Source organism: Aeromonas sp. 602200 (assembly GCF_049173895.1).
GTDB lineage: Bacteria > Pseudomonadota > Gammaproteobacteria > Enterobacterales > Aeromonadaceae > Aeromonas > Aeromonas veronii_A.
This window is the reverse complement of the sequence record NZ_JAAKSL010000005.1, coordinates 1-57671: the sequence shown is the minus strand read 5'-3', so window position 1 is coordinate 57671 and position 57671 is coordinate 1. Positions and strand designations below refer to the sequence as shown.

The window sequence follows — 57671 nt, the reverse complement described above, 5'->3', positions numbered from 1 at the left end:
AGATCACCCCGGCCCACGACTTCAACGATAACGAAGTGGGCAAGCGCCACAGCCTGCCGATGATCAACATCTTCACTCTGGATGCCCACGTGCGTGCTGAGGCCGAAGTGGTCGATACCAACGGCAACCCGAGCTCCGCCTACGACGCCGCCCTGCCAGCCGAGTTCGCCGGTCTGGAGCGTTTCGCTGCCCGCAAGGCGATTCTGGCCAAGCTGGAAGAGCTGGGTCTGCTGGACGAGATCAAGGATCACGTGCTGCAACAGCCTTACGGCGATCGCGGTGGCGTGCCCATCGAGCCGATGCTGACCGACCAGTGGTACGTGCGCGTGGCACCGATGGCCAAGACCGCCATCGAGGCGGTGGAAGATGGCCGCATCCAGTTCGTGCCGAAGCAGTACGAAAACATGTACTTCTCCTGGATGCGCGACATTCAGGACTGGTGCGTCTCCCGTCAACTGTGGTGGGGTCACCGCATCCCGGCATGGTATGACGATGCCGGCAACGTCTACGTTGGCCGCAGCGAAGATGAAGTGCGCACCAAGCACAGCATCCCGGCCGTGACCGTACTGCGTCAGGACGAAGACGTGCTCGACACCTGGTTCAGCTCCGCCCTGTGGACCTTCTCCACTCTGGGCTGGCCGAACAACACCGAGGCACTCAAGACTTTCCACCCGACCGACGTGCTGATGAGCGGCTTCGACATCATCTTCTTCTGGATTGCCCGGATGATCATGATGACCATGCACTTCATCAAGGACGAAAACGGCCAGCCGCAAGTCCCGTTCAAGACCGTCTACATCACAGGTCTTATCCGTGACGAAGAGGGCCAGAAGATGTCCAAGTCCAAGGGCAACGTGCTGGACCCCCTCGACATGATCGACGGTATCTCGCTGGAAGATCTGCTGGAGAAGCGCACTGGCAACATGATGCAGCCGCAGATGGCCGAGAAGATCGCCAAGCGTACCGCCAAGCAGTTCCCGGAAGGGATCGATGCCCACGGTACCGACGCCCTGCGCTTCACGTTGGCGGCGCTGGCCTCTACCGGTCGTGACATCAACTGGGACATGAAGCGCCTGGACGGCTACAACAACTTCTGCAACAAGTTGTGGAACGCCTCCCGCTATGTGCTGATGAACACCGAAGATCAGGATTGCGGTTTTGCCGGTGGCGAAATGCAGTTCAGTCTGGCGGATCGCTGGATCCAGTCCCAGCTGCAAGTGGCCATCCGTGACTTCCGTACCGCCCTCGATACCTACCGCTTCGACATCGCGGCTGGCGTGCTGTACGAATTTATCTGGAACCAGTTCTGTGACTGGTATCTGGAGCTGACCAAGCCGGTGCTGACCAAGGGTTCCGAGGCCGAGCAGCGCGCTGCCCGCCACACCCTGGTGACCGTGCTGGAAACCCTGCTGCGTCTGGCACACCCGATCATCCCGTTCATCACCGAGACCATCTGGAAATCGGTCGCTCCGCTGGCCGGTGTACACGCCGACACCATCATGATTCAGGCCTTCCCGGAGTTCGACGCCGCCAAGGTGGAGGAAGCCGCGATGGCGGATCAGGAGTGGGTGAAGGAGTTCATCGTCAGCATCCGCAACATCCGCGCCGAGATGAACGTGGCGCCGAGCGTGCCCCTCAACGTGCTGCTCCAGTGCGATGCCAAGGATGCCCAGCGCGCCGCTGACAACGAGGCCTTCCTCAAGTCGCTGGCCCGTCTGGAGTCCATCCGCGTACTGGCAGACGGTGAAACCGCCCCGCTGTCAGTGAAGAAGCTGATCGGTGCCACCGAGCTGATGATCCCGATGGCCGGTCTCATCGACAAGGATGCCGAACTGGCCCGTCTGGCCAAAGAGGTTGCCCGTCTGGTGGGCGAGTGCGGCCGCATCGAAGGCAAGCTTGGCAACGAAGCCTTCGTCGCCAAGGCGCCGGAAGCGGTCATCGCCAAAGAGCGCGAGAAGCTGGAAGATTACCGTCTCCAGCTGACCAAGCTGGAAGCCCAGCAGGCCGAAATCGCCGCGCTGTAAGCGCAGCGTCCAACCGATACAACAAAGCCCCCTGCCAAGGGGGCTTTTTCATATCCGCGCTTCCCGCTTCAGCTCACCAGCAACCAGCCGCAGAAGCCGAGATAAAGCAAGCCCACCAGTGCCAACCGCCCGGCGGTCATCACCCCCTTTCTGAAGCCCCACCAGAGCAACCCGACCGCCAGCAGCGTCACCAGCGAGGAGGCCATCATGGCGCTATCCAGCAGCCAGGGGGTGAATAGCAGACAGAACGCCTTGGGGATAGTGCCCTGGATCATCATGGCCCCGGAGATATTGGCCAGCGCCAGCCGGTTCTTGCCCTGCCGCACCCAGATCAGCACGTTCATCAGCTCCGGCATCTCGGTCGCCACCGGGCTCAGCAGCAGGGCCGCTAGCACCGGCGAGAGGCCAAACAGCTCGCCCATGCTCTCCAGCTGATGGACAAACAGTTGCGCTGCCAGCGCCACCACTACCAGCGCCGCCAGCGTCTGCAGCAGCACCTTGCCAAGAGGCGGGATCCCGGCATTTGGAGCCAGCTTGAGAGGCTCAGGCAACTCGACCTCATGGCTGTCGCTCTGCTTCAGCTCGCGCCTTACATAGACGAGGTAGACCAGCAGGAAGAGCGGGGCCAGCCAGCTCTTGCCGGTAAAGGCGACCAGACCCAGTACAGTGGCCACCAGAAAGATTCCCATAAACCAGCGCTGATCCCGGCCAATCTCGCGCTGTACCTCGCCATCGATGGCCCGTTCGGTACGCCCCATGCAAAGCAGCAGGGTGAGGCCGACCGCCGCGTAGCCGATGGTAGCCAGCACCAGCGGCCCGCCGAGGGCGGCACCGATGCCAATCTCTTGCTGGGCGGTCGTGTTACCCATCAGCAGGGCGGTCAGGGTGACGATGCATTCGGGCAGCGCCGTACCCAGTGCAGCCAGCAGCGAACCGGTGGCACTTTGCGAGAATTTGAAGTGGTGTCCGGTCCATTCGATGCCGTTGACGAAGTATTCGCAGGCAAGGTAGATGGTGACCGCAGAGACGAGAAATAACAGCAGGGTAATCAACATAATAGATACCGCCAGGCGAGCAGAATAACCGATGGACCCGACATGGCTCGCCCGGCTGGCGTGCATATCGAGGCCAAAGGTCTTGCAGAGCGATAGTGCCTATCGCCGCCCATGCCATGGATGCGAGGATCCAAGAGTGTTGACATGGGCCCGGCCCGGAATACGGGCGGGTTGCTACTCCCCAATGACTGAGGGGACGTTTTACCAACTCGACCGCCGCCTCACAAGGCAAATTACTGACAACTCATTCAATAAGTTGTAAGGAAATGTATCGCTAGCCTCCCCTCCCCGCCACCATTACGCTGTTGGCACACCGATTGCTGTAGGTAGTTCACTATCCACAACAGTTTGGGAAGGATGAACAATGAAACGGTGGATCCAACATTTCTATCAACTCAGCCGCCTCAATTGGCTAATGGTCTGGTTGTTGCTCTGTTGCAGCATCATTTTGCTGTTTCCGGCCGGGCTGATGAAAGGGGCCGTCAGCCAGTGGGCTGCGGATCATGCGGCCTGGCTGGGGGTCGGCATGCTGATCGCCATCTCCTACTTCTGCAGTCAGGGCTTCCTGATCGCCTGGGAGTGGGCTTGCGAAGAGTGGCAGGCGCGCCGTCAGCAGGACCAGCTGGCCCAGATGATCGGCTTCCTCGACTTCAACGAAAAGGCGGTGCTGCGCGAGTTCGTGCTGCAGCGTAAAAGCGTCATAAACTTGCCGATCACCGAGCCCGCCGTCAAAAACCTGATGGATGCCGGCGTCCTCACCTATGCCTACGGCAAGCCGACCCGAGATAAGGATGACGAGAACCAGATCCGCGCCCTGATGATCGCCCTGCCCGCCCGACCGCTGCTCACCTACAAGGTGCTGGGGCTGTCGCGTGGCAAGATGAGCGACGAACAGGTGGAGCAGATCATGAACGCCCGCCCCAAGTTCGCCCAGAAGGGGTTCCAGCGCTAACCGCCGCCCAACCGCCAGATGCAAAAGAGCCGGACACTGTCCGGCTCTCTCGTTTCTGCGCGACATGATGTACCGCTCAGCTTCCCCTTCTGCGCCCTACCCCTTGAGGCTGGAGCAAAAGCTGACATCGTCCTGCACCGGATCATCGCTCATGCTGTGATAGAGCTCGAAGCAGGGGCCATTGCCAAACTCCAGCCCGGCAGTAACGATGTCGCCGATATGTTCCTGCCAACGCGGGCCATACTGACTGCGGTCGGTAATAAGATAACGGGACTGGGCATAACGACCGGCGGGAATAAGCTGGATCTCGACCGCTCCCATCCCCACCGTCCCCGCAGGTACCGTCACCCCGATGTCAGTGCGACACTGGGCTGGCGGGGTCACCTCGGGGTTATCGTGATAGATGAAGATCCACTCCCCACCTTCCAGACCGCGGGCGCTGGCCCACTGATGCAGCTGACTACAAACGGGACCATACCCCTCGCCATAGGGGCCGGTGACACGCATATAGGCCAGAGTGCGGGCGTCCATCTCGATGGTTTTCATGGTATTGCTCCTTGCTGATGAGTGACCCTCAGCATAAGGATTAGGCTGCACAAGTGCGTGTCCATCCTTGCTCATCAAGTGTCCATTCTTGCTCTTGTCGCGGCGAAACTCTCCCGGCGTGCAACCATAGTAACGGCGAAATACCTTGGCAAACGCCTGGGAGCTGGCGAGCCCCGCCCCCAACGCAATGGCCGTGACACTGGCATCGGTATAGCAGAGCTGCCAAGCAGCCCGCTGGATGCGCAGACGACGACACATCTCCCCGGGCGTCTCCCCCGCCACAGCCGTAAACACCCGGTGAAAATGGTAGAAAGACAAGCAGGCACTGCTTGCCAGCGTTTCAATGGAGAGATCGGGATTCTGCTCCAGCGCCCGGATCGCCGGGCGCAATCTGGCCTGATAGTCGACCATGCCGTTAGCGACTGACGCTCCCCGCAACTCTGGCCATATAGAGCGCATCTACATAACGCCCCTGGCGGAAGGCATAGTCACGGGCTCGCCCCTCCTCGGTAAAACCGAACTTGCGATAAAGCGCCTGTGCGGGCTCATTGTCGGTATAGACGGTCAGCTCAATCCGGTGCAGGTTGAGCCAGTTATCGGCCAGATCCAGCGCCGCGGCCATCAGGGCAGAGCCCACCCCTTTGCCGGCCCAGTCATCCCGTACCCCCATACCGATACAGGCCACATGCTTGCGTCTCGGATTGGACTCAACCAGCAGCGAGAGCTGGCCTACCAGCAGGCCGTCGACCTCGGCGACCAGCGCCACCACACCACTCTGTTCCAACCGCTGTTGCCACAGCCCCAAGGTCGGAAAAGGCAGTTGCAAGGTGCCCGCCTGGGCATTGGGCATGGCGTAGAGATCCCGCAAGGCGGGGACATCGGCGGGTTCGGCATGACGGATAGTAATCTGCATATGAGGCTCCTTCTCGAAACCCCCATCATGCAATATCCGGCGCGGTTACACATCCCCTACCCACACCCATTTGTCTTGCCTATCAAAGGGCGATGAAAAAGCCATTGACCCATCGCTGGGCAACGCTCTGGACCGGTTCTGTGTCTGCGAGGAGAGAAACCATAACAGCAAGAACACTGCACAGCGACAGCGATGCCCCGTGGTCGACAACAACAGCCTTGCTACGCACCTGATGCGTGCCCTCATCAATGTGGAGAATAACGCCATTGATACGGCCCAGCTCGATCTCCTCTAGCAGGCCGACACTGATTACGCCAAGCGGGTCGAGCCGGCACTGGCCACCTTGCTGCGCCGACTCACTAGCTGGCAGAAGCCATCAGCAACAAAACGGGGCCATCAGGCCCCGCCTTCCGTTGCGTACACGCTCGCTCAGAGAGCAGGCCCCAGCCCAGCCAACCACCGCAGCGCGCGCGTCTCATGCTCTTTCACAAAGGCATTCTTGCCCGCACAGTAACGCTCGATATCATGCTGACAGCTCGCAGCTACCGCCTGCTTCAACTCGGCGTATTCCCTGCATGCAGCCGGGTGGGCTCTTAGATAGTCACGAAAGGCCAGATGGCGGCGCACATGGTCATCCCCTTGCAAGAAGGCGTGGATCTGGTGAGTTCTCTCATCACCCCCCTTGCGGAAATAGCGGCGACGCGCAATCCCGCACTCCCCCATCGCCTCATAACCCAGCGCCTCCAGTTGCCCGTTCTGCTCATCAAGCCGATCCAGCGATGACACCTCCAGCATGATGTCAATGATGGGCTTGGCCGCCAGGCCTGGGACCGAGGTACTGCCAATGTGGTGGGCAGTCAGCAGGCAATGATCCAGCACACTGCGCAGTTGGGTCTCTTCCGCCACAAAGTGGACTGGCCATTGAGGGTTGTAGGATACGACGTCGACTCTCACGATTTTAGCTCTCTGGATAATTGCCGATGGCGTCGGGCAACAGGGTATGCGATGGCTGGACAAGATAACCAGACGGCCAGCTACACGACAAATGCCCAGCAACAAAAAACGGAGCCCGAGGCTCCGTTTTTCAATGCGTTATCAATCCCGGACAGAACGCGCTTCGCGCTCTTGCCGCTCCCTTGCCAACAGGCGTTTGTACCACCAGCTACTGCGACGACGTTGTGCATTGGAAGAGCGACGAGCCATTTCTTAGGTTCCAGCCAAGAGTAGAAAGGAGCTGCATTATGCGACAGGGATCACGCCTATGTCTTTAGCTGGATCAAGAAAAGCCTCGCAGATCCCCTCAAATCATCTTCGTATCCTGCGACCATCTGGCTACTGACAACACCATCCCTGAGCACACCAGGCCAGCGGGCTCACTCAGACCAGCAACCCGGCCCGAGTTTACTTGACGGATAATCATACAGCCTGCTGGTATTGTGGAGCCAATATGGTAGCCTGCCAGCGCCTGCGGGCAGTCTCTCGCTGCCACGCGCAAACTCCCGGTGAATTTGTCGCTTCCTGACAAAATATAACCTTATTTATCAAATCGTTATTTGGATCTTATCCCAATGCGTATCATGCCGTTGCTCAAGGCGGCCTGCCTGAGCCTGATGTTGTCCGCCTGCGTTGCCCCATTGCTGATGATGGGTCCCACCAGCCAGCTGATGTGGGCCCTGCTCAAGCCGCTGGTCGGCTTTGACCCGAACGAGGTCAATCTATTCGAACAACCCCTGATCAAGGATCGGATGACCGCCATCCTTGGCCCCAACTACGACAGCACCATGCAATTGCTCAAGACCGCCAATGAATTGCAGCAGGAGGGTCCGCTGTTTTACGTCGTATCCCGTTATGCACCTGTACCCGATATAGCCAAGCAGGCGGGGATGGTGTGGAACTCGCAAACCAACCAGATGTCTGTGTTGCTGCAAAAAGGGGATGGCACCACCCAGACCTTTGGCGAAAATCTGGCGGGCACGGTACCGACCTGGCCAACCGCCATGCAAGGCTGGCAGACCCCTACCAGCCAGCTCACCCCGGCGACCAATGCCCTGACCGGCGCGGCGACCAGTCAGAGTGGCGCCTCCCCCTTCTCCCTTGGCAGCGCGCTGGGCACAGTGACCCGCGGCGTCACCGGCTCGCTGACCAACAGCGCCAGCCAGGCCATCAGCGGCGCAGCCGCCAACGCTACAGGACAGGCCACCCAAGCGGTGAGCCAAAGCACGACCGCTCTTACCCGCACTGCAACCACCGCAGTCACTTCACCTGCCAAACAGGCGGTGAGCAGCACAGCTGCGACCGCGACCCAAGGAGCCACCAAGGCCGTTGCCGCTCCTGCCAAGCAAGCAGTCAGCAGCGCCACTGCGACCATGACCCAAGAAGCCACCAAGGCCGTTGCCGATCCAGCCAAGCAAACCGTCAGCAGCGCCGCTGCGACCGCGACCCAAGAAGCCACCAAGGCCGTTACCGCTCCGGCCAAACAGGCTGTCAGCAGCGCCGCCACGACCGTGACACAGGAAGCCACCAAAGCCGTTGTCGCTCCGGCCAAACAGACAGTCAGCAGTGCCGCCGCTACCGTGACGCAAGAAGCGACCAAAGCCGTTGCCGCTCCGGCCAAACAGGCCGCCAGCGCTGCCTCTCATACGGCCGGAGAGAGCATTGCCGATGCCGCCAGAGCGGCGGAGGCCAAGGCTCGCGCCAAGGCAGAGGCGGAGATGGAAGCCCTGCTCAAATAAACCGACAGGCCACCGCAAGGTGGCCTGTTTTTTATCCCGCTACCGGATCATGACGTTATGGAAAAGGCCACATAGACTGTTAGGTAACTACCCGCACAAGGAGTGCATCATGCGTCGTCTGCTCCCTGTTCTCGCTTCTCTCGCCCTGTTTATCGCGCTCCCTGCTCCGGCACTTATCTACTATTCGGAGCAGAACATGCCACTCAATGGCCAGGATAAAAATGGTCAGCCTGTGGGGTTGGCGGTCGAGTTGCTGCGCCTGATGTGGCGCGAAATGGGGGAGCCGGAGCAACCCATCCACTTTCTGCCCTGGGCCCGCGGCTGGTATCTGCTGACCCAGCAGCAAGAGGCTGTGCTCTTTACCACAGCGCATACCAAGGAGCGGGATCCCCACTTCCTCTGGGTCTGCCCCATCAGCCACTCCAGGGTCGCGCTGGTCGGCCGCAAGCAGGATGCCCCCAAAGTGACCAGCAAAGCGGATCTCGCCAAGCTGCAGATTGGTGTGATGCAGGCGGATGTCGGGGAGCAGTTGCTGCTCAACCGCGGGATCAGCCCAGGCAATATGATGTCGGTAGAGCGCATGGATCAGGTGGTGCGCCAGCTCATCATGGCACGCACCGATCTGGTGGCGGGCAACGAGGTGATGTTGCGCCATCAGGCCAAAGAGCTGGGTTTCCCCAGCGAGGATTTTGTCACCGTCGCGATCATTGAAGAGCAGGACAACTGCTTCGCCTTCAACCTGAGGGCAGACAAGCAACAGGTTGCCCGCCTGCAACAGGCGCTGGACAAGGTCAAACAGGGGGGTGAATACAAGCAGCTGATGAAGCGCTACCAGTTGCTCAGTATCCTGCCCGAAACAACTCCCACCATCCCGCGCCTCGAGTAACCCCGGCCCGCCCTATGGCGGGCCCTCTCTATCTCCCGCCGATGATGCCTGTGATGCCTCCACCGGAGCCGTAATGAGGTGGTTCAGAAAGAGATTGAACAGCTCGGCCCGCGAGCCGAGCCGCAACTTGCCGTAGAGGTGCTTGCGGTGATTCTTCACCGTGCCACTGCCAATCCCGAGCTCCGCGGCAATCGCCTCGGTATCCAGCCCCTGCAGCAGCAACTCCGCCACCTGCCGCTCGCGCCGGGTAAGCCTATCGCCCCCGACACTCGCCATCGCCTGCTCCACCGCACTCCGGAGGCTGGCGCTGTCTGGCAGCACAGTGCTCTGGGCCAACAGCGGCTGGCTCTGCCGCCACTGCTGACGACAGAGCGAATGTACCAGCGGGAACAGCTGCTCCAGCCTCGCCAGCTCGTCACGGCTGAGGGTACTGCGCTTGTCGAGTCGCCCCAGAAACAGCATCAGCGTCAGTCCGTCCCGCACCGGCAGGATCAGCCCCACCTCCTCCTGCCAGCCGGTGGCCTGATAGAAGTGGTGGCGATATTCGGGATCGAGCCGCCCTTGGGAGACCTGCGCCAGGGTCCAGACGCCGGCAGGCAAGCCCTGCTCCAGCGCCTGCATAAAGGGATCCTGACTGAAGTGGCTGGTGAGGTAGCGATCAAACAGCAGAGCCCGCTGATGGTTGAGGTTGTCGTAGAGGTAGACGGGCCGCTGCCCCACCCCGAGCAGCAGGGCGCAATCAAACGCCACCTGTTGCTGGATCAGCCGCACCAGCGCCGCCGCAAAGGCGCTGCTGTGCAGGGCATCGACCACCTCGGTCATGCTGCGGGTCAAGGCATCTGTGGTGAATGGCTGGGTCATGGTGGCACGTTTCCGGTGACGGGGAGCGATTCCCCGCTATGGCTGAATGCTAGCACGAGAGTGGCAAAACTGTCCCTCAGGGGACATATCCGCCACCGGCCAGAACGGCGAGGATGACGGCTTTTCCCCTGTTGTTGGAGTACCCATGATCAACCCCCACCTGCTCGATGAGCTGACCGAGCGCGGCCTTGTGGCCCAGAATTCCGACCCGGCGGCCCTGGCCGATCATCTTGCCACCCCGCGCACCGTCTATTGCGGGTTCGATCCCACCGCTGGCAGCCTGCATATCGGTCATCTGGTGCCGCTCTTGATGCTGCGCCGCTTCCAGCTGGCGGGCCACACCCCGGTGGCACTGGTGGGCGGGGCAACCGGCCTTATCGGCGATCCCAGCTTCAAGGCGACCGAGCGCAGCCTCAACAGTGCTGATACCGTGCAGGGTTGGGTCGCCAGCCTGTCGGCCCAAATCAGGGCGCTGCTGCCCGCCGATGAGGGCCTGTCGGCCCCGCAACTGGTCAACAATGGCGACTGGATGGGGCAGATGTCCGCCCTCGACTTTCTGCGGGATATCGGCAAGCACTTCTCGGTCAACGCCATGCTGGCGCGGGAATCGGTGCGCCAGCGGCTGGCTCGCCCGGATCAGGGCATCTCGTTCACCGAGTTCTCCTACGCTCTGCTGCAATCCTACGATTTTGCAGTGCTGCACCAGCGGCTCGGTTGCACCCTGCAGATTGGCGGCAACGATCAGTGGGGCAATATCACCAGCGGCATGGATCTCACCCGTCGCCTCCATCAGGCGCAGGTGCACGGCATGACCCTACCCCTTATCACCAAGGCAGACGGCACCAAGTTCGGCAAGACCGAAGGGGGCGCGGTCTGGCTCGATCCGGCGCTCACCTCCCCTTACGCCTTCTACCAGTTCTGGCTCGGCACCGCGGATGAGGATGTCTACCGCTTCCTGCGCTACTACAGCTTTATGTCGCTGAGCGAGATTGATGCACTGGAGGCGGAAGACGCAAAGCGGCAGGGGCGCAAGCAGGCCCAGCAGGTGCTGGCCGACGAGCTGACCGAGCTGGTACACGGCAAGGCGGCGCTGGCTGCGGTGCAGCGCATCAGCGAGCTGCTGTTTAGCGGCGATGTTGCTCGCCTCGGCGAGAGCGATCTGGCCCAGCTGGCGCAGGATGGCATGCCGTGTAGCACCGTCAGCGGCGAGACGGATCTGGTCAGTCTGCTGGTCAGCTGCGGTCTGGCTAACTCCAGGCGCATCGCCCGCGAACTGCTGGCGGCAGGCGCCATCAGCCTCAATGGTGTGCTCAAGCAGGATGATCAGCTGAGTGCCACTGATCGGCTGTTTGGCCGCTACCTGCTGCTGCGCCGGGGCAAGAAGCAGTATCACCTGGTGGAGTGGCAATAAGCCGCAGGGCGGGGAGCTCAGCTTCCCCGCCCACACCCTGAATCCCTTTTGAATCCCGAGTTGCGATCCCCCTCACAGCCTCTCCCGTCAGCAGCCACCATACTGGCACCGGCGAACATGGAGTACGCCACACAATCTGTTCCTCACGAATCAACAAGGATGCTGATGATGAAGAGATGGCTTCTGGTGCTGCTCTGCACCCTGCCCATGCTGGCACACGCCAGCGGATACACCCAGACCCGCTACCCCATAGTGCTGGTGCACGGCCTGTTCGGCTTCGACAAGCTGCTCGGGGTCGATTACTTCTACGGCATTCCCCAGGCCCTGAGCCGGGATGGTGCCAAAGTCTACGTGGCCCAGGTGTCGGCCACCGCCAGTTCGGAGCAACGGGGCGAACAGCTGCTCGCCCAGGTTGAGCTGCTGCTGGCTGCCACCGGCGCTGAGAAGGTCAACCTGATCGGCCACTCCCACGGCGGCCCCACCATCCGCTATGTCGCCTCGGTCGCCCCCGAGCTGGTCGCCTCCGCCACCAGCGTCGGCGGGGTCAACTACGGCTCAGAGATTGCCGATCTGGTGCGGGCCAATGCCGCCCCCGGCAGCGCCGCCGAGAAACTGGCTGCCGCCGCGGCCCACGCCCTCTCCGGCATGATTTCACTGCTCTCGGGCGGGAGCCAGCTACCGCAAGATCCGGTCGCCGCCCTCGATGCCCTCACCAGCAAGGGGGCCAGCCAGTTCAACCAGCGCTACCCGGAGGGGCTGCCCAGCCGCTATTGCGGCGAGGGGCCGATGCAGGCCAGCAACGGCGTCTACTACTTCTCCTGGAGCGGGCGCGGCAACCTGACCAATCTGCTGGATCCGGTGGATCCTGCGCTGGCGCTGACCGGCGCCTTCTTCAAGGAGCCCAATGACGGACTGGTCGGGGTCTGCAGCAGCCATCTCGGCAAGGTGATCGGCACCGACTACCGGATGAACCATCTGGACGAAGTGAACCAGTCCTTCGGTATCCACCATCTGTTCGAGACCGATCCGGTCACCCTCTATCGCCAGCATGCCAACCGTCTCAAGGAGCTGGGACTATGAAGATCGCCACCCTGCTCGTCGTGCCCTGCGCCATCACCCTGCTGCTTGGCGGAGTGTTGCTCTGGCCCACGGCACCGACGGCAGACTCATCCCCCGCTCAAGCCAGCCAGCATGCACAGAGCCACCCGCACGATCCCGAGCAGGAGGCCGCCGATGCCCTGCAGGCGCGCTATCGCACCTTTGTCTCCGCCCAGAGCAGCCTGACGGTGCCCACCGAGATCTCCCTCGCCAGCCTGCAGATCCTGTTTGACGAGCGGGAGCAGCTGCGCCAGCAGAGCTTTACCCCGGCGGAGCAGGCCCAGCTGTTTGCCGAGGATCGACTGATGGAGCAGCTGACCCTGCGCCGCAGGGCGCTGGCGGAGGCGAGAGACAGCGACAAGTCGCAGCTGGCCAGCGAGCTGGATCTCTGGCTGGCAGAGCAACCGGGCTGGTTTCGCGAGGCGGAGGCCAACAGCCGCCTGCTTGAGGAGTTGCAAGAGCTGGCGCAGATGGACCAGGCCAAACGGGAGGCTCTGCTGCTGGAGACAGGGGGGCCGGAAGCGGTGGATCGGATGCGCCAGCTTGAGCAGAGCCGGCAAGGGTTCGAGGAGCAGCTCAGCGGCTTTCTGGTCGAGCTCAGACAACTGCCGAACGAGGCACGGGCCGAACAGCAGCAGGAGCTGCTGGCCCGCTGGTTCGAACCCGGACAGTGGCGCCGGGTCGAGGCGCTCACCCGGCTCAAACTGGGGGAGCCACAAGCCGAATGAGAAGGGGGCCCGCGATGGGCCCCCTTGCTATTGCGCTTATTGCGGCTTGTTGGCACCCGGCAGCGGCTGCCAGGTGAGGCGGGTCACCTGAATGCCCTGCACCTCGCACTTGAGGCTCAACTCCTGCCACCCCTTCTCCTGACGCAGGGAGACCTCCCCTTCGATCCCCTGCTCGCCAATCTTCAGCTTATCCTGCTCGAAGATCACCTTGTCGCCGTGGGCGAGATCCATCAGTTTGCCGTTGCATAGCCAGTGAGCGAGATCCGCCCCCTTCAGCTTGACGCCACCCTTGGCCGCCTTCTGCTCGGCCGCGCTCACCACAAACAGCTTGCTCAGCTCGGCGGCCCGCTTGGTGAGCCACTCCTGACGCTGCTGCATGCTCATCTTGCTGACGAACTCGGCGGGCTGCCCCTTCTCGTCCAACCATTGGGTCAGCTTGCCGCTGTCGTCAAAGGCAAACTGGGCGGCGGGCTCTTTGACCCCGAACAGCTTGCCGCCCTTGAAGTAGTAGCGGCTCTCCCCTTCCAGCTTGCCCAGCTCGTTCATGATGGGCACGGCGATGATGACGGGGGCGCCATCGATCCAGGCCTTGATGTCGACGCCGTCATGGCTGAATTGACGGGTATCGAGGGCGCTCTCGGCCCCCTTCTCCATCAGGGTAAACTGCTCGGCGAGAGAAGCGGCCAGAGAAGGGAGGGAGCAGAATCCCAGGGTCAGCGCGATCGCTGTGTTGCGCATTGAGTTGTACATAACACTCCTGTGATGGGCCATCCGGCCCGTGGTTAACTCTCTGTCAGCCAGGCCCGCAGCCCTTCCCGGTGAGCATCGCTCAGGGGCAGGGATTGGCGGGCCCGGTAGTCAAAATGGATCAGGGTCGTTTCGGCGGTGACGGCCAGTTCGCCGCCCTGCCAGGCCTCCTGCCAGACCGTAAAGGAACTGGTGCCGATGCGGCGCACGCCAGTCTTGATGGTGACCGGCTGGCCGTAGAACAGCTCCCGTTTGAACTGCACCGTATAGCCCGCGATGATCAGATGCCAGTTATGCACATCCAGATCGGGGGAGAAGATCCGGAACAGGGGATCCCGCGCCGATTCGAACCAGACCGCCGGCACCGTATTGTTGATATGGCCGAGGGCATCCGTCTCCTGAAAGCGGGGTTGGATCTGCATTTCCAGCATGAGTTGACTCCTTGTCTCTTTGTTTCTGTCCTTGTCCTGTTGATTGGACATCAGTGGCCAATGGGTGGCCGCCGGGCATCATCAGCGGATCAGCATGTTACATGATACTGCTGGGCCAAGGACAGGGATGCCAGCGGCCCTGCGCGACCGGCCAGCGGGTGTCGCAGCGCTGCGGATTGTAGGGCTGCACAGAAAAGCGGGCAGTAAAAAGCCCCGCACCTCTTGGCTGTGCGGGGCTGGTGCAGCTAGCTAAACGGCTCGGGGACTAGCCCAACAGATCGAAGCGATCCGCATTCATCACCTTGTTCCAGGCGGTGATGAAGTCACAGACAAACTTCTCCTTGTTGTCATCCTGGGCATAGACCTCGGCATAAGCGCGCAGCACCGAGTTGGAGCCGAACACCAGATCCACCCGGGTGGCCGTCCACTTCAGCGCGCCGCTGCGGCGATCGCGGATCTCGTAGAGATTGCTTGCTTTCGGCAGCCACTGGTAGCCCATGTCGGTCAGGTTGACGAAGAAGTCGTTGCTGAGTACCCCGACCCGATCGGTAAAGACCCCGTGCCCGGTTCCGCCGTGGTTGGTGCCGAGCACCCGCATCCCGCCGACCAGCGCCGTCATCTCGCAAGCGGTGAGCCCCATCAACTGGGCGCGATCCAGCAGCAGCTCTTCCGCCGTCACCACATAGTCCTGCTTGAGCCAGTTGCGGAAGCCGTCGGCCAACGGTTCCAGCACCTCGAACGAGGCCACATCGGTCTGGGCCTGAGTGGCGTCCCCCCGGCCCGGCGCAAACGGCACGCTCACCGTCACTCCGGCGGCCAGCGCAGCCTGCTCGATGGCGAGGTTGCCCCCCAGCACGATGAGATCCGCGACGCTGACACCACACTCGGCCGCCAGCTTGTCATAGACCGCCAGCACCTTCGCCAGCCTCGCCGGTTCGTTACCCGGCCAATCCTTCTGGGGCGCCAGCCGGATGCGGGCACCGTTGGCACCGCCCCGCTTGTCGGAGCCTCGGAAGGTACGGGCACTATCCCAAGCGGTACTCACACGCTCGCTGATGGAGAGGCCGCTGGCGGCAATCCTGCCCTTCACCGCCGCCACGTCATAATCGACACGTCCGGCAGGCACCGGATCCTGCCAGATCAGATCTTCTGTCGGCACATAGGGGCCGACATAGCGGCTCTTCGGCCCCATATCCCTGTGGGTCAGCTTGAACCAGGCACGGGCGAAGGCGTCGGAGAAGGCCGCCGGATCATCGCGGAAGCGCTCGGCAATCTTGCGATACTCGGGATCGAATTTGAGCGCCATGTCGGCATCCGTCATCATGGGTTTGCAGCGGATCGAGGGGTCCTCCACATCCACCGGCATATCCTCTTCGGCGATATTGATCGGTTCCCACTGATGGGCCCCCGCCGGTGATTTTTGCAACCACCAGTCGTACTTGAACAGCAGCTCGAAGTAGCCGTTGTCCCACTTGGTCGGGTGGGTGGTCCAGGCCCCCTCGATGCCGCTGGTCACAGTGTTGCGGCCGATGCCGCGGCTGTGGTGATTGATCCAGCCGAGCCCCTGCTCCTCGAGGCTGGCCCCTTCCGGCTCGGGCCCAAGCTGTTTGGCATCGCCGTTGCCGTGGGCCTTGCCGACTGTGTGGCCACCGGCGGTCAGCGCCACCGTCTCTTCATCATCCATCGCCATGCGGGCGAAGGTGACCCGCATATCCTGCGCGGTTTTCAGGGGATCAGGCTGGCCATCCACCCCTTCCGGGTTGACGTAGATAAGCCCCATCATCACCGCCGCCAGCGGGTTTTCCAGATCACGCTCGCCGGAGTAGCGACCACCCGGCTTGCCGCTGGGCGCTAGCCACTCTTTCTCCGATCCCCAGTAGATATCCTTCTCCGGGTACCAGATATCCTCGCGGCCAAAGGCAAAGCCGAAGGTTTTGAGCCCCATGGACTCATAGGCCACGGTGCCCGCCAGAATAATCAAATCGGCCCAGCTGATCTTGTTGCCGTACTTCTTCTTGATGGGCCACAGCAGGCGACGGGCCTTGTCGAGGTTAGCGTTATCCGGCCAGGAGTTGAGGGGGGCGAAACGCTGGTTGCCGCTGCCACCGCCGCCCCGGCCATCGGCGATGCGGTAAGTCCCGGCCGAGTGCCAGGCCATGCGGATCATCAGGCCGCCGTAGTGGCCCCAGTCGGCGGGCCACCACTCCTGACTGTCGGTCATCAGGGCGGTCACATCCTGCTTGAGGGCCGCCATATCGAGCCCCTTCAAGGCTTGCCGATAGTTGAAGCCGGCCCCCAGCGGATTGGTCTTGGTATCGTGTTGGTGAAGAATGTCGAGGTTGAGGCTCTTCGGCCACCACTCCATTCTGGACGTCTCGACGGAGGTGGTTCCCCCGTGCATGACCGGGCATTTTCCTGCGGAACTGTCTGAATTGTTGCTCATCGTTTTCCTCATTTGCTCTGCTGTCCATAACCTGAAACAGCATGGCACAGAGGCGTGACACAAACTGTGCAGCAGCGGCCGATTTACGGATCTTTCACGCAAGCGGCCGCGGAGCGCCCATCGGCCGCGACAGAAATTGGATGAACTATGGCGCCTCTGCGGGCTGATGGGGCGGCTCGGGCCGCAGCCAGGCGCTGCGAAAATCGAACCAGCCGAGCGCCGTCATCCGCACCCCGTGCACGCCGACCCGGCTCTCCAGCTCCAGCCAGTGGTGAAACAGCGGCACAAACCAGCTCTGCTGCTGCACCCTTGCCAGCAGGGCGCGGGGGCCGGGCTCCTCACCGCTGGCCCGCCACTGCATCAACCCTTGCCACAACTCATGCTGACTGCTCCACACCTTGCGCAGCAACGGGGTGCCCTGCAACCAGGCGTAGGGGGCAAAGGGGCCGGCATGTTCGAGGTTGAGGGTGCCGAGCCAGAGATCCACATCCTCATCCTCGCCGCTCACCCAGCGGCCGTAATCGAGGGTGCGCACCTCCAGCCGGATCCCCTGTTCGGCCAGCAGGCTGCTCATGGCGTTGGCACACTCGTTGAACTCCAGATGCTGGTTAAAGCAGGCAAGCACCAATGTCGTCGGCAACTGCGCCGGTCTGGGCAAGGGCGCGGGCAGTGCTTCGCGCCAGTGGGGCAGCAGGCCGAGGGCGCTGGTCCAGCCCCGTTGCAACTCGGGGGCGACCCGCCCCATCAGGGCCACCGGATTGAGCAACTGGCCGAGCCACTGGCGCAGGGCGGGATCCTGCAAGGATCCGGAACGATCGTCCTGCAGCAGGAAGTAGCAGCCCGACTCCAGCTCCGATTCGCCGCGCATGGTACCGAGCTCAGGGCTGTCGCGCCCCAGCTGCAGGTGGGTCTCCAGCCGCTCAGCAAGCTCCGGCAACATCCAGATGTCGATCTCGTCGAGCAGGGCGCGCAGGCCGAAGTAGTCGTCAAACGCCACAAGGCAAAGATGCAGGGGATCGTTGGTGGCGACCCGGTAAGGGCCGGTGCCCACAGGTTGCAGGGCAAAGCCCGCCTCCCCCTTGAGCTCCCGCGGCAAAATGGTCGCCACCGGCTCCGCCAGCAGGTGGGGCAGCCAAGGATCCGGGCTGTCGAGATAGAGATCCAGGGTGCGCGGCCAAGGGCTCTCCAGCCGATCCAGATGGGCGAACAGCGGGCGATCCCGCAGGGCCAGCAGACTCTCCATCACATCCTCTACCACCAGCTCGCGGCCATGGTGAAAACGCACCGCCGGGCGCAGGTAGAAGCGCCAGTGGCAGGGGCCCAGACACTCCCAGTGGTGGGCGAGATCCCCTTCGATTTCCCCATTTTCCTCATTTCGCCGGGTCAGGCCGTTGAAGATCTGGCGGCTCAGATGAATTTCGGAGCGGCGCATCGGGCCGGTGGGCAGCAACTGCGGCAACGGCCGGTAGTATGGCACCCGCAGGATCTGGCGCCCCTCGCGGGTGGCCTGACCGAGCTGTTCGATCAGCAGCGGGGTGAGCAGATCGAGGCGATCCTCGGCCAGCCGCACCGCCTGCGCCAGCTGGCCCTGACTGAGCAGATCCCGCAAGCGTCGCCGGGTCAGGCTCTCCTGACTGTCGAGCAGGGTGAGCCGGGAGCGCCGCCCCCGCCCCGCTTCCGCCGACCAGCTGAGCCAGCCCTGATCCTGCATCCGCCGCAGCAGCAGGCGAGCGTTGCGCGGGGTGCAGCAGAGCAGATCCGCCACCTCGGCGAGGCTGATCTCCCGCTCGTCGCTGCCAAGCAGCTGGGCGAGTCGTTGAAATTGCTGGTAGAGGCGACCGGTCGGCATAAAAGAGGAAATCCTGTTGCTGTAAGTCATCAGTTTTTACTTCCGCATTTTAGCTCAATACTGCTGATGAACGTGAGAACCACAGCAGAGGAGCACCATCATGAGCCACGCCAATCCCCTCAAACCGAACCGGATCCAGCAGACCCTGCGCCGTTACTTCAAGCGGATCCTGCCGCGCCCATTGCCGCTCATCGAGGATCCCATGCAGCAGCTCAACCGCCTGATGCAGTGGGATATGAACCAGATCGATGACAAGGAGTATCGCCGCCGCCTCTGAGTACGGCAGGCCTGCCTGCCACTCGGGACGCGCATCCCCTGCGGGCGACACTGCTTTGCCGGATCTTGCTGTTTACATCGGCCACGGGCCTGATAGATTGGACGTCTATCCATCTATAACTGCTACAAGCAACATCCAACAAGGAGTGTGTGATGAAAGATGCGACCCTGGCCCTGCACCACGGCTTTTCCAACGACCCCACCACCAAAGCGGTCGCCGTGCCCATCTACCAGACGGTGGCCTACGAGTTCGAGAGCGCCCAGCACGGGGCGGATCTGTTCAATCTGGCGGTGCCGGGCAATATCTACACCCGCATCATGAACCCCACCAACGATGTGCTGGAGCAGCGGATGGCCGCGCTGGAAGGGGGGATCGCCGCGCTGGTGGTCTCGGCAGGTTCCGCCGCCATCACCTACGCCATTCAGGCGCTGACCGCCGCCGGTGACAACATTGTCTCCACTCCCCAGCTCTATGGCGGCACCTACACCTTGTTCGCCCACATGCTGCCGAGTTTCGGGGTCGAGGTGCGCTTCGCCAAGGATGACAGCGCCGAGGCCATCGCCGCCCTGATCGACGACAAGACCAAGGCGGTCTACTGCGAGAGCATCGGCAACCCGGCGGGCAACATCGTCGATCTGGCCGCGCTGGCCAAGGCCGCCCACGCCCGTGGTGTGCCGCTCATCGTCGACAACACGGTCGCCACGCCGGTGCTCTGCAAGCCCATCGAACACGGCGCCGACATCGTGGTACACAGCCTGACCAAATATGTCGGCGGCCACGGCAACTCGCTGGGTGGCGTAATCGTCGACTCGGGCAAGTTCCCCTGGGCGGATCACGCCGAGCGCTTCCCGCAGCTGACCAAACCCGAACCCTCCTACCACGGAGTAGTCTATACCGAGGCCTTTGGCCCGGCCGCCTTTATCGGGCGGGTACGCACCGTGCCGCTGCGCAATACCGGCGCGGCGCTGGCGCCGATGAACGCCTTCCTGCTGCTGCAAGGGCTGGAGACCCTGAGCCTGCGCATGGAGCGCCACGTCGACAACGCCCTGCGGGTCGCCAACCACCTCAAGCATCACCCCAAGGTGGCCTGGGTCAGCTATGCCGGTCTGCCGGGTCATCCCCACTATCTGCTGGCAGAGAAGTACATGGCCGGTCGCCCCTCGGCCATCCTCTCGTTCGGTCTGAAGGATGGTTATGAAGCGGGCGTGCGTTTCTACGATGCGCTGAAGATCTTCAAGCGGCTGGTCAATATCGGCGACGCCAAGTCGCTGGCCTGCCACCCGGCCTCCACCACCCATCGCCAGTTGAGCGAAGAAGAGCAGGCCAAGGCTGGGGTGAAACCCGAGATGATCCGGCTGTCGGTCGGGATCGAGGCGATCGAGGACATTCTGGCGGATCTGGATCAGGCGCTGGATGCCTGAGTCAGTCAGCAAGGGAGCGGGCATCAGCCCGCTCTTTTTTACTGCCGGTGAACCGTCCCCCTCGCCCGTTCGTACACACTTTCCCGCCACCGAATCGAGGTCGTTATGATAGTCCTGCACCACCTGAACAAATCCCGCTCCCAACGCATCATCTGGCTGCTCGAAGAGCTGGGCCAGCCCTATGAGATCAAGGCGTATCAGCGCGATGCCGCCACCTTTCTGGCGCCGCCCGAGCTCAAGGCCATCCACCCTCTCGGCAAGTCGCCAGTCATCGAGTTCGACGGCCGGGTGCTGGCGGAATCGGGCGCCATCACCGAGTACCTGATCGCCCGCTATGCTGCCGATCGGCTGGCACCGGCACCAGATAGCCCGGAGTATCCCGAATATCTGCAGTGGCTTCACTTTGCCGAGAGTTCCGGCATTCTGCCGCTGCTGCTCGACATGTTCGTGCGCAAGGATGGCAGCCCGATGCGCTTCCTGCCGGACTACGCCAGGGCGGAGTGTGCCAAGGTGCTGGGCTACCTCAATGAGGTACTGGCGAATCGCCACTATCTGGTGGGGGATCGCCTCTCCGGCGCCGACATCATGAACTCCTTCCTGGTGGATCTGCTGGCGCAAAGCGGCCAGCTAGCCCACGTCCCGCATCTGCAAGCCTATTGGCAGCGCCTCAATACCCATCCGGCCCGTCAGAAGGCCATGGAGCTGGAGCGCGAGCTGGATCAGCGCCCCTGATCCGAACAGCCACCATGCAAAACGCCCCGACAGTCGGGGCGTTTTTGTTATGCTGCGAGCGCGGTTTACTTGGTCACAGGCACCTTGTCCCGGCGCGACTTCCACCACCAGCGCAGCCGGATTTGAGAGATAAGCATCCCCGCCAGCATCAGGGCACAACCGGCAATGGCGCGCTCATCCAGCGTCTCACCCAACAGCAACACGCCCCCCACGGCGGCAAAGACGGTCTCCAGACTGAGGATGATGGCGGCGTGGGCCGGATGAGCACCCCGCTGCCCTACCACCTGCAGGGTATAACCCACCCCGACCGACACCAGCCCGGCATAGAGCAGCGCCTGCCAACCGGCCACTGCGCCGCTTAACGTCGGGGTTTCGATAACAACGGCGGTGGCGAGGCTGAGCAGGCCGCAGACCACGAACTGCACCCCGGCGAGCTTGATGGGGGCAACCCGGTTGGAGTAGTGATCCACCAGCAGCAGGTGCACGGCCCAGAACAGGGCGCCGACCACCTGCAGCAGATCGCCAAAGCCGATGGTGAACTCGTCGGTGACGCTCAACACATAGAGACCGGCCAGCGCGATGATGGCGCCGATCCAGGTATTGAGGCCACTCTTGTGGCGCAGCAGTAGCCCCAGTACCGGCACCAGAATGATGTAGAGCCCGGTGATGAAACCGGCCTTGGCGGCAGTGGTATAAAGCAGCCCCACCTGCTGCAGGGAGGCGGCACAGAACAGCACCAGCCCGGCCAGCACACCACCGATCAGCAGTTGGCGATGGTCGCCCGCGACGGCAACAGGTTGTCGGGATTTGAGCCACCAGAGCAGCGGCAGCAGGGAGAGGGCGCCGAGCAGAAAGCGCAGGCCATTGAAAGTATAGGGCCCCATGTGATCCATCCCGAGGCGCTGGGCGACAAAGCCCATACCCCAGATGGTGGCAGCCATCAGCAACATCAGATTGGAGCGCATGGCGATTCTTCCTTAAATCGGCGCGTGACGGGTTATCCGATCCAAGATACCCGCCTCCCTATCCTCTTGTCTCCACTCTTTGTCTTCGCTCTCGCTCTCAACGCTCTGCATCGCACTGCTTTTGAGCACCGCGAGTGTTACAGCAGCGAGGGCTTGGTGAACACGGCCAACAGGGCAATCAGTAGCAGATTGCCCCGCAGGATCCACACCACCCGGAAGTGCTGCTGAATGGAGATCATCGGCGCCTTGCCCAGACGCAGGGCGCGACGCCAGCGATAGAAGAGGCGGCTGGGATAAACGAGGGAGCCGACAATCAGCAGAAACAGCCCCATCTTGAGACCGTGGGCAGGATGGGCAAAGATCTCTGCCACCGAGCTGGCATGCTCGAGGGCCAGCAGACTCCCGGTGGCAAAGATGGAGAAGAGCGCCAGCGCCGCCACCCCATCTGCCAGCAGCAGACGGTGCACCCGCAACATATTCAGGCCGCGACGAAAGATCAGATACTCGACACAGAGCGCCAGGATCAACAGCATGATGCCGCCGTAGTGAGCCATCAGGAGCAACGTGGGGTTCAGCATTGAACGGATCTCATTTTCTGCCTTTAGACGGGCAGGACGGCATCATATATGCTGGTGACACCCGAGCTGAAAAGGATCTGTGCATGTCCCCCGCCAAGCCCAAGCACACTTGGTCTTTAATCACCCGCATGCGGCTGGGCCTCCTCCTGCTCTTTATTCCCGTAGTGTTGCTCGGCAGCATCTACTACCTGCATATGGAACGTACCCTGCGCCTCGAGCAGCAACAAAACCTGATTGCCCGCAACACCCAATATCTCCATACCCTGCTCGAACCCTATCTGGAGACCCTCAAACGCCAGTTTACGCTTATTTATCAGCAGGTAAATTATCAGGATTTCAGCGGCCCAGAGATCCTTAACGGCGAGCGCTACCTGCAACAGTGGCAGGCCTATCACGAGGTGATGGAGCTCGACTACGTCTATGTAGGAACCGAGCATCGCCAGATGCTGATCCACCCCACCTGGCAGGCGGACGAGAAGTTCGATCCCAGAACTCGCCCCTGGTATCTGCTGGCAGCCAGCCACCCGAACCGGATCGTCTGGACCGATCCCTATTACGACTACACCTTGGGTACCCTCACCATGGCGCTGGCTCGGGTAATTCAAGACCCTGACGGCAAGCGAGTGGGGGTGCTCTCCCTCGATACCCAGCTCACCCCCCTCGCCAGCTGGCTCAACAGTCGGCATGAGCAGAGTCACCATCTGGGTAATGGCTATCAGCTCCTGCTCAACCATGACGGGCTGGTGCTGGCCCATCCGGATCGCGAACGGGTATTCAAGCCGCTCACCCATCTTGAATGGCTGGCACAAATGCAACAGCCGCAGGGTTTCTTCCTCGATGATGCCAGCGGCCTGATGGTCTCCTACTACCGCATCCCCGAGCAGCGCTGGATCCTGCTCAGCGTCGAGCCGACTGCCAGCATGCAGCAGGTGATCGACAGCGTCTCCATCAACGTGCAGCTGATGATTGCACTCGCCTGCATTCTCTATCTGCTGCTGGCACTGCTCTGGTCCCGCTATTTCCGTCGCATGCTGGGAGAGATTACCCTGCTGATCCGCACCAGTCGTTCTGGCGGTAAAGCCTATCATGGTAGCCGCATGCTGGAGCTGGCCAAGGTCTATGAAGAGATGGATGCCGCCAGCCAGGATTTTGCCCAGATCCGCCAGCAAGCCAATCAGGACAAGCTTACCGGTCTTTACAACCGCCGTTTCTTCGACGAGTGCCTGCAAAGACAGCTCGGCAGTGGCACCCCCTTCCTCGTGGTGATGTTCGATCTCGATAACTTCAAACAGGTCAACGATACCTTTGGCCACCAGACAGGGGATATAGTCCTCAGGCGAGTAAGCAAGCTGGGCATGAAAATGTTTGACCAGTGGGGTTGGTTCTGCCGCTACGGTGGCGAGGAGCTGGTGCTGATCTTGCGGTTGGAGATGCAAATGAATGAGGTTGCCTCACTGCTGGAGAGCTTCAGACTCGCAGTCACTCAACTGGAGTGGCGAGAGCCGGAACTGACCATTACCCTCAGCGGTGGGGTGGCCTTGAGTCACTCCGGACTCTCGGCCAAGGAGCTGATAGAGCTGGCCGACAGCGGGGTTTATCAGGCCAAGCGGGAGGGGAAAAATCGTATCTGCTTCCCCCAGCGTCGTGGCAACGGTCAGATGGAATAGGCCTCCTCACCTTGAGCCAACTCGGCGGTCATCGTGGCGGGAGACAGAATGAACGCAACCAGGAAAGGAAGACAGGAGAGAGGCAACGGCCTCTCTCTGTTGTTTATATCGCTATTTTTGCCGTGTATTGAGCCTGTTTAAGCGCACAACTCAGCGCTGCCACACCCACACCGGCCAGCCCAGCTCCTCGGCCTGCTGACGCAGCGCGGGGGCCGGATTGACCGCATGGGGATGGCTCACCGCCCGCAGCATGGGCAGATCGTTGTGAGAGTCGCTATAACCAAAGCTCCCCTGCCAGAGATGGTCCCTGCCGGCAAAGAGCTGGTTGATGCGGGCCACCTTGCCTTCGCGAAAACTCAGGGTGCCGCGGGTCTGGCCGGTCAGCATGCCGGCTTCCTCGTCGAGCAGGATGGCCACGCAGTGATCCATCCCCAGCATCTGCGCCATGGGGGCCACCAGATGCTCGCCGGAGGCGGAGATGAGCACCAGCTCGTCGCCACGCTGGCGGTGCCACTCGATGCGGGCCAGCCCCTCCGGGTAGAGGCGCTCCCGCAGCACCTGTTCGGCAAAGCGGGTGCAGAGGGAGTCAAGCCACTGGCGCGTCCTGCCTGCCAGCGGTTGCAGGGTGAAGGCCATGTACTGGTGCATGTCCATCTTGCCCTGATGGTAGAGGGACATCATGGCCTGCTCCTCGGCCACCATGCCCGCCGGGGCCAGCTCCTGGGCCACCATGTACTCCAGCCAGAGGCTGGCGGAATCCCCCGCTATCAGGGTCTCGTCCAGATCAAACAGTGCCAGGGCCATGGCTGCTCCTCGGGTTGGCTGCCAGCATCGGGGAACTGGCTGAAAAATGAATGGGATTCATGGCGTTATGCTACCTCACAGAGTTGATCCCGGGCCACCACTAGGGTCACGGCGCTGCCCACCGGCAGCAGATCGCCGGCACGGCGGTTGAGGCAATCCACCGTCAACAGCCCCGCCTCGCACTCCACCTGATAGCGGATGACATTGCCGAGCAGCTGCTGCTGGCGAACGATGCCGGGCAGGCTGGGCTCGTGGCTGACCGCCCCTGCGGGCAGCAGGGTGATGGACTCCGGCCGCAGCGCCAGCTTGCCGCGAAAGCGCGGGCCGAACAGGGATTTGGCCTGCTCGCCACCCAGCAGGTTGTAGTTGCCGATAAAGCCCGCCACGAACTCGCTGGCGGGACGGGTGTAGATCTGCTCTGGCGTGCCGCTCTGCACGATGGAGCCCTTGTTCATCAGGAAGATCCGATCCGACAGGGTCAGCGCCTCCTCCTGATCGTGGGTCACGAAGATGGTGGTGAGCTCGAGGCGCTGCTGGATCTCGCGGATCTGCTGGCGCAGGCTGCGGCGGATGCGGGCATCCAGCGCCGAGAGCGGCTCATCCAGCAGCAGGATCCGCGGTTGCACCACCAGGGCCCGGGCCAGCGCCACTCGCTGGCGCTGGCCGCCGGAGAGTTCGCTCGGATAGCGGCGCTCGAAGCCGGTCAGCTCCACCAGCTCAAGCGCCTCTTGCACGCTGGCGGCGAGATCCCGCCCCGGCTGAGGCTTCATCTTGAGGCCGAAAGCGACGTTGTCCCACACCGTCATGTTGGGGAAGAGCGCATAGCTCTGGAACACCATGCCGATGCCCCGCTTCTGGGGTTCTTGCCAGGTGATGTCCTCACCGGCTACCCGCACCTGACCGCCATCCACCGGGGTGAGCCCGGCCAGCGCTCGCAGCAGGGTGGACTTGCCGCAGCCGGAGGGGCCAAGCAGGGTCACCAGCTCCCCCTTGCGGATGCCGAATTCAATTCCCTCGAACACCTTGGTGTCGCCGTAGGATTTGTGCAGTTGATTCACTTCTAGATGGAACATGTTGATTCACCGATGAAATCTGTTAGCTGCCCAGGTGAGCAGCAGGGTCAGCAGGAAATAGCTCATCACCAGCGCACTGGTGAAGTGGCCAGAAGTGGCGCGCATGTTGTAGAGGTAGACCTGCAGGGTCTCGTAACGGGTGCCCACCAGCATGTTGGCAAACACGAACTCGCCGAGCAGGAAGGAGAGGGAGAGAAACAGGGCTGCCAGCAGCCCCTTGCGCAGACAGGGGATCACCACCAACAGAAAGGCGCGCCGACTACTGGCCCCCAGCAGATGGGCGGCATCCATCAAATCCCTGAGCGGTACCCCTTGCAGGCTGTTGGCCAGTGCCCGGTACATGAAGGGGAGCACCACGGTGAACCAGGTGCCGATCAGGATCCACGGTGTGCCGATAATCGGCAGCACGCCGTCAGCGTAGATCTGCAGCAGCCCCACTGACGAGACCACAGGTGGCACCGCGAAGGGAAGCAGGATCAGCAGGTTCATCCAGGGATCCAGCTTTGGGAAGTAGTAGGCCACCACCAGCACGGTCGGCACCAGCACCAGGGACCCCAGCAGCAGGGTGGCGAAGCAGACCAGGAGGCTGCGGCCAAACGCCGCCAGAAAACGCGGGTCGCCCCACAGTTTGAGGTACCAGTCGAGGGTAAAACCATCCGGCAGCAGGGTCGCCCCCCAGCGGGTGGAGATGGAGTAGAGAAAGGTGGCCAACAGCGGCAGCAGCAGGGTGGCGACCAGCCCACCCAGCACCCACTTTGGCCAGCGCGGCGTCAAATCATGCATGGGATTGCCCCTTGTTCACATAGCTCTTTTTCAGCAACCACTGGTTGGCGGCCGTCACTACCCCCAGCAGCACCATCAGGATCACTGCCAGCGCCGCCGCCATATTGGGCTCGAGAAAGATGTCGCCGGAGACCAGACTCGCCACCCGGATGGTCACCAGATTGAAGTTTCCAGTAGTGAGGGCGTAGGCAGAGGCATAGGCCCCCACCGCGTTGGCAAACAGGATGATCAGGGTGCCAAGCAGCGCAGGCGTCAGCACCGGCAGCGCCACGTGCCACACATATTGCCCCTTGCTAGCTCCGAGCAGCGCGGCCGCTTGCGGCCACTCATCCTGTAGCGCATCGAACGCCGGGTAGAGCAGCAGCAGGGCAAGGGGGACCTGGAAGTAGGTGTAGATGAGGATGAGGCCGGTGCCCGAGTAGAGGTTGAAGCCGTCGATCAATCCCCAGGATTTCAGCAGCAGGGTCACTGCACCGTTGATGCCGAGAATGATGATAAAGGCGAACGCCAGCGGCACCCCGCTGAAGTTGCCGGTCATGGTGATGAAAGCCAGCAGCAGCCGCTTGACTCGCTCGCCGCTGTGGCGCAGCGCCGCCGCCCCGAGAGTGCCGATGGCAAGCCCCGCCAGACTGGCGATACCGGCGATGCGCAGCGAGTTGCCGAACGATTGCAGGTAGAAGGGGGAGCTCAAAATCTCCCGGTAGTAGTCGATGCCCCAGCCATCGGGGGTCTGAAAGCTGCCCACCAGCACCCACACCATGGGGGCGAGCTGGAACAGGATCATCAAGAGGATAAAGGGCAGCAATACCAGTGCAGGCAGCCAGTGGCGGCGCACCTTGTGCTTGGTGGCCACGGATCGATCCGCGAGGATCTCGGTGGTGGCAGGCATCATCAGTGCACCTCGCGCATAAAGGCGGCCTTGAGCAGCGGTGGCGCTGCCGGTTTGTCGTGGGGGATGCCCAGCAGATCGGCCATCAGGGCGCAGAGCTGGGTCTGGGCGATCACCACGCCATCCGGCCAGCGCTCGATAAAGGCATCGCCAAACAGCCAGAGCGGCACGGTGCGCTCTTCCGGCAGGGTGCCGCCGTGGCTCAGGTCGTTGTTCATGCCGTGATCCGAGGTGATCACCACCTGATACCCCTCCGCCAGCCACTGGGGCAGCAGATCGGCCAGCAGGCTGTCCATCCGGCGCGCCTGATTGCGGTACTGGCGGGAATCGAGGCCAAACTTGTGGCCCGCATCGTCCACCCCCATCGGGTGGATCAGCAGAAAATCGGGGTCGTACTGGCTGCGCAGCCACTCGCCATCCATCAGCAGATGGCTGTCGGGATAGTTGTCATCCCAGTAGAAGCAGCCGTGCTGGATCGGCAGCAGCTCGTCGTGAGTAAAGCGATCGCGGGCTGCCAGCCAGGGGCTGCGGTTGTAGAGTTCGCTCACCCAATGGTAGGCCGCCGCTGCGGTGCGTTTACCCGCGGCGCGGGCCAGATGGAAGATGGAATCATGCAGACTGAGGCGACTCACCCCGTTGTGGGTGATGCCGCTCATCACCGGCGGCACGCCGGTCAGGATGCACTCGTAGAGGGGTCGGGAGAGAGACGGCAGGGCAGCATTCAGGGTCGTATGCAGGCCCCGCCCCGCCTCCACCATGCCACCGAGGTAGCCCATGGTGTGGGCTACCTCGGCTGCCAGACCATCCACAAGTACCACTATCACCTTGTGTTGCACTGGATTCCCTTACTGCATGTTGATCATGACGGTTTCTTGCCACTGGCGCGGCAGGGCTTTGGAGCTCTGCTCCCAGGCGGCGTGATCCTGCACCGGCTTGGCATTGGCGTACTGCTCGGCGGGCAGCAGCTTGGCCTTCACGTCATCCGGCAGGGTCACATTGCTGCGGATCGGGCGAGCGTAGCCGCGGGCCAGGTTGATTTGACCGGCATCGGAGAGGATGTATTCACGGGCCAGTTTGGCGGCGTTGGGGTTCTTGGCCCACTTGTTGATGATGGTGGTGTAACCGGCGATGACTGAGCCGTCACTCGGGATCACCACATCAAACTTCTTGGGGTCGATCTGGTCGCGGTAGTTCAGCGCGTTGAAGTCCCACAGCACACCCACTTCCACCTCACCCTTCTCGATGTTGGCGATGGTGGGATCGTTCAGGGAGAGACGACCCTGCTGGGCCAGCTTGCCGAACAATTCCAGAGCGGGCTTGAGATTCTTCTCGCTGCCACCGGTGGCATAGGCTGCCGCCAGCACGCCGTTGTTGGCTTGCGAGGCAACGCCCACATCACCCAGCGTCACCTTGTAGTTACCGCCCAGCAGCGATTGCCAGCTGGTAGGGGCCGCCTTGACCAGATCCTTGTTGATCAGGAAGGCGATGGTGCCGGTATAGGCCAGCATCCAGTGGCCGTCGGCATCCTTGGCCCAGTTGGGAATATCGGCCCAGGTGGAGGGTTTGTAGGGCTGGGTGACCCCCTGCTTGACCGCAACCGGACCGAAGGCGCCGCCCACGTCGCCGATGTCGGCGGTGGCGTTGGCCTTCTCGGCGGCGAACTTGGCGATCTCCTGCGCCGAGCTCATGTCGGTATCCTGATGCTTGATGCCGTAGATGTTGCCCAGCTGCTGCCAGGTATCCTTCCAGTTGGCCCAGCTGTCGGGCATGCCGATGCTGTGGAGCTGGCCTTCGCCACGGGCGGCCTTTTCGAGATCCGCGATATTTTCGGCTGCATAGCTATTTGTGGCAAACAACGGTTGGCTGATGGCCACCATGGCCAGTGCACTTGCGATCACGCTTTTCATCATCCCATCCCTCTGGACTAGGTCAGTTAAGGTTCGAGAGGGATGCTAGATGGGAATTGTGACGGTGGCGGGGCGCTTTAATGGCAGTTTGATGACAATCACCCTGTCATGGCGCTGTCATCCACAGCGGTTACAACTCTGAACCCGAGTGAGGCTGGACTATCCCAGTAAGGGATTGGCCAGCCACCCGCCTTCTGAATAAGCAACAGGGACAAGAGTGTGACCGAGCCGAGATTGAGCGAGCTGAGAGTGAACGAACAGAGCATGGCCGATGGCCGCTCCTCCTCCAAGTGCGAACAGATTTGCCAGACCCTGCGCCGCTATATCGGCAGCGGCCAATTGGGGGGCGGGCAGCAGTTGCCCGCCGAACGGGCACTGAGCGAGCGTTTCGCCACCACCCGCATCACCATCAAGGAGGCGCTCTCCAGCCTCGAAGCGGACGGCCTTATCTACCGGGCCGAGCGGCGTGGCTGGTTTGTGGCACCGCCCCGCCTCACCTACGATCCCGCCATCCACACCCACTTTCATCAGTGGATCGGCGAGCAGCAGCGCACCGCCGAAACCCGGGTGCTGGCCCACGGCAGCGAACTAGCCAGCAGCGAACTGTGCCGCTGGATGGGGCTGGAACCCTTCACTCCACTTTATGAGATCCGCCGCCAGCGGCTAATCGACGGCCGTCCTGTGCTCCACGTCAGCCACCACCTGCTGGCGAGCCGCTTTCCCGATATCGCCAGCGCGCCGCTGGCCAGCTCCCTCACCGAGCTCTATCAGCAGCGCTATGGCATAGGCCAGGGCGGGGCGAGTCTGGAGATCACCCCCTCGGCGGCGCGTGGCGCCATCGCCCGCGCCCTCAATCTGGCGGAGGGGAGCGCGGTGCTGCGGCTGGTGCGGGTCAACTATGACGAGCGGGGTGGTCTGGTGGATTGCGATATCGAGCACTGGCGGCCGGATGCCATTCGTATCTGTCTCGATACCCGGGCGCTGCAACCCATCATCGCCAAAGCGCAGCCCATGCAACTGGCAGAGTAACCACTCTCATACTCACGAGCAGAGACGGATCCCGGAGGATCCGCCGGGATCAGTTGTCGATATTGGGGATCATGTCGTCGAAGCTTTGGTAGCCGCAGTCGGCCAGTTGCAGCGACATGGTGTAGGTCTTGGCGTGCTCCTGCTGGCCGATGGCGGGGCGGTTGAGCTTGATCTCCTGATGCCAGTACTCCTTCATCCGGTCGATCAGCGCCATCGCCTCCCCCTCGTTGAGGTGCAGCTGGCAGAGCGCCATATAGTTGTTCGACTTGTGCATGTTCTCCACCAGATACTCCCCCAGCACCGACATTGCCTGCCGCGCCTGCTGGCGGGCGAAACGGCTGTGCTGCTCGAAGCTGATCCGCTCGCTGATCAGGAAGTGGTAACTGTTGTCGATACCAAGCTGCAAAATGCCGAGCTTCTCCAGTTTGCGCAGATAGAGGTAGCAGGAGGCATCGGTCAGGCCGTACTCCCGCTTCAGATCGATCAGCGTCTTGTCGCGCCAGAAGATATTGGCGAGAAAGGCGTAGAGCCCCGGCTCGTTGTGAAACGCCTCATCCTGCTCCTGAGTGAAGACGGCGCGGCGGCTCTGGGCGTCCTGAGTGCGATCCAGCAGCTCCTCGAACGAGAGCCCCACCAGATGGCAGATCTCCAGCAGAGTATCAAACGGCAGCGAGGGCTTGTTCATCATCCGTTTCACGGTCGCGATGGAGACACCCATGGCTTCTGCCAGGGTCTGATAGCGGATCCCCTTGTCGGTCAGGGTCTTCTTCAGGGTGTCGAGAATATTGTTGGCCAGGGTCTGGCTGTAGGTCATGCCGCTCTTCCTTGTTATCGCACTTTCATTGCATGGTTATGCCGAGTCAGCTTCTGACCTGTTTTTACCTTCAAGGCTCAGATATTGACACCGAAAAAACAGCCTAGAGAAAAAATCGCCTACAACGCCCATCAGGACAGACCATTTGAACGATGAGGTCGCAAAATCTGACACCAGACAGTGCATATCTTTCAACCCGCAAACATTTTGCTAGTGCTGCATAGAACATCGCGCATAATCGAAACGTATCGAATTCAAGACCCTTCCTGGTTGAGAAATCGATTGTTTGCTTCCAAATTTTTATCTTTTAAACCGTAAGGTTTTTTCTCTTTCCTGGCATTGGGCGGCGCTGATAGCACCGCCCTTTTCTTTTCCCTGAATTCGCAGGTCAGGTCAAGGGCCCCGGCAAGGGGAAGTGTCACAGGCCACCCGCCGCCCACTGATGCGCCAACCATCACGACCTCTCTGGCAAGGTATCCTAAACGGTCATCAATACCGTGTTATTGCCATTCAATATATTTAAATGGCTTGCATGGAAAGCTTCTCCAAATATAGAAACGAATATAAGAAAGTAATTTAAAACATCAAAAACCTATCTTTTAAATGGCTTGTGTATATAAGCAAACAAAATTAATCAGGCCGCACGACCCATATCTGCTTATCACACCTCATGCCCACCCCAACAACTGCTACCGGGTGAAGAGAAAAGCCACCCATAAGAACCCACCCACTCATCTGGTGGGCAACATAGCCCACACAAAAACAGCCTCAAAAGACCACCAAAAGCCACAATGGGAACAATCCCAAACCACAAAAAGAGCAAAAAACAGGCAAAAAGATAGATTTTTTTCTCATGGTTTCACCTTGTGATGCGTTCAAAAAATCATCGAAAAGAACCTGATGCCAATCAGTGACATCTGAGATGCCAATTTTTAGACAACTCATCACGGCTACGCTCGAATGAAAATTTAATGCCGATACAAATCAATCACATAGAATCAAAACCGAACTCTCAGCCTGTCATTTGCCTCACCGGTTAATTATTTAAATCTCAATAAAGCTAAAACTCTAATAACACCATTTATTAAACAAAATGCCCCTGCTTGCAGCCAGTCATATTTAGAAGAATGGGAAAATCACTCTCTTGTTATTCAGAAATGTGCTGACTATACTGCGGCCCCTCTGTGAAAGCAGAGCGATGACGGAAATATAAAAAGCTTCATGGATTGAGCAATATAAATCACACGCAGTTCACGCAACACAAGGTTATTTATCCATGAACAAGTTTAATAAAATTGCCGCTTTCTCCCTGCTTGCTCTGGCCATGAATGGCGGCGCCCATGCCGAAGGCTGGTATGCAGGTCTGGACCTGACCACCTCCAAGATGGATCTCGATGGTGCAGCCAAAGACGCCTATGACGACAAAGTGATCGACGACCAGCTCGACGGCGGCAGCCTGATCGTGGGTTACAGCTTCAAACCCTGGCTGGCCGTTGAAGGTGGCCTGCACGCCCAACAGATGGAGCAGCTGATCTGGGTGACTTCTCAGGGGGCAACCGGTTTTGCCGACACCACCATCGACACCCGCAGCATCAGCCTGGCCGCCAAGCTGAGCCATCCGCTGGCCTGGGGCTTCAGCGCCTATGCCAAACCGGGTATCGCTTACACTCGCACCGAAGTGGAAGTTGTCGGCAATGCCACCATCCTCGGTATGAGCGGTCAGGTAAGTGGCAGCGAAACCAAGAGCAAGGTACACCCCAATCTGGAAGTGGGTCTGGACTACGCCTTCAACGACCACTTCTCTGCCGGTATCGGTTACGAGCGCCAGTTCAACGCCCTGAGCCTGGGTGATGAGCACTACTCTCTGGATACCCTCAAGCTGGGTCTGCGCTACCACTTCTAAGTCGCGCCGCGTCAGTAACAATGCAAAAGGGCCGCAGGTTTCACGCCTGCGGCCCTTCTATTGGCTGATGTGCCATCAGCAGATCTGATTCTTGCCCTGCTGCTTGGCCTGATAGAGCGCCCGATCGGCACGCACCATCAGACTCTCCTTCTGCTCACCCTGCTGATACTCCGCCACTCCGAAGCTCATGGTGGTGACACCGCGGGGACAGATGGGGTGCGTCACCATCAACGCCTGAAACTTGTTCGCCACCACCAACGCATCTTCACGGCCGGTATTGGGCAGCAGCACCATAAACTCGTCGCCACCCCAACGAGCCAGCAGATCAATCTCGCGGATATGGTCGCGCACCAGCGCCACTATGTTGATCAGGGTCTGATCCCCGATATTGTGGCCATAGCTGTCATTGATCTGCTTGAAGTTGTCCACATCCATGGCAATCACGGTAAAAGGCAAGTGAAAGCGGCGCGCCCGTTCGCACTCCAGCTGCAACGCCCGCTCCAGCCGATAGCGGCTGGCGGCACCGGTCAGGGCATCAGTCTCCGCCAGCTGACGATTCTCCTCCACCCTCTGTTGCAGTGCCTCGTTGACTCGCACCAGCTCGGCGGTGCGCTCCGCCACCAGTTGCTCCAGCGACTGATTGCGCAGCTCCAGCTGCTCCAGCAGCAACTTGCTGGCGTGGATATTGCGATGGGCGCCGATCATCCGCGCCACAGACCCATCGGGATTGCGCTCTATGATGCGGCCGCAATCCTCGATCCAGATATAGTCTCCGCCGCGACTGCGGCAGCGATACTCGACCCGGTAGTCGGGGGCGGCGCCGCTCAGATAGGCATCGAAGCTCGCCATCACCCGATCCATGTCGTCGGGGTGGATCACACTCTCCCAGGTGAAGACATTGTTGCCTAGAGTATGGGGCTCGTAGCCCAGCATCCGGTACCAGCCCGGGTTGCGATAGACGAAACCGGTGTTGGCATTCCAGTCCCAGATACCATCGCTGATCACCTCGAGAATGCCATGTACCACGGCTTCGCTGACATCCGAGATCCTGATCGTGTCGCTGTCCTGCAGCATGGGAGACCATCCTTGTATTGCCGCCCCGCTGGGGCGCGGGGCATTCCAGCCTGATGTTGAGAAATGATAGCGGCAGACGGCTGCACAGTCCGCTATCCGTTGATCGATGAAAACCGCCACTACTTGTTCCGGTTATCGGCCGCCATCGGGTTCGTCTGAATAACATTAGCAACCAGTGTGGCTCAATATTTCACCCTTGTCCGGTTTTAAAGGCAGGATGATGCAGGTTGCGATAGTGGCTGGGCGCCAGGCCATGCTGGCGTTTGAAGGCGGTGGAGAAGTGGTACTCGTTCTTGAAGCCGCACTGCTCGGCCAGCAGCTTCACCGGGTCGGCCCGGCTGGCCAGCAAGAGCGCCGCCCGCTGCAGCCGCAGCCGTTGCAGCAGCGCCATGGGCGCCAGCGCGAAGTGCTGCTGGCAGAGCCGGTAGAGCTGGCGCTCGGAGAGATGCAGGGCGCCGGCCATGCGCGCTATGTCCCACGGCTCGGTCAGCGCCTCTTTGAGCAGCAATTCGAGGCGCAGCGCCAGCCGCTCGCCACGCCGCTGCCCCTCCCCCTTTTGCAACAGACGGCGCAGGTAAAAGCCGAGCTGCTCAACCAGCAGGGCGCTGAGCAGCGGGTCCTGATGGCGCTCCTGCTCCGCATAGAGGTTCTCGATCGTGCGCAGTACGGTGGCCTGCTGGGAGGTACAACCGAGCCGGGGGTGGCTGGCGAAGGTACCCCAGGGGGAATCCTTGTGCAGCAGCAGCCACACCAGCTCCCACTCACTCCCCTTATTCACCTGCTGGTTCAACGGCTCATTAAGCTGCTCTCTCAACTGATAGCAGAGCGGCTCCCCGGCCGGGATCAGCGCCCACTCGCCGACCTGCAACCGCTCGCGGCGATCCCCCACCAGCACCTCCCCCTCGCCGCCCAGGGTCAGCAGAAAACAGTGCATATCGGCAAGGCGGCGCGCGATGCGGTAGCGGGTCTTGAGGCGGGAATAGCCCACCAGCCACACCTGCTCCTGCGCAAGGGCCGGCAACAGGCTGTCACAGCAGATCTGCTCGCGGCAGTCGGGGGAGACATCGATAATCTCGGTGTTGGCAGTTTCAGACATCATCAGGACGGGCTCAGCCATGTCGAAGGGACAGGCCCCAGCATAGCATCAAGGGCATCGAGTCACAGGAGACAAGCCATGCATATCCATCACGTCGCCATCTGGGCACAGGATCTGGAGGCACTCAAGGCATTCTACTGCACCCTGTTTGGCGGGCAGGCCAATGAGCGCTATCACAACCCGAGCAAACAGTTCAGCTCTTACTTCGTGCGTTTCGAAGGGGGCGCCAGCCTGGAGCTGATGCACACCCCCATACTGTTTCCGGCAGATCTCACTCTACCGCACCCGTTGCAGGGGCTGGCCCATCTCGCCTTCTCCCTCGGCAGCGTGGAGGAGGTGGACAAGATGAGCGCCCGCCTCAAGCTGCTCAAGGGCGCCGAGGTGAAACACCTGGACGGCCCCCGCTGGACCGGCGACGGCTATTACGAGAGCACCTTCCTCGACCCGGAAGGCAACCGGCTGGAGCTGACCATCTAATACCTGAATGCTCCCCTCACCCTGGCCCTCTCGTAAGTTCGATTAGCGAAGCGTAATCGGACAGCGGTGACGGCATTACTCCCTTCTCCCGTTTATTAGAAAAGGAGGAGAAGGGTCGGTGATGAGGGGAAGGAAAAAGAGATTTCGCGGTAAACGTTGGGCTTCACTACGCTCAGCACCAACCTACACAATCGGTAGGTTGGTGCTGAGCCTGCGAAGCCCAACATGCGAGTTCAGCTTATAAGCATGTAAATAGTTCCATTGCGACCATATTTGAAGGTAAACTGACGACAATTACAAAATACAATTTACATTACTTCATGGTTTTATTTAATGAACAGCATCATTAATGACTTACTCTCAAAAGGTAAAGAAGGTCTCTGGTGGGACTTCAAACAAAAATTCCACAACAATATGGCTGCAATGGTCCATGATATTCTATGTATGGCTAATGTAATTCACAATGGGAATAGATACATAGCTTTCGGAATATCTGATTCATTAGAAGTAGTTGGATTAAATGACAGTGATAAAAAATATACTCAAGCAGATATTATCACTGCGCTTAGAAGACTAAGTTTTAGTGAAGATAACATCCCAAACATTCAGCTTGAATTTTTACAATTTAATGAAGCCAAGTTAGCAATCCTAACAATATTTAATGAGCCTTTAAAACCATATTACCTGACAAAAGAATACAGTTATCAAGGTAAATCCATACGAGCTGGTGTTGTTTATTCACGGACAAATGATGCTAATACACCATTAGATTCATGTGCCAATCCAATTGATGTCAGAACGATGTGGCGTGAAAGATTCGGCCTCAATCTAAAAGCCCCTGATAGATTCTCCATTCTTTTAGAAGATGCCAAATGTTGGGACTATGACGGTATTAGCCAAGCCTTCTATTCTAATGATCCTGATTTCACTATTGAGATTGGAAATGTAGAACATGAGGGGGGTAATTACTGGTGGCAAAACTTATATTTTGAGAATACAAGACAGTTTGACTACCACTTAAAATATAAGAACAGAATTATTAAGACCTTGCCTGTTGTTAATTACTACAACGAGGGTTTGACTATACCATTCCCAAACATTGAGTTTATTACCTATCCAGAAGCTCAAGATGGGTCAAATGCAGAATTTTACTGTGAGATTTACTATTATAAAAAAGGAACTATTGAATATAGTTTATTTCAACACATAAGAAAAAGTGAAGTGCATTGTGATACATATCAAACACTGTCTACACCAATCACAACTCAACTGAAACCACCCATAATAAAATTGCCGTTTTTTATAATTAACAGTGACAGTGAACTAAATGAACTGTCCAAGAAATTCATGGAAAAATATCATGAGTTTAATTCCTGTAAGTCAGATTTGATGAGAAAACGTTACCCTGACGAAAATTATAATAGATGGGATGTTGAAAAAGTTTTTTCGGAGTGGGTTTTTGAGCAAATAAATCCTCCCTCTGAATTTTCAATTAGTGAATGACATTAAAACGGCGGCAAATCCCTTTACCGCCATCCAATCAATCACTCCCCCAACCTCTGTGCCAATCCGGAATAACGCTCGGTCTTTTTCCGTACTGCCTGTGCCAGCAGGGCGCGATCGCCGTAGAGATCGAGTTTCGCCTTGGCGCGGGTGATGCCGGTGTAGACCAGCTCGCGGGTGAGCAGCGGGCTCGAGCTATCGGGCAGCACCAGCACAGTATGGGCAAACTCCGAGCCCTGGGATTTGTGGATGGTCATGGCGTAGACCGTCTCATGGGGCGGCAAACGGCTTGGCAGCAGGGCCCGCAATGTGCCGTCCGGCTGCTCAAACCATACCTTCAACCGCCCGGTTTCATCGGGCAGGCAGAGCCCCATATCACCGTTGTAGAGGCCAACGCCATGGTCGTTGCGCACCACCATCACCGGGCGACCGGCATACCAGTCGCCATCGCGGGCAATCAGGCCAGCCCGTGACAGGGCCAGTTCGAGCCGCTCGTTAAGTCCCAGTACCCCGAACGGGCCATCGCGCAGGGCGCAGAGGATCTGGAAGCTGTTGAATGCCTTGAACACGGCGGCGGGCGATTCCCCCGCGCGGGCCGCCTTCAGATAGCTGCCGTAACCGGCTACCCCCTGGGCAATCAGGGCATCGTAGGCCTCCCCGGCCCAGGGGTGCAGGCTGATATCGGCGAATCCTGCGCCCCAGACTGATTCCACCGCTGTGGCATCGCCGCTGTTGCAGGCGCGCGCCAGCTGACCGATGCCCGAATGCTGATCAAAGCGCCAGCTCTTGGCCAGCAAACAGAGGCTGTCGCGCACCGGCGCTCCCGCGGGCGTGCCTTGCAAGCGGTAGCCGGTCTGACGGGAGAGCCAATCCGCCTGCGCCGGGCTGATGCCCTGTTCGATAAAGCTGCAGATATCGCCGAGCACGGCCCCCGCCTCCACCGAGGCGAGCTGATCCTTGTCGCCGAGCAGGATCAGGCGGGCGTGGCTTGGCAACGCATCGAGCAGGCGCGCCATCATCGGCAAATCGACCATGGAGGCCTCATCCACCACCAGCAGGTCGAGGTGCAGCGGGTTGCCCGCGTGGTGGCGGAACTGGCTGCGCCCCGGAATGACCCCGAGCAGCCGGTGCAAGGTGCCCGCTTCGGTGGGGATCGCTTCCACCCACTCGGGGGGCAGATCGAGGGCCTGCAGGGCAGAGCCGATACTCTCGGTGAGGCGCGCCGCCGCCTTGCCGGTGGGGGCCACCAGCCGGATCGCCGGGGCCTTGCCCGCTTGCAGGCCGGTCTCCACCAGAATGGCGAGCAGTTTGGCCACAGTTGTGGTCTTGCCGGTACCGGGGCCACCCGAGATCACCGCAAAGGGGCGCGCCGCCGCGGTGGCCGCCGCCAGCTTCTGGCCGTTGCAGCAGAGCGCCTCGGGCACCAGCGCATCCAGCTTGATCAAATCGCTCGCCGCCTGGGCGCTGGCCAGCAGCCCCTCGATGGCGGGCCAATCCACTTCATTGGGGAACACCAGATCGAGATACTTCTCGATAAAGTGGCGGGCCGAGAAGTCGGGGGCGAGGCGGGCCTTGAGCAGCGCCGCGAACACCAACCCGTAGTCGCGGGCAAACAGCCGCGACAGGGCGGGAGCGATCTCCGGCCATTCAGCGCGTTCACTCAAAGCGCGCAGATGGCGGGCCACCCCCAGTTCAAAATCGTGGTAGCGGGTGAGGTAGAGCCGCCCGTGCCACAGCCGCAGCGGCCAGCGCGGGGTTAGCCCCTCATCCTGCTCGGTTCCAACCAGGGGACTAGCCGCAAACAGGGCGGGCCAGCGGGCAGGATCCGCCAGATCCAGCAGCAGATCCCGGCTCTGCTGGGGATCCAGCCCGAACGGGCGCAGGGATCCGGCGATGAGCATCTCCAGCGGCAAACAGACATGGCCACGCCCCAGCTCGAAGCAGGTGAGCGCCGCCCCCAGCACCAGCTCGGGGCTGCCGCCAAGGTCGGCCACCAGCCTGGCAAATTGCAGATCCAGCTGGCGGATGCGGCCAGCCAGCGCCAGTGTTTTGAGCCGTTCAACCATCATTGCGCTGGTCGCGGTGCTGATCATGGTGCCGCTCATGCCTCTACCTCGTTTAATTCTGTTGATGAAACACTGCCAGAGCGATCACCGTTTCTAAACAACTCATCCAGCCCCTGCACCAGCTCACGGCTGGGGCGGGTATGGAAAATGCCCCCCTGCGGCATACCGCGCAGGAACAGATAGAAGACCCCGCCAAAATGCTGCTCGAAGTCGTAGCCCGGCAGACGCAGGGTGAGCAGCCGGTGCAGCGCCAGCGAGTAGAGCTGGTATTGCAGGTCGTAGCGGTGCTCGGCCATCGCCCGCTCCAGCGCCGGACGGCTGTAATCGGCGGGGCTCATGCCGAGGTGGTTCGATTTGTAGTCGAGCAGATACCAGCGCCCCTGCCACTCGAACACCAGATCGATAAAGCCCTTGAGCATCCCCTGCACGGTGGCAAAGCTGAGCGGCTTGTTGCCCCGCGACAGCGGGTCATGCTGCTGGCAGAGGGCGGTCAGCGCCGGTGCCGTCACCCGCCCCATGGGCAGGAAGAACTCCAGCTCCACCTGTTTGCGCTCGGGGGCCAGATCCCGCAGCCGTACCGGCTCGCCAAAGCCGGTATCGAGCGGGGTATCCAGCACCGCCTCCACCTGCTGTTGCAGCACCGGAGCCCAGCTCTCGTCGAAGCCGTCTTGCAGCAACAGACTGGCGATATGCTCTGCCAGCGGCTCGCCGCCGGCGCTTTGAAAGTCGATAGTCTCGAACAGGCTGTGCAGCAGGGTGCCGGGGCGCGCCCCCTTCGGGAAGGTGAAGATGGAGGGCTGGGGCGCCTCCTCCGGTTGCTCGGAAGCCAGCGCAGCCGCCTCGGTCACGACCTCGTCATCGAAACCGGGATTGGCGAGTACGCCCTTGCTGTGGCCGTGGCCCTGCGCAGCCAGCCCCGAGTAGGAGCTGATCCACCAGTCCCGCTCAAGTGAACCGCTAAAGTGGCGCACCTGCGGCTCGCCCAGCAGCTCCTCTTCTGGCGGCAGCGGGGCCGGACGGGTGAGCGAGGGCTCACCGACGGCCACTCCGGGCAGCGCCTGTGCCAGCTCGGTGAGGGCTGTCGCCAAGGTTTCGGCATCCCCCTCCTCGCCCTTTTGCAGCAGGTAACCGATGGCGGTGTGGTGCAGGTCGGTCTTCTCCGACTTGCCCGCCCCCGCCCGCACCGGCGCCAGCCCCAGCCAGGTGGCGTAGACGCCCCGGGTCAGCGCCACATAGAGCAGCCGCAAATCTTCGGCAAGGCGCTCCCTGTCAGCTTCTGCGAGCGACGAGTCGGCGCCGGTCAGATCGAGAATGGTGCGATTGCCCGCCTCATCCGCCTCGTGATAGAGCGGGGTCTCGGCGGTTCTGTGGCTGCAGATAAAGGGCAGGAACACCAGCGGGTACTCCAGCCCCTTGGATTTATGGATGGTGACGATCTGCACCAGCTTGCGCTCGGATTCGAGGCGCAGTACCTGCTCCGCATCCTGCCCGTTGGGGCGGCTCACCGCCTCCCCCAACCAGCGCAGCAGGGCATATTCCCCATCCAGCTCGCTGCTCACCTGTTGCAGCAGCTCGCCGAGATGGAGGAAGTTGGTCAGCCGCCGCTCGCCATAGGGGCTCGCCAGCAGGGAAGAGGCGAGATTGCGCCGGTGCAGCAGGGCCCGCAGCATCGCCAGCACGCCGCGGCGGTGCCAGATCTTGCGGTACTCCATAAACTCCTGCACCGCGCTCTCCCACGCCCGCTCGTCGCTGGCCAGCCCATCGAGCGCCTTGGCGTCGAGATCAAACAGCCCGGTCGCCAGCGCCGCCCGCAGGCTGCGCTCCTCGCTCGGGTTCTGGCAGGCGTGCAAAATCAGCAGGATCTCCCGCGCCTCCGTCTGCTCCAGCACGCTCTCGCGGTTCGACAGGTAGACGGAGGCGATGGCGAGGCGCGCCAGCTCCTGCTGCACCAGCTTGCCCTCGGCGCCGGTTCGCACCAGCACGGCGATATCTCCGGCCTTCACCGCCTTGTCGCCGATCAATGCCTTGCCCTCGCGGGCCAGCGTCAGCAGGCGGTGGATCTCGGCGGCGGTGGCGCGGGCCATCTTGCTCTGGTAATCCCCCCGATTGAAGGTCGGCTGGCCGCTCAGCTGCCAGCAGTGGAGCACCGGCGCGGTGGCGCCATCGAGCAGCAGCGCCTTGCTCTTGCCCTGCGCCTCCACCGGCAGGAAGGGGATATCCGCCTCGTAGATAAAGGGATCCTTGGCCCGCTCGAACAGGCCGTTGACCGCCCCCACCAGCGCACAGCTGGAGCGCCAGTTGCGCCCCAGGGTGTAGTGGGCGCTCACATTTCGCCGCGCCTGAATGTAGGTAAAGATGTCGGCGCCGCGAAAGCCGTAGATGGCCTGCTTGGGGTCACCGATCATCAACAGCGCCGTGTCTGTGTGGCCGCCGTAAAGCCGATGGAAGATGCGGTACTGCTGGGGGTCGGTATCCTGAAATTCATCGATCATCGCCACCCGATAGGTGGCGCGAATGCGCTCGCACAGCCGCTCGCCAAGGCTTGAGCCAAGCGCCCCGTCGAGATCTTTGAGCAGATCATCGAACGAGAGCTGATGGGCTTGACGCTTGCTGGCCTGCATCCGGCTGCGCACCACCTTGGCCGCCCGTTGCAGGATCAGATCCCGAATACCGGGGCGGCTCGCCAGCAACTCGTCTATCTGACTGAACAGCGGCAGGGTCGGCACAGCGCCCCCCTTCTTGAGGTTCTCCTCCAGCACCGTCTGGCCAAAGCGCTCCAGCTCCTTGGGGATGGTGTAGCCACTGCTCTCGTCATGCGCCCAGTCAGCTATCTTGGCAAGCCACCCTTCGTAGTTCTTGCCGGTGTAGCGGCTGATCTGGCCGTCGGTCTGGCGGCGGATCTCGTCCGTCTGCGCCAGCCATTCGCTCTTCACCGCCGCGATGCGACTCATGGCCGCCTGATGGCGAGCGGCGAGGGTCTCATCCCCCAGCGCGGGGTGGATCTCCAGCTCGCTGTTGTCGAGCCAGCTGCCCATCTCCCGCAGCAGGGCGGCGGGGCTCGGCCAGAGCGCGCGCACCGCGCTGGCGAGGGCTTTATCCACCGGATAGAACTCGGCACGCCAGTAGTCGCTCACCGCCTGCAGCCTGAGCTGGCTGTCGTCGGTAAGAAATTCGGTTTCAAAGAGGGCGCCCGACTCGAAGGCGTTCTGTTTCAGCATCCGCTGGCAGAAGCCGTGGATGGTAAAGACCGCCGCCTCGTCCATCTGCCGCTCGGCAGCCAGCAGGCGGCGGGCTGCCAATTCGTGATCCTCCACCTCTGCCAGCAGTTGGGCCAGCAGGGCATCATTGCTATGGCCGCGCATAAAGGCGAGCCGCGCCTCATGGATGCGACCGCGGATCCGCCCGCGCAGCTCGGCGGTGGCCGCTTCGGTAAAGGTCACCACCAGAATTTCGGTCACTGACAACGGCCGTTCATGGGCGCTCGGCTGACCGGCATCGGCGCCCTCTTCAATGAGCGGGCCGTGGCCCAGCAGCAGGCGCAGGTAGAGGCCGGCGATGGTGTAGGTCTTGCCGGTACCGGCGGAGGCTTCGATCAGTCGTTCACCATGGAGGGGAAAACGCAGGGTATTGAGCGGGTTAGCCATTATTTCAGCTCCTCCAGGGTCTTGAGCAGCGGGGTCAGGTGTTCGCGGGCCAGCGCCTGCAACTGCCCCAGCACCTCGTCATCGAGTTCGGGGAAGCAGCGGGCAACGTAAACGTCTTGCCCCTCCCCATTGATCATCCAGCCGCCGTTGAAACGGGTGAGGGCCGCCTTGTCGGCCGCCTCCGGCTTGTCGGGATCCTTCTCGATCGCCTTGAGCCAATCCCAGGCGGTGTTGGGGAAAAACGGCAGTGGCCGTTTCATCCCCTGCGCCCAGCACGCCACCAGCGCCGCCAGCTTGGGCCGCGCCTCGTCGGCAGAGAGCTTGGGCAGTCGCAGACTCTGTTTGGCATCGAACAGCAGGGTGTCGCCGGGGGCGCCACTCAATGAGAGGCAGAGGTGCTGGATCCAGCCCAGCAGCAGATCCTTGCCGTTGAAGCTGCCGGGTTTGACCACCAGCAAGCGCCCCTTCTGGGTGTCAATCCACCCTTGCAGCTGGCCCTGAGTGAGGGAGATATCGATCTCCACCGCCTGTTTTTCTGACTCATTGGCCGCAACCCAAGGGCGCAACCGATCCGCCAGCTTGCCCATCTCGGCATCCAGATCGTCCAGCAGCAGGCTGCCGAACCACCCTTGCGGCAGCAGGCCGGTGAGCTGCAACCGCTCGCGACGCTCGGTGCTATCTCCTTCCGCCAGATGGGCATCGAGCAGCAGATCTTTCAGCTGATAATGTTGCAGGCCATCCAGCTCGAACGGCTCGCTGTCCTCGATGTTGGCTTCGTTCAACTCAAACCACACCTTGAGGCGGCGGTTGAGGAAATACTTGGTGGGCTGGCGATAGAAACGCAGCAGCTCCGCCAGCTCCAGCCCCTGCTCCTTGCCCCATTCGGGAGGCAAAGGCAGCTCGCCGCTCTGGAAGTTGGCCGCGCCGCGCACCGGATTGAGAGCGGGCAGCCAGTCGGCGGCATAGGTAAAGAGGCGTGAACCCGGCTCCGGATAGAAGTAGTTGCGGCTGTAGGGGGTGAGCGGGTGCGCCACCATCAGATGGTTGAGCAGCCGCTTGCCGGAGGTTTCGTCGTCGAGATCCTCATCCCCCGCCAGCACAAAGCCCTGCCGCACATAGTCGATCAGCTCCGCCAACAGCACCGACGGCACCTTGTCGCTGTTGTCCTGCGCGCTGAAGCCCTGATAGCTGATATAGAGCCCCTGCTGGGCGCTGAGCAGTGCCTCGAGGAAAAGGTAGCGGTCATCATCACGACGGGAGCGATCCCCGCGCCGCGACGCCACCGCCATCAAGTCGAACCCCATGGGAGCCAGGGTACGCGGGTAGACGCCATCGTTCATGCCGAGCAGGCAGACCTGCTTGAAGGGGATGGAGCGCATCGGCATCAGGGTGCAGAAGTTGACCTGACCGGCGAGGAAGCGCTGGCTGGAGCGGGACTCCCCCAGCACGCTGCCGAGGTAATCCTGCAGCAGGTCGGCGGTGATGGGCTGCTCGAAGCGGGCTTCGCCGAGCCGGGTCTGCCACTCGACCAGCTGGCTGCGAATCAGCTGAAGCTGACGCTCTTCATCCTCGTCGGCCAGATAGAAGCGCTCCAGCAGCGCCAGCAGGCAGGCGTTCCACTCGACCAGCGGCTGCGCCTGTTGCAGGCGGGGCAGAAACTCGGCCAGCGAGTCGACAAACCAGGCGAGCTTGCCGAGTGCCAGCCCCTGCTGACCCTCGATATCGGCGTAGGGCAGGATGCCCGCCACCGGCTCGCCATCCCCCATGGCGAAGCCGAGCAGCATGCGGCGCAGGCCGAACAGCCAGCTGTTGCCGGACATGGGCGGCAGATCGAAGCGGACTGGGTAGCTGTCGTCCAGACCCCAGCGGATGCCGGTCTCCTGCACCCAGACCCGCAGCTGGTTGAACTCGTCGTCATCCAGCTCGAAGCGGCGCAGCACGGCGGGCACCTCGAGAATGGCGAGCAGCTCGCCCGCCCCGAAGCGGGCGTTGGGCAGCCTGAGCAGGGCGAGGAAGCTTTGCAGCAGCGGGCTTTCCTGACTCGCCGCCCGATCCGAGACCGCAAACGGGATCTGACCCCGTGCGCCAAACACCGCCTGAATATAGGGGCCGTAGCTGTTCACATCCGGCATCATCACCACCACATCTTTCGGGGTGAGGGCGGGATCCTGTTCGAACAGCGCCAGCAGCCGGTCGTGCAGCACCTCGAGTTCGCGCATCGGGCCGTGGCAGGCGTGGATCTGCAAGGATCCATCCGCCGGATCGATGGGGCTCTTGTGGTGGCTGCTGTCGAGATCAAATTGACCCTCGCCCCGCGAACCTAGCTCCAGCACATCCTTCTGGATGGCATGCAGCAGCTTGATATTGCCCTTGCCATCCAGCTCGTCTATATCGACGAAAGCCTCGATTTGCGGCACCTCCAGCTCCATCAGCTGGTGCAGGTAGTCGCGCCCCAGCTTGCCCATGGAGGCGAGCAGCGGGTTGGCGGGGCCCTGCAACGTCTCGATATCGGTGCCGGGTTTGAGCTTGTTCTCCAACCGAGCCAGGGTCTTGCGATCCAGCAGATCCCCCCAGTAGTAGCGGCAGGGGTTGGTGACAAACAGGTGCACCTCTACCTCCGGCCGGCTGCCGAGGGCCAGCAGCGCCTCCACATAGCGCGGCGGCAGCGCCGAGATGCCGAACACGAAGACCCGTTGCGGCAGCTTGCCCGGCAGATCGGCGGTGCGCGCCAGCTCGTGGATAAACTCCTCGTAGAGGTTGGCGCGGTGGTAGCCGCTCGGAGAGAGCGCCAAGGTGCGGGCCACCAGCTCGCGCCACAGCTCGGGCTGCCAATCCTGACCGCTCACCCCGGCCAGCTCCTGACTCAATCCTTCCCCCTCTTCCCAGCGGGCGATCCAGTCCGGCCGGTAGACCAGATACTGGTCAAAGAGATCCGCCACCTTCTGGCAGAGCTGCCACAGCCGCACCTGCTCGGGATCCCTGGCGGAATCCTCCTCATCTCCCCCGCCCAGATAGGCGGCGAGCGGGGCAAAGGCGGGCCGCTCCAGCAAGGCAGGCAGAATGGTCATCAGCTGCCAGCTCATGGAGCCCTTGTTGTAGGGGCTCTGGCGCGGCACATCTGCCAGCACCCGGGTGAACATCTCCCAGATAAAGCTGGCGGGCAGCGGAAAGTCGATATTGGCGGCGATGCCGAAGGCCTTGGCCAGCTCCAGCTTGAGCCACTGGGCCATGCCCGGACTCTGCACCAGAATTTGCTCCCGATCGAAGGGGTGAGAGAGAGGGGCCTGCCGGATGCGGCTCACCAGCAGCTCTTTGAGCAGATCCAGCTGATTGGAGTGGTAGAGGGTAAACATGAGCAATTCCCGCCTGTGGATGAGAGGGGGCGAGGGAAAAGGCGAGCCATTTCCGTCACTTCACAAGATAGGGAATTGTCGGGGATCGGGGGATAAGATGCAAAAGGCACTTGTGGCCAGCAGGCGGGCAAACCGCCGAACCATGAGGGGGGCCGCAGATTTGTGCAGCTGCCTTACCGACCCGGAAAACGCAGACAGAAAAAAGCCGGTGCAGGGCACCGGCCAAAAGGCATTGGAAAACTCAAACTGACTGGCTGTTACCAGTTTTTGCCGAGACGGGCATCCACACTGAAAGCCCCTGCTCCGGCTGCCGCCAGCGCCAGGAAACCACCGGCCACTGAGACGTTCTTCATAAACATCAGCATCTGCATCTGTTCGGCAGGCTGATAATGGAAAATAAAGGCAGCCATCAGGGTGAAACCGGCCAGCAGCACGGAGAGGCTGCGGGTAAAGAGACCCAGCACGACGGCAAGGCCACCACCCAGCTCAAGCAGGATTACCAGCGGCAACATAAAGCCGGGCACACCCATCGCTTCCATATAGCCCTGAGTACCGGCATACCCGCCGATCTTGCTCCAGCCCGCCATTACGAACATCAGCGCCAGCAGTACACGACCCGCCAGCAGCGCTACATCTTTCATCTTGTCCATTTCATATTCCTCGTTTGTGTCACATCACCGCTGACTGCTTCAGGGTAGGTCAAATAACAGGGCTTGGCTGGCACTGGTCGCAACCAGATCCCACCGGTATTCATCACGACTGAGTACCCCGTCGCCGGGTCGGGCAGCCAGACCGTTGGCGGCAAGCTCCCCTGAAATCATCTGCAGGTAACCGTGTCGGCCAGCCAGTACCCATTCGAGCGTCTCGCCCGGGGTCAGTTCCAGCCGCCATACGCGGGCCTGTTGGCGGATCCGCAGCGATCCTGCCTCACCATCCGGTGACGCCACCAGCGTCATGCCCGGTCTGGACTCGATCTTCTTCTGCTGATATCCGGGTGGCGTGCCGACTTCATTCGGCTCGATCCAGATCTGCAACAGGGAGAGGGGTTCCGTCTGCGAGGGGTTGTACTCGCTGTGGCGGATCCCGCTGCCTGCGCTCATCAGCTGGAAATCCCCTGCCGGGATCTGCTCGGCATGGCCGAGGCTGTCCTTGTGCTCTATGGTGCCTTGCAGCACGCAGGTGAGGATCTCCATATTGGCGTGAGGGTGGGTGGCGAATCCGCCACCCGGCGCAACCAGATCCTGATTGATCACCCGCAGTACCGAGTGCCCCATCCACTCCGGGTCATAGTAGTGACCGAAGGAGAAACTGTGGCGCGCGTCCAGCCAGCCAAAGTTGGCCTTGCCCCGCGCTTCTGCGGCTCTCAATTGCATCATGGTCTGCTCCTCACCTACCGGGACGGTTGATTAACGCTGTTTGCCGCTACCGATGCCGAACGGAATACGGTATTCGCTGCTCTGGTCAGCCAGGCTGACGGTCAGGTTGCCCTGGGTACGGCTCGGGATCCGCACCTGCTGGGTGCCAGTCAGGTTGGCGTGGACTGATGCCAGCAGATCGCCAGACTCGTCACGCACTTCCAGCATCGGATTGGCTTTGCCATCCACTGCGGCAGTGGCGTTCCAGTTCACAAACAGCACGCCGGGCATGGCATTGAAGTCAGCCGGTACGGAAGCCTGGGCGAAACCAGTGGTCATCAGGCCTGCAACGGCCAGCATCTTGATTACGTTTTTCATGTTCATTCACTCTCTTGTTTTATATGTCATTGCCAAGGCCTTTTCGGCCAGAATCAATGCATCCATGCAAGAGGTTATTCAAATAGTGTGTTGTTCTTTCACCGACATCAGACAGACCGATTTGGTGTGTCACAGTGCGGAACTACCCGCATATTTGGCCGCTCGACGTTCCTGCCTAAGCGTTGATTGAATATTAAAGTGACATGACCTAACTTGTTAGCGAGATAAACTGGCAAACATATTCAAAAAAATTGAAGGTGAGGAATGGCCAAGGAATCGAACAAGGAGCGGGCGCTGACCCTGGAGGCAATCCGGGTGCTGGACGCCATCGACCGCCGCGGCAGCTTTGCGGCGGCGGCCGACGAGCTGGGCAAGGTGCCCTCGGCATTGAGCTATACGGTGCAGAAGCTGGAAGACGAACTGGATGCCATGCTGTTTGACCGCAGTGGCCACCGCACCAAGTTCACCCCGGCGGGACGCATGCTGCTGGAGCGCGGCCGGGTGCTGCTGGAGGCAGCCGAACATCTGGTAGGCGAGACCCGGGCATTGGCCCGTGGCTGGGAGACCGACATCACAGTCGCCGTCGATGCGCTGGTCCCGGTGCAGGCCCTCTACCCCTTGGTGGAGAAGCTGGCCGAGCAGACCGATACCCGACTGCGGCTGCGGGCCGAGGTGCTGGCGGGTAGCTGGGAGTGTCTGGAAGATGGCCGCGCCGACCTGCTTATCTCCTCCATCAACCCGGACATCATGATGACCGGTATCAAGCATCAGGTGATCAAGGACGAGGTGATGCTCTACGTCGCCCATCCCGATCATCCTCTGCATCAGGAGCCCGAACCCTTGGCCGACGAGACCCTGCGCCGCTACCGCGCCATCGCGGTGGCCGACACAGCCCTGCGCAAGCCGGTTCTCACCTACCGCCTGCTCGACAAGCAGCCGCGCCTCACTGTCAGCACCATGACGGAGAAACGGGATGCCCTGCTGGCAGGGATCGGGGTCGGCACCATGCCACAGAGCTGGATTGAGGAGGACATCCGGGCCGGTCGGCTCAAGGTGATCAGCCCCGAGTACCGCCATCAGCTGCAGGTGGTGCTGGCCTGGCGGCGAGACACCATGGGCAAGGCCAAAAGCTGGCTGGTGCGGGAGATACCAAAACTGTTTGCGACTGGTGAGAAATGAGACCCAGTTAACAGAAATGTTAATTGCATGCCTCACTTGACGCCCAATATCTTTGCTGATTTCATAGCCGCCTCATTGAACCCATGGAAGCTGTAGAAAATGAAAAAGAGTTTGCTGGTTGCCCTCACCACCCTGCCCCTGTTTGCCAATGCCGGCCTGATGGATTCGCTGACCGACAGCGTCACCAGCAGCGTCAAGGATGCAGCTAATACCGCCGTATCCGGTGCAGTGGACAGCGCATCCAACGAAGCCATCAAGAAGGCACTGGATATCAAGGAAGGCGGCTCCAACAAGCAGGCTATTAAAGAGAAGCTGGGCGCTCCTGCCACCACCAAGACTGAATCCGGTCTGGAAGTGTGGACCTATGATCTGGATGCCCTGAACAAGGCCTCTCCGCTGCTAGCAGAGACAACCACAACCCTGCTGAAAGATACCGACGCCGCCAAGAAAAACGTGGTCATCAAGTTCGAAGGCGAAACCGTCAAGAAAGTAGAGCTGAGCGACAAGGCTCAGGGCTAAGTTCGCTCGTCCGGTGAAGTGGGTTGCACACCCGCACCGGCACAGATAGCAAGAGGGGGAGCATCAGGCTCCCCCTCTTTTATTGGCAATCACCAGCGTTCAGCCAATCTGCTGCTCAACGCAGTAAACGCAAAAAGGGTGGCCTCGGCCACCCTTGGGTTGATAACAGCTGGCGTTGTTACTGGTTCGCTTCGGCGAACTGCTTCATCGCTTCGGCGTGCTTGGTCATGCCGGCGGCACGCTCGTTGAGCTTCTTGATGAACTCCGCCTTCTTGGCCGGATCTTCAATACGGTCATAACGTTGCTGCAGGTTGGCCTGGATCTGCTCCGGGGTCATGTTCTGCATGCGGGCCATCTTGTCGTGGCGACCACCGTGGTGTTTGCCACCCATCATGCCGCCGCCGTCCATCGGGCAATCCACCATGGAACCGGGCTGGCCGGTGGGGGCTGCTTCACTGGCTGCATAGGCACCCAGCGGCAGGCCAAGGATCAGGGTGGCGGTCAGCAGGGTTTTGGTCAGCTTTTTCATGGTCTATCTCCTGTAGGGATGATTCTGGTTCGGCGCTCTTGCCTTGCTCTCAAGTAAACACCCTATCGGTGTCTGAACTTTGCCAGCATCGCCCTTTTTTGTAGCAGAGTGTGGCATCGTGCGGATCTGGCACACTTTGACACAAACCGCAGGGCGGATTTTCGTATACTCGTGCCAACGCCAAGCAGGGGAGGTATTCATGAACCAGGGCAACACCCACATTCTGGTGGTCGACGATCACAGCGAGATCCGCGATCTCTTGAAGCGCTTTCTGGAACAGCACGGCCTGCGGGTCAGCTGCGCCCGGGATGGCAAGGAGATGAAGCGGCTACTGGAGGAGCGGGAGTTCGACCTGCTGGTGCTGGATCTGATGATGCCGGGTGAAGATGGCCTGACCCTCTGCCGCGAGCTGCGGGTCAAATCGAACCTGCCCATCATCATGCTCACGGCCATGGGGGAAGAGACCGACCGCATCATAGGGCTGGAGATGGGGGCCGACGACTATCTGGCCAAGCCCTTCAACCCGCGCGAGCTGCTGGCGCGGATCAAGGCGGTGATGCGCCGCACCCAGGCAGAGACCCAGCCCGCCGCCGAGACCCTGACCCGGGATCTGCGCTTCGATCGCTGGCTGCTCGACGTCAATCGCCGGGAGCTGGTCGATGAGGATGGGGTGGGCCTGAGCCTCTCCACCGCCGAGTTCGATCTGCTCAAGGTGTTTCTCGAACGTCCGCAACGGGTGCTGAGCCGGGATCAACTGCTGGATCTGGCCCGTGGCCGCGAGGCGGTAGCCTTCGATCGCGCCATCGATACTCTGGTGAGCCGCCTGCGCCGCAAGCTGGAGCGGGATCCCAAGAATCCGGAGCTGATCAAGACCATCTGGGGTGGAGGTTATATGTTCTCCGCCGATGTGACGCAGGTATAAGTAGTGAATGCACTGAAACGGCTATGGGCACGGATGTGGCCCAAGGGACTGACCGGCCAGATCATTCTGGTGGCGCTGGCGGGCTTGATCCTGATCCAGCTGCTCAGCATCCAGATCTACCGCACGGATCGGGAGGAGGCGCTCGGCTTCGTCAACAGCCGCAACGCCATGCAGCGGATCATCTCGGTGGTACGGCTGCTCTCCCTCTCCCCCCCGTCCCTCTATGACGAGATCCTCAAAGCGAGCCGCAGCGAGACCCTGCTGCTGCGCCTCTCCGACGAGCCGCTGCAACCGGATAACCGCAGTCCCCGCTTCGAGCAGCTGGTGCGCTCGCGCCTCAACTACCCTCCCGGCCTCACTGTCGAGATCAGTGCCGAACTGAAAGAGGATACTCAGCGCAGCAAGGCGTGGGAACATCATGCCCGCATGATGCGGGATCGCAAGGGGCCGCCCCCGCCGCGGGATATGCGGCTCTACGGCTCCATCGAACTGCCCCAGGGGGGCTGGCTGCAGTTCAGTTCGCTGGTCGACAAGGAGGCGGGCAGCTGGTCGTGGCAGACCACCCTCAACCTGATGCTGGTCGCCAGTCTGGTGATCGGGCTGATGGTGCTGCTGTTTCGCCGTGCCACCCGCCCGCTCAAGCAGCTGGCAGGCAATGCGGAGCGGCTAGGACGGGGCGAGGATATCGAGCCCTTGAAAGAGGAGGGGCCGACCGAGATCCGCGAATCGATTCAGGCCTTCAACCGGATGCACACCCGGCTCGACCGCTTCGTGCAGGACAGAACCAGGATGCTGGCGGCCATCTCCCACGATCTGCGCACCCCCATCACCAGCCTGCGGCTGCGCACCGAGTTTCTGGCCGATGGCGAGGACAAGGAGCGCATCCAGCAGACCCTGCAACAAATGGAGCAGATGCTGGCGGCCACCCTCAGCTTTGCTCGCGAGGAGGGGCAGCAGGAGGCTACCCGCGAGCTGGATCTGGTCAGCCTGTTGGTCAGCCTGTGCGATGACTATGCCGATACCGGCCAGCCGGTCACCTGTCTGGCGGAGGGCAAAGAGGTCTACGCCTGCCGAGCCAACACCCTGCGCCGGGTGCTGCAGAACCTGATCGGCAACGCCATCAAATATGCCGGCAGCGCCGAAGTGTCGCTGGAGCGCTGCAAGGAGGAGCTGTTGATCCGGGTCTGCGATAACGGGCCGGGGATCGATCCGGCGCGGCTGGAGGATGTGTTCAAGCCGTTCGTGCGGCTCGATGAAGCGCGCAACACCGAGTCCGGCAGTGTCGGGTTGGGCCTCTCCATCGCCCGCACTCTGGTCCATCAGCACGGCGGCGAACTGACCCTGCTCAATCGGCCACAAGGTGGGCTGGAGGCGCGGATCAGCCTGCCGCTGTAAGTAGTCACTCTATCCGCCGACCTTGTCATGGCGCCGTTTACATCATGCAAACTTCATCATTTGAGCGCTTGTTCTTCGATCAGAAAGGTGGTGATAATCGGTGACCACGGGACGGTATACGGCAACGGATTGGAGCAAGGATGGCCTCTTCCAGGACAGGAGTCATAGTCAGTATCGGATGGGGGCTCCTGCTGCTCGCCCTTGCCCTGCCTGCCTGGGCCAAAGCCCCGGAAGAGCCGATCATCATTACCAACTCCAAAGCCTGGCAGCCCTTCTCCTATATCAATGAGTCGGGCCAGCCGGATGGCCTGCTGATCGATTTGTGGCGTGAATATGCCAGGGTCACCGGCCAGAAGATCGAGTTCAGGCTGGTCGACTGGCAAGGCTCTCTCGACCTGCTCCATGAGGGGAAAGCGGATGTTCACGCCGGACTGCTCTGGTCACCGGAGCGGGACAAACTGTTCGACTATGGCCGGCCTCTCGCCCAGCTCGACTCCCAACTCTTCTTCTCGAGCGAACTGCGCGGCACCGATGTCCACTACTACCTGCTCCATGAAACGGTCGGTGTGGTAGCCGGTGGCTACGAGGAGTATTACGCCAGACGCTACTTCCCCGGCACCAGACTGCAGACCTTCGACGACAATGACACCCTGCTGGCGGCGGCCTTTCGGGGCGACATTAAGGCCTTTATCGCCGATCTGCAGGTCGCCAACTTCTACATCTATACCTCGGACGATCCCACCCGCTTTATTCCGGTTCGCCACCTCTATACCGACCAGATCCGCTTTGCGGTGAAAAAGGGCGACCTTGCCCTGTTAAACCGGCTGGAAGAGGGGTTCGCCAAGCTCAAAGAGAGCGATCGGGAGCGGATCATCCGCAAATGGATGCATGTCGAAACCGTCTACCCCATCCATCTCGGTCCCTGGCTGCTGTTGGCCGGAGTGTTAATCATGGTGGCCTACATAGTGCAACTGCGCCGCGCTGTTGCCAGCCGTACCACCGAGTTGAGCCGCGCCAACGCCAGACTGGAGAAGCAAGCCAGTACCGACCCCCTGACCGGCCTGCTCAACCGACGGGCATTCATGCCCGCCATGGAGCAACGACTGGCAAGCGGGGCTCCCTGTGCTCTGCTGCTGTTCGATGTGGATCACTTCAAGGAGACCAATGACCGCTTTGGTCATGGCATCGGGGATCTGTTGCTGGAAAAGCTGGCCACGACTGTGACCAACCTGTTGCCCGAAGAGGCTCTGCTGGCCCGCATCGGCGGCGAAGAGTTTTGCCTGCTGCTGCCGCTGGCCACGCTGGCAGAGACAGAGCAATGGGCCGAGCGGATCTGCCTGGAGAGCAACCGGCAAACCCTGCACACCAGCAGCGGCGAGGTGATCCTCTCCATCAGCACTGGGGCAGTCTGGGTAGCCGCAGAGAGAGAGGCTGATGCCGACCAGCTACTGCGGCAGGCTGACGCCCTCATGTATCAGGCCAAGGGACTGGGGCGCAATACCTGGCAAGCCGCCGCCTATCAGGCATAGTCCCCTGACGGACGCGCAATAAAAACGGCCGCCATCGGAAGATGGCGGCCGCATGACGGGTTCCCTATCAGAAGTTGTAAGTCACGCCCAGGTTGTAGCGGCGACCATCCAGCACAGTGCCATAGCTGCTGTAATCCACTGTTTTGTCGAATAGGTTGTAGACCCCGGCGGTCAGATCCAGATGCTTGTTGGCCTTGTAGACCAGGCCCATGTCAAAGAAGGTATAGGAAGGAGTCCCCTCCGCCATCTTGACCCGACTCAGGTACTCGGAGGTCTCGCCACGGAAGTTGACCCGTGACCAGAGGCTGAGATCCTCGGTGGTTTGCCAGTCAACACTGCCGTTGAACATGTGACGGGGCATCTGGTTGAGGGCATGACCCGCCAGTGGACCACTCTTCTGCTCGGACTGGGTAAAGGTGTAGCTGGAGCTGACCGACCAATCCTCATTGATGGCCCAATCCATCATCCCCTCGACACCGCGCATGTTCGCCTTGTCGACGTTGACCCGATCACTGATGAAGTCATAGCTGTGACCATTGAGGGTACAGGCGGGATCGCTCTTGCTGGTGCAACGACGCACTTCGGAGATCTTGTTCTTGAAGTCGGTGTTGAACAGGGTAACCCCGGCGTTGAAGCCCTGATGACCGTTCCACAGCAGGCCGATCTCTTCACTCACGCTAGTCTCGGGTTTGAGGTCCGGGTTACCGACCAGCATACCATCCAGGCTGCCACCACCGGTGACCTGACCCCAGTTGGCCGCCGACATTCGCAAGTCAGGAGAGCGGTAACCGGTCGATACGCCTCCTTTCAGGGTCCAGCTATCATCCAGATGCCAAACGCCGTAGAGGCGCGGGCTCCAGTGAGAACCGTAGTTCTGGTCCCGATCCATGCGGGCGCCACCGGTCAGGGCAAAGCTGTCAGTGAGTGACCACTCATCCTCGACAAACATCGCCCAGCTCCAGCGGGTCAGCTGCTCGGCAGGGTTGGCCACTTTCAGGGTATTGCCCTGATCGTGCAGATCCTCATAACGATACTGCCCACCGACGCTCAGGTAGTGATCCCCCAGAATGAACTGGGTGTGGGTATCGGCGATGGTGTTGGTGAGCTCCATCTGGCGGCCGGGATTGGTGTTGGTCTCCTGCTGCAGATAGCTGCTGGAAGAGCCGAAATCATACTGACCATCATGGGTCAGCGCATAGTTGGTGCGCTCGTATCGGTTAAGGCTATCTTTCGCCTTGGCAGCCAGCGAATTGCCGGCCGTGCGATCCCGATCCTGCAGACTACGACTGGCTTCCAGATCGAAGCGGTTATGGTCATCAGGCTTGAAGCTGAGCACCGCCGTGCCACTGCGAGTCTCTTGCTCGGCAAAACCCTGGGTAAATTTGTCTTCACCACGATGAGCAAGCTGACCGTGGAAACGCAGCCCCAACACGCCATCGATCAGTGAACCTGCGGTATAGGCATCGGTCTGGAAGCTATTGCCGGCATCCTTGTTCTCCTGGAAGGTCGAATCAGCGTGAACCGAGCCCTGCCAAGCCAGACCGGTGGTCTTGCGGGTAATGACGTTAATCACGCCCCCCATGGCATCGGAACCATAACGGGATGACATAGGGCCACGGACGACCTCAATGCGCTCAATCGCCTGCAGTGGCGGCAGCCAGCCCTGCTCGATACCCGGACCATCGCTGTTCGGGCGAGTGCCACGGCTATCCACCTTCTTGCCATCAACCAGCATCAGGGTGTATTTCGAACCCATACCACGAATGCTGATATCACTGCTGCTGCCACCGCCGGTCACCACAACACCGGGAACATCCTTCAGGGCATCGGTCACATCGCGATATGCCCGTTTCTCCAGCTGCTCACGGGTAATCACGGAGATGGAGGCAGCTGAGTCTTCAATCTTCTGCTGGAAGCCGGAAGCGGTGACGACCATCACCTCTTGTTTGGCAGCATAGGCCTGGGTCGCAAGAAGGGAGCAGATCAGCAAGGCAAGCTTGTTCGGTTTCACTGTTGTCATGTTTTAGCCTGAACATTTTTAGTAGGAAGGTGACGTATTCCCTTACTTCACTCATTACAACGCCCTAGCATCCGGCCAGACGCAGCATTAGAAAAGGCTCATTTGAAAGGCACTTTATTAATCAGCCCGCATTGTAACGACCCCGACCCGATCATTCAAACGATAATCATTATCATTTATTTCGCATAGCATTCCTGCTGCAGAACAGCTCACTCTTGATAAGGGATTGTTTTAATAGAATAAATCCATAAACAAACAAGGGGATTAAACAAACAAGCGGAAGCGATGACGTACCGTTGCAAGATGGCCTGATTTAATCGTCATGCACTATGGCCAAGGTGGGGTGTGATGCGATACAGAGCTGGAAACAGTAGCAAGAACGCCAACAGGGGGAAGGTATTGCCATCGCGGTGGGATGTCGGCAGCTCACCAGCAGGCTAAAACATCAAAACCCAGTCGTCAGACTGGGCTTTGTGTTGGTTCTGGTGTGCAACCATCGGGGTTAGTGGGTAAAAACCGCCCATAGCAAAAAGGCCTTCCCATCTGGGAAGGCCTTTAAATTAGTGGCGGAGCGGACGGGACTCGAACCCGCGACCCCCGGCGTGACAGGCCGGTATTCTAACCGACTGAACTACCGCTCCGCATTCGGTTAGCTTGCGCTAAATCATTTGCCGCTTCTTATGAGGTGTCATCCTCGCAGCCAGTGACGTGATTCTTCACATCACCGTTTAATTGGGTGCCTGGCAGTGTCCTACTCTCGCATGGCGAATGCCACACTACCATCGGCGCTACCGCGTTTCACTTCTGAGTTCGGCATGGGATCAGGTGGTTCCACGGCGCTATGGCCGCCAGGCAAATTCTTAATCTAGAAAGCTGACGTGAGTAGTGATGTTGCGCTTGGCTTGTCACTATCACTGAATTTAAGTAGTTCGCTCATTCGCTACAAGGCCAGAAACACTTCTTGGGTGTTGTATGGTTAAGCCTCACGGGTAATTAGTATGGGTTAGCTCAACACATCACTGCGCTTACACACCCCACCTATCAACGTTGTGGTCTCCAACGGCCCTTTAGGACCCTCAAGGGGTCAGGGATGACTCATCTCAGGGCTCGCTTC

Annotated in this window: 48 protein-coding genes, 1 tRNA gene, 2 rRNA genes and 1 riboswitch (1 of these 52 running past the window's edge); of the genes, 20 read left to right on the top strand and 31 right to left on the bottom strand. The window is 60.8% G+C overall.

All coding sequences use genetic code 11. The annotated features are described in order from the left end of the window. Window positions 1–2024, top strand: partial view of a valine--tRNA ligase gene (locus G5221_RS08335; RefSeq protein WP_421263085.1) — the 3' portion only. 829 nt of this gene lie to the left of the window's left edge; 2024 of the gene's 2853 nt are visible here — the last part of the coding sequence; the start codon falls outside the window, past its left edge; its stop codon occupies window positions 2022–2024. Window positions 2025–2092: 68 nt separating this feature from the next. Here the strand turns inward: G5221_RS08335 and G5221_RS08330 are convergent, their stop codons facing one another. Continuing rightward, window positions 2093–3079: a sodium:calcium antiporter gene (locus G5221_RS08330; protein ID WP_421263084.1), complete on the bottom strand. Its 987-nt coding sequence runs from the start codon at window positions 3077–3079 to the stop codon at window positions 2093–2095. An 88-nt stretch (window positions 3080–3167) separates the two neighbouring features. Then, window positions 3168–3274: riboswitch (yybP-ykoY riboswitch) on the bottom strand. A gap of 169 nt (window positions 3275–3443) precedes the next feature. On the opposite strand from G5221_RS08330, the gene G5221_RS08325 reads away from it, so the two are divergent. Continuing rightward, window positions 3444–4031 (top strand): superinfection exclusion B family protein, encoded by a 588-nt coding sequence (locus G5221_RS08325; protein WP_216952701.1) that lies wholly within the window; start codon window positions 3444–3446, stop codon window positions 4029–4031. A gap of 96 nt (window positions 4032–4127) precedes the next feature. On the opposite strand, the gene G5221_RS08320 is transcribed toward G5221_RS08325, so the two are convergent. The 3 genes from G5221_RS08320 to G5221_RS08310 form a co-directional block, all read right to left on the bottom strand. After that, window positions 4128–4988 carry an AraC family transcriptional regulator gene (locus G5221_RS08320; RefSeq protein WP_323906431.1) on the bottom strand — a complete coding sequence of 287 codons (861 nt, stop codon included), beginning with the start codon at window positions 4986–4988 and terminating at the stop codon, window positions 4128–4130. A 4-nt stretch (window positions 4989–4992) separates the two neighbouring features. Then, window positions 4993–5490 carry a GNAT family N-acetyltransferase gene (locus tag G5221_RS08315; protein WP_421263083.1) on the bottom strand — a complete coding sequence of 166 codons (498 nt, stop codon included), beginning with the start codon at window positions 5488–5490 and terminating at the stop codon, window positions 4993–4995. Window positions 5491–5919: 429 nt separating this feature from the next. Then, window positions 5920–6444, bottom strand: coding sequence for a GrpB family protein (locus G5221_RS08310; protein WP_421263082.1), 525 nt, complete (start codon window positions 6442–6444; stop codon window positions 5920–5922). 614 nt (window positions 6445–7058) lie between these two features. Between G5221_RS08310 and G5221_RS08305 the strand changes: the two genes are divergently transcribed. Continuing rightward, window positions 7059–8222: a hypothetical protein gene (locus tag G5221_RS08305; protein ID WP_421263081.1), complete on the top strand. Its 1164-nt coding sequence runs from the start codon at window positions 7059–7061 to the stop codon at window positions 8220–8222. A gap of 109 nt (window positions 8223–8331) precedes the next feature. Next, the gene (locus G5221_RS08300) at window positions 8332–9108 is read left to right on the top strand and encodes a substrate-binding periplasmic protein (protein WP_421263080.1); all 777 of its coding nucleotides are present in this window, start codon (window positions 8332–8334) and stop codon (window positions 9106–9108) included. A 12-nt stretch (window positions 9109–9120) separates the two neighbouring features. On the opposite strand, the gene G5221_RS08295 is transcribed toward G5221_RS08300, so the two are convergent. After that, window positions 9121–9969: a helix-turn-helix transcriptional regulator gene (locus tag G5221_RS08295; RefSeq protein ID WP_335827786.1), complete on the bottom strand. Its 849-nt coding sequence runs from the start codon at window positions 9967–9969 to the stop codon at window positions 9121–9123. A gap of 145 nt (window positions 9970–10114) precedes the next feature. On the opposite strand from G5221_RS08295, the gene tyrS reads away from it, so the two are divergent. From tyrS to G5221_RS08280, 3 genes are all read left to right on the top strand, one after another. Continuing rightward, the gene (gene tyrS, locus G5221_RS08290) at window positions 10115–11380 is read left to right on the top strand and encodes a tyrosine--tRNA ligase (protein WP_421263079.1); all 1266 of its coding nucleotides are present in this window, start codon (window positions 10115–10117) and stop codon (window positions 11378–11380) included. A gap of 168 nt (window positions 11381–11548) precedes the next feature. Further along, window positions 11549–12460 (top strand): lipase family alpha/beta hydrolase, encoded by a 912-nt coding sequence (locus tag G5221_RS08285; RefSeq protein WP_031227935.1) that lies wholly within the window; start codon window positions 11549–11551, stop codon window positions 12458–12460. After that, on the top strand, window positions 12457–13206 hold the full coding sequence (locus G5221_RS08280; protein WP_335827354.1) for a lipase secretion chaperone: 750 nt from the start codon (window positions 12457–12459) through the stop codon (window positions 13204–13206). The genes G5221_RS08285 and G5221_RS08280 overlap by 4 nt, the downstream gene beginning before the upstream one ends. Window positions 13207–13242: 36 nt before the next feature. Here G5221_RS08280 and G5221_RS08275 read toward each other — a convergent pair whose 3' ends face one another. From G5221_RS08275 to sgrR, 4 genes are all read right to left on the bottom strand, one after another. Further along, window positions 13243–13944 (bottom strand): hypothetical protein, encoded by a 702-nt coding sequence (locus tag G5221_RS08275; protein ID WP_335827376.1) that lies wholly within the window; start codon window positions 13942–13944, stop codon window positions 13243–13245. 44 nt (window positions 13945–13988) lie between these two features. Further along, window positions 13989–14384 carry an acyl-CoA thioesterase gene (locus G5221_RS08270; protein ID WP_005336457.1) on the bottom strand — a complete coding sequence of 132 codons (396 nt, stop codon included), beginning with the start codon at window positions 14382–14384 and terminating at the stop codon, window positions 13989–13991. A gap of 265 nt (window positions 14385–14649) precedes the next feature. Continuing rightward, window positions 14650–16827 (bottom strand): catalase/peroxidase HPI, encoded by a 2178-nt coding sequence (gene katG, locus G5221_RS08265; RefSeq protein ID WP_421263078.1) that lies wholly within the window; start codon window positions 16825–16827, stop codon window positions 14650–14652. Window positions 16828–16972: 145 nt separating this feature from the next. Further along, window positions 16973–18676, bottom strand: a complete 1704-nt coding sequence (gene sgrR, locus G5221_RS08260; RefSeq protein WP_421263077.1) for an HTH-type transcriptional regulator SgrR — start codon at window positions 18674–18676, stop codon at window positions 16973–16975. 100 nt (window positions 18677–18776) lie between these two features. Between sgrR and G5221_RS08255 the strand changes: the two genes are divergently transcribed. The 3 genes from G5221_RS08255 (at window position 18777) to G5221_RS08245 (ending at window position 21106) form a co-directional block, all read left to right on the top strand. Then, window positions 18777–18953: a hypothetical protein gene (locus tag G5221_RS08255; protein WP_005336463.1), complete on the top strand. Its 177-nt coding sequence runs from the start codon at window positions 18777–18779 to the stop codon at window positions 18951–18953. Window positions 18954–19105: 152 nt separating this feature from the next. Beyond that, complete coding sequence (locus G5221_RS08250) at window positions 19106–20374, top strand: O-acetylhomoserine aminocarboxypropyltransferase/cysteine synthase family protein (protein WP_331379349.1); 1269 nt, start codon at window positions 19106–19108, stop codon at window positions 20372–20374. 105 nt (window positions 20375–20479) lie between these two features. Beyond that, entirely contained in the window at window positions 20480–21106 is a 627-nt protein-coding gene (locus G5221_RS08245) for a glutathione S-transferase family protein (RefSeq protein ID WP_421263076.1), read from the top strand. Between the two features lie 65 nt (window positions 21107–21171). Here the strand turns inward: G5221_RS08245 and G5221_RS08240 are convergent, their stop codons facing one another. Both G5221_RS08240 and G5221_RS08235 read right to left on the bottom strand, forming a co-directional pair. Then, window positions 21172–22071, bottom strand: coding sequence for a DMT family transporter (locus G5221_RS08240; protein ID WP_421263075.1), 900 nt, complete (start codon window positions 22069–22071; stop codon window positions 21172–21174). Between the two features lie 137 nt (window positions 22072–22208). Next, on the bottom strand, window positions 22209–22649 hold the full coding sequence (locus G5221_RS08235) for a DUF2214 family protein (protein ID WP_421263074.1): 441 nt from the start codon (window positions 22647–22649) through the stop codon (window positions 22209–22211). 83 nt (window positions 22650–22732) lie between these two features. On the opposite strand from G5221_RS08235, the gene G5221_RS08230 reads away from it, so the two are divergent. Beyond that, window positions 22733–24316 (top strand): sensor domain-containing diguanylate cyclase, encoded by a 1584-nt coding sequence (locus G5221_RS08230; protein ID WP_421263073.1) that lies wholly within the window; start codon window positions 22733–22735, stop codon window positions 24314–24316. 150 nt (window positions 24317–24466) lie between these two features. On the opposite strand, the gene G5221_RS08225 is transcribed toward G5221_RS08230, so the two are convergent. The 6 genes from G5221_RS08225 to G5221_RS08200 form a co-directional block, all read right to left on the bottom strand. Further along, window positions 24467–25120 carry an HAD family hydrolase gene (locus G5221_RS08225; protein WP_421205729.1) on the bottom strand — a complete coding sequence of 218 codons (654 nt, stop codon included), beginning with the start codon at window positions 25118–25120 and terminating at the stop codon, window positions 24467–24469. 65 nt (window positions 25121–25185) lie between these two features. Then, window positions 25186–26193, bottom strand: coding sequence for an ABC transporter ATP-binding protein (locus G5221_RS08220; RefSeq protein ID WP_421263072.1), 1008 nt, complete (start codon window positions 26191–26193; stop codon window positions 25186–25188). A gap of 6 nt (window positions 26194–26199) precedes the next feature. Next, entirely contained in the window at window positions 26200–26976 is a 777-nt protein-coding gene (locus G5221_RS08215) for an ABC transporter permease (protein WP_421263071.1), read from the bottom strand. Next, entirely contained in the window at window positions 26969–27868 is a 900-nt protein-coding gene (locus tag G5221_RS08210) for an ABC transporter permease (protein ID WP_421263070.1), read from the bottom strand. The genes G5221_RS08215 and G5221_RS08210 overlap by 8 nt, the downstream gene beginning before the upstream one ends. After that, a complete protein-coding gene (locus G5221_RS08205) occupies window positions 27868–28701 on the bottom strand; it encodes an alkaline phosphatase family protein (protein WP_421263069.1) in 834 nt (277 codons plus the stop codon). Before G5221_RS08205 ends, G5221_RS08210 begins: the two co-directional genes overlap by 1 nt. A 9-nt stretch (window positions 28702–28710) precedes the next feature. After that, the gene (locus tag G5221_RS08200) at window positions 28711–29772 is read right to left on the bottom strand and encodes an ABC transporter substrate-binding protein (RefSeq protein ID WP_421263068.1); all 1062 of its coding nucleotides are present in this window, start codon (window positions 29770–29772) and stop codon (window positions 28711–28713) included. 264 nt (window positions 29773–30036) lie between these two features. Between G5221_RS08200 and G5221_RS08195 the strand changes: the two genes are divergently transcribed. Then, window positions 30037–30801 carry a UTRA domain-containing protein gene (locus tag G5221_RS08195; protein ID WP_421263132.1) on the top strand — a complete coding sequence of 255 codons (765 nt, stop codon included), beginning with the start codon at window positions 30037–30039 and terminating at the stop codon, window positions 30799–30801. A gap of 49 nt (window positions 30802–30850) precedes the next feature. Here the strand turns inward: G5221_RS08195 and G5221_RS08190 are convergent, their stop codons facing one another. Further along, complete coding sequence (locus G5221_RS08190; RefSeq protein ID WP_005336490.1) at window positions 30851–31615, bottom strand: helix-turn-helix domain-containing protein; 765 nt, start codon at window positions 31613–31615, stop codon at window positions 30851–30853. Between the two features lie 1276 nt (window positions 31616–32891). Between G5221_RS08190 and G5221_RS08185 the strand changes: the two genes are divergently transcribed. Next, complete coding sequence (locus tag G5221_RS08185; RefSeq protein ID WP_421263067.1) at window positions 32892–33518, top strand: porin family protein; 627 nt, start codon at window positions 32892–32894, stop codon at window positions 33516–33518. Between the two features lie 75 nt (window positions 33519–33593). Here the strand turns inward: G5221_RS08185 and G5221_RS08180 are convergent, their stop codons facing one another. Beyond that, the gene (locus G5221_RS08180) at window positions 33594–34592 is read right to left on the bottom strand and encodes a sensor domain-containing diguanylate cyclase (protein WP_421223623.1); all 999 of its coding nucleotides are present in this window, start codon (window positions 34590–34592) and stop codon (window positions 33594–33596) included. 190 nt (window positions 34593–34782) lie between these two features. Continuing rightward, the gene (locus G5221_RS08175; RefSeq protein ID WP_376889535.1) at window positions 34783–35691 is read right to left on the bottom strand and encodes a helix-turn-helix transcriptional regulator; all 909 of its coding nucleotides are present in this window, start codon (window positions 35689–35691) and stop codon (window positions 34783–34785) included. A 75-nt stretch (window positions 35692–35766) separates the two neighbouring features. Here G5221_RS08175 and G5221_RS08170 point away from each other — a divergent pair, with 75 nt between their 5' ends. Both G5221_RS08170 and G5221_RS08165 read left to right on the top strand, forming a co-directional pair. Further along, a complete protein-coding gene (locus G5221_RS08170) occupies window positions 35767–36165 on the top strand; it encodes a VOC family protein (RefSeq protein ID WP_421235933.1) in 399 nt (132 codons plus the stop codon). Window positions 36166–36498: 333 nt separating this feature from the next. Next, entirely contained in the window at window positions 36499–37668 is a 1170-nt protein-coding gene (locus G5221_RS08165; protein ID WP_421208930.1) for a helix-turn-helix domain-containing protein, read from the top strand. Window positions 37669–37709: 41 nt separating this feature from the next. On the opposite strand, the gene recD is transcribed toward G5221_RS08165, so the two are convergent. From recD to G5221_RS08135, 6 genes are all read right to left on the bottom strand, one after another. Continuing rightward, window positions 37710–39773, bottom strand: coding sequence for an exodeoxyribonuclease V subunit alpha (gene recD / locus G5221_RS08160; protein WP_421263066.1), 2064 nt, complete (start codon window positions 39771–39773; stop codon window positions 37710–37712). After that, window positions 39770–43378: an exodeoxyribonuclease V subunit beta gene (gene recB, locus G5221_RS08155; RefSeq protein ID WP_421263065.1), complete on the bottom strand. Its 3609-nt coding sequence runs from the start codon at window positions 43376–43378 to the stop codon at window positions 39770–39772. The genes recD and recB overlap by 4 nt, the downstream gene beginning before the upstream one ends. Further along, on the bottom strand, window positions 43378–46731 hold the full coding sequence (gene recC / locus G5221_RS08150) for an exodeoxyribonuclease V subunit gamma (RefSeq protein WP_421263064.1): 3354 nt from the start codon (window positions 46729–46731) through the stop codon (window positions 43378–43380). Before recC ends, recB begins: the two co-directional genes overlap by 1 nt. A 257-nt stretch (window positions 46732–46988) precedes the next feature. Beyond that, the gene (locus G5221_RS08145; protein ID WP_005336513.1) at window positions 46989–47381 is read right to left on the bottom strand and encodes a DoxX family protein; all 393 of its coding nucleotides are present in this window, start codon (window positions 47379–47381) and stop codon (window positions 46989–46991) included. Between the two features lie 39 nt (window positions 47382–47420). Beyond that, complete coding sequence (locus tag G5221_RS08140) at window positions 47421–48107, bottom strand: pirin family protein (RefSeq protein ID WP_421263063.1); 687 nt, start codon at window positions 48105–48107, stop codon at window positions 47421–47423. 30 nt (window positions 48108–48137) lie between these two features. Beyond that, complete coding sequence (locus tag G5221_RS08135; protein WP_236280149.1) at window positions 48138–48470, bottom strand: hypothetical protein; 333 nt, start codon at window positions 48468–48470, stop codon at window positions 48138–48140. A 258-nt stretch (window positions 48471–48728) separates the two neighbouring features. Here G5221_RS08135 and G5221_RS08130 point away from each other — a divergent pair, with 258 nt between their 5' ends. Beyond that, complete coding sequence (locus G5221_RS08130; protein ID WP_043821788.1) at window positions 48729–49643, top strand: LysR family transcriptional regulator; 915 nt, start codon at window positions 48729–48731, stop codon at window positions 49641–49643. Window positions 49644–49742: 99 nt separating this feature from the next. Next, a complete protein-coding gene (locus G5221_RS08125) occupies window positions 49743–50162 on the top strand; it encodes a hypothetical protein (protein WP_247823631.1) in 420 nt (139 codons plus the stop codon). Window positions 50163–50340: 178 nt separating this feature from the next. On the opposite strand, the gene G5221_RS08120 is transcribed toward G5221_RS08125, so the two are convergent. Then, entirely contained in the window at window positions 50341–50691 is a 351-nt protein-coding gene (locus G5221_RS08120) for a hypothetical protein (RefSeq protein ID WP_201938816.1), read from the bottom strand. A gap of 199 nt (window positions 50692–50890) precedes the next feature. On the opposite strand from G5221_RS08120, the gene G5221_RS08115 reads away from it, so the two are divergent. From G5221_RS08115 to G5221_RS08105, 3 genes are all read left to right on the top strand, one after another. After that, a complete protein-coding gene (locus tag G5221_RS08115; protein ID WP_005336534.1) occupies window positions 50891–51613 on the top strand; it encodes a response regulator in 723 nt (240 codons plus the stop codon). Between the two features lie 33 nt (window positions 51614–51646). Next, complete coding sequence (locus G5221_RS08110) at window positions 51647–53008, top strand: ATP-binding protein (protein ID WP_247824154.1); 1362 nt, start codon at window positions 51647–51649, stop codon at window positions 53006–53008. Between the two features lie 140 nt (window positions 53009–53148). After that, window positions 53149–54537, top strand: a complete 1389-nt coding sequence (locus G5221_RS08105; protein WP_216960363.1) for a transporter substrate-binding domain-containing diguanylate cyclase — start codon at window positions 53149–53151, stop codon at window positions 54535–54537. Window positions 54538–54604: 67 nt separating this feature from the next. Here G5221_RS08105 and G5221_RS08100 read toward each other — a convergent pair whose 3' ends face one another. The 4 genes from G5221_RS08100 to G5221_RS08085 form a co-directional block, all read right to left on the bottom strand. Continuing rightward, window positions 54605–56557, bottom strand: coding sequence for a ligand-gated channel protein (locus tag G5221_RS08100; RefSeq protein WP_421263062.1), 1953 nt, complete (start codon window positions 56555–56557; stop codon window positions 54605–54607). A 564-nt stretch (window positions 56558–57121) separates the two neighbouring features. After that, window positions 57122–57198, bottom strand: a tRNA-Asp gene (locus G5221_RS08095). A 97-nt stretch (window positions 57199–57295) separates the two neighbouring features. Next, window positions 57296–57410: ribosomal RNA gene (rrf, locus tag G5221_RS08090) — 5S ribosomal RNA — on the bottom strand. 119 nt (window positions 57411–57529) lie between these two features. Further along, window positions 57530–57671, bottom strand: a 23S ribosomal RNA gene (locus tag G5221_RS08085); the annotation flags it as partial.

Coding starts and splice junctions, on each gene's coding strand:
- G5221_RS08225 (WP_421205729.1), bottom strand. CDS start 25,120: ATGGCCCTGGCACTGTTTGATCTGGACGAGACCCTGATAGCGGGGGAT.
- G5221_RS08235 (WP_421263074.1), bottom strand. CDS start 22,649: ATGCTGAACCCCACGTTGCTCCTGATGGCTCACTACGGCGGCATCATG.
- G5221_RS08130 (WP_043821788.1), top strand. CDS start 48,729: ATGGCCAAGGAATCGAACAAGGAGCGGGCGCTGACCCTGGAGGCAATC.
- G5221_RS08320 (WP_323906431.1), bottom strand. CDS start 4,988: ATGGTCGACTATCAGGCCAGATTGCGCCCGGCGATCCGGGCGCTGGAG.
- sgrR (WP_421263077.1), bottom strand. CDS start 18,676: ATGCCGACCGGTCGCCTCTACCAGCAATTTCAACGACTCGCCCAGCTG.
- G5221_RS08295 (WP_335827786.1), bottom strand. CDS start 9,969: ATGACCCAGCCATTCACCACAGATGCCTTGACCCGCAGCATGACCGAG.
- G5221_RS08215 (WP_421263071.1), bottom strand. CDS start 26,976: ATGCATGATTTGACGCCGCGCTGGCCAAAGTGGGTGCTGGGTGGGCTG.
- G5221_RS08305 (WP_421263081.1), top strand. CDS start 7,059: ATGCGTATCATGCCGTTGCTCAAGGCGGCCTGCCTGAGCCTGATGTTG.
- G5221_RS08190 (WP_005336490.1), bottom strand. CDS start 31,615: ATGACCTACAGCCAGACCCTGGCCAACAATATTCTCGACACCCTGAAG.
- recC (WP_421263064.1), bottom strand. CDS start 46,731: ATGTTTACCCTCTACCACTCCAATCAGCTGGATCTGCTCAAAGAGCTG.
- G5221_RS08220 (WP_421263072.1), bottom strand. CDS start 26,193: ATGTTCCATCTAGAAGTGAATCAACTGCACAAATCCTACGGCGACACC.
- G5221_RS08285 (WP_031227935.1), top strand. CDS start 11,549: ATGAAGAGATGGCTTCTGGTGCTGCTCTGCACCCTGCCCATGCTGGCA.
- G5221_RS08210 (WP_421263070.1), bottom strand. CDS start 27,868: ATGATGCCTGCCACCACCGAGATCCTCGCGGATCGATCCGTGGCCACC.
- G5221_RS08245 (WP_421263076.1), top strand. CDS start 20,480: ATGATAGTCCTGCACCACCTGAACAAATCCCGCTCCCAACGCATCATC.
- G5221_RS08145 (WP_005336513.1), bottom strand. CDS start 47,381: ATGGACAAGATGAAAGATGTAGCGCTGCTGGCGGGTCGTGTACTGCTG.
- G5221_RS08240 (WP_421263075.1), bottom strand. CDS start 22,071: ATGCGCTCCAATCTGATGTTGCTGATGGCTGCCACCATCTGGGGTATG.
- G5221_RS08110 (WP_247824154.1), top strand. CDS start 51,647: ATGTGGCCCAAGGGACTGACCGGCCAGATCATTCTGGTGGCGCTGGCG.
- G5221_RS08300 (WP_421263080.1), top strand. CDS start 8,332: ATGCGTCGTCTGCTCCCTGTTCTCGCTTCTCTCGCCCTGTTTATCGCG.
- G5221_RS08325 (WP_216952701.1), top strand. CDS start 3,444: ATGAAACGGTGGATCCAACATTTCTATCAACTCAGCCGCCTCAATTGG.
- G5221_RS08120 (WP_201938816.1), bottom strand. CDS start 50,691: ATGAAAAAGCTGACCAAAACCCTGCTGACCGCCACCCTGATCCTTGGC.
- G5221_RS08125 (WP_247823631.1), top strand. CDS start 49,743: ATGAAAAAGAGTTTGCTGGTTGCCCTCACCACCCTGCCCCTGTTTGCC.
- G5221_RS08255 (WP_005336463.1), top strand. CDS start 18,777: ATGAGCCACGCCAATCCCCTCAAACCGAACCGGATCCAGCAGACCCTG.
- G5221_RS08280 (WP_335827354.1), top strand. CDS start 12,457: ATGAAGATCGCCACCCTGCTCGTCGTGCCCTGCGCCATCACCCTGCTG.
- G5221_RS08185 (WP_421263067.1), top strand. CDS start 32,892: ATGAACAAGTTTAATAAAATTGCCGCTTTCTCCCTGCTTGCTCTGGCC.
- G5221_RS08315 (WP_421263083.1), bottom strand. CDS start 5,490: ATGCAGATTACTATCCGTCATGCCGAACCCGCCGATGTCCCCGCCTTG.
- G5221_RS08140 (WP_421263063.1), bottom strand. CDS start 48,107: ATGATGCAATTGAGAGCCGCAGAAGCGCGGGGCAAGGCCAACTTTGGC.
- G5221_RS08105 (WP_216960363.1), top strand. CDS start 53,149: ATGGCCTCTTCCAGGACAGGAGTCATAGTCAGTATCGGATGGGGGCTC.
- G5221_RS08115 (WP_005336534.1), top strand. CDS start 50,891: ATGAACCAGGGCAACACCCACATTCTGGTGGTCGACGATCACAGCGAG.
- G5221_RS08195 (WP_421263132.1), top strand. CDS start 30,037: ATGGCCGATGGCCGCTCCTCCTCCAAGTGCGAACAGATTTGCCAGACC.
- G5221_RS08180 (WP_421223623.1), bottom strand. CDS start 34,592: ATGCTGCAGGACAGCGACACGATCAGGATCTCGGATGTCAGCGAAGCC.
- G5221_RS08100 (WP_421263062.1), bottom strand. CDS start 56,557: ATGACAACAGTGAAACCGAACAAGCTTGCCTTGCTGATCTGCTCCCTT.
- G5221_RS08200 (WP_421263068.1), bottom strand. CDS start 29,772: ATGAAAAGCGTGATCGCAAGTGCACTGGCCATGGTGGCCATCAGCCAA.
- G5221_RS08270 (WP_005336457.1), bottom strand. CDS start 14,384: ATGCTGGAAATGCAGATCCAACCCCGCTTTCAGGAGACGGATGCCCTC.
- katG (WP_421263078.1), bottom strand. CDS start 16,827: ATGAGCAACAATTCAGACAGTTCCGCAGGAAAATGCCCGGTCATGCAC.
- G5221_RS08250 (WP_331379349.1), top strand. CDS start 19,106: ATGAAAGATGCGACCCTGGCCCTGCACCACGGCTTTTCCAACGACCCC.
- G5221_RS08165 (WP_421208930.1), top strand. CDS start 36,499: ATGAACAGCATCATTAATGACTTACTCTCAAAAGGTAAAGAAGGTCTC.
- G5221_RS08230 (WP_421263073.1), top strand. CDS start 22,733: ATGTCCCCCGCCAAGCCCAAGCACACTTGGTCTTTAATCACCCGCATG.
- G5221_RS08170 (WP_421235933.1), top strand. CDS start 35,767: ATGCATATCCATCACGTCGCCATCTGGGCACAGGATCTGGAGGCACTC.
- G5221_RS08275 (WP_335827376.1), bottom strand. CDS start 13,944: ATGCGCAACACAGCGATCGCGCTGACCCTGGGATTCTGCTCCCTCCCT.
- tyrS (WP_421263079.1), top strand. CDS start 10,115: ATGATCAACCCCCACCTGCTCGATGAGCTGACCGAGCGCGGCCTTGTG.
- G5221_RS08135 (WP_236280149.1), bottom strand. CDS start 48,470: ATGAACATGAAAAACGTAATCAAGATGCTGGCCGTTGCAGGCCTGATG.
- G5221_RS08175 (WP_376889535.1), bottom strand. CDS start 35,691: ATGATGTCTGAAACTGCCAACACCGAGATTATCGATGTCTCCCCCGAC.
- G5221_RS08330 (WP_421263084.1), bottom strand. CDS start 3,079: ATGTTGATTACCCTGCTGTTATTTCTCGTCTCTGCGGTCACCATCTAC.
- recD (WP_421263066.1), bottom strand. CDS start 39,773: ATGAGCGGCACCATGATCAGCACCGCGACCAGCGCAATGATGGTTGAA.
- recB (WP_421263065.1), bottom strand. CDS start 43,378: ATGGCTAACCCGCTCAATACCCTGCGTTTTCCCCTCCATGGTGAACGA.